Genomic DNA, 57,671 nt, shown 5'->3' with positions numbered 1-57,671 from the left:
CCGTACAGATTCTGGAGTTTTTTGACAGAACCGGTTTTACCCGCCGCAGAGGGGACAAACATATTTTGCGGGATGAGGGACTGTTTTAATTTTCGTCAAAAGGGATTTAAGGCATGAAAATTGATTTGGAAAATTTTGTCAGTGAATTTAATAAGGATAAATTTCCCAGCTATTATGTTAAAAATGCAAAAATATATAGCCGGGAGATCGCCTTTGTGGAGATTGAAACCGGGGCATTTAAAGTTGCACTCGATGTCGATTCAAGGGGAAATGTCTGGCTGGCATTCAGGGATTATGGCTCTCTGGATCTTTTTAAGAAAAGCCTCAAACATGATTTTGATTATAAAACATTAATTTATGATGGCCGGAATAAAAAATATGAATTCAGCCGGATCCCGCTGGATGAAACAGATACTGTCTCCATTGTCCGCGGGATAGCCAGGGATATTATCGGTTTTTATAATGACATCTCTGTTGATTTCTATGCCGTAAAACAGAATGAACTCAGCAAAAAGATTGAATCGCATTTATACCAGAGTCGGGTAGCGAAAGTACTGGATGATACGTACCATTTCTTCAGGGGAAAACGTTTATCCGTTCTGGAAACGATGAGATGGATGAAAGAAAATAAATGCGGGATCAGCCGGTTTGGTGATGGTGAGCTGATGCTGATGCTGGAACTCGGTATTTATTATCAGAGTTCGGATAAAAAACTGATGTATGAATTGCGGAGTATTTGTTCCGGAAAGCGTAATACACTTGTTTGTATGCCTGGTTATGGATCAGAAGTCAAATTCTGGCAGGATTTCTGGGTGAACTACTGGTTTATCTGTAAATTTTTTATTGATCAGCCGGTATACGGTGACTCGTTTGTCAGTCGTCCGGAGGGATTTTATCAGTGTGGTCAAGAACTGGCTGATGCCTGGATGGAACTATGGGAAGGAAAAAATGTTTGTATTGTGACGGGCAAAGATTCACGTCTGAATACCGAACACTACTTACTGTCTAATATAAAGAATAAAGATGTTATCTGGTCAAAAAACAAGAATGCTTATGACGATATCGACCAGTTAACTGAACAGTGCCTGATGAAAGAGAATATTGATCTGTTTTTAATTGCGTTAGGCCCTGCCGGTACCGTATTGTCTGCCAGACTGACAGATAAAGAAAAGATAGCATATGATATCGGACATCTGACGAACAGCTACGATACCGTCTTTTCCGGGGCAGCCGTACCGGAGCAGCTGCCTTTCTGATCATAAAACAGTTTGCTCACAAGATAATGCTGGTCAGTTAAGAAACTGACCAGCCTGTTATACGGCCTTCTGTCATCAGGCTTTAGTGGCTAAAATGACGCTGGAGGCTTTTATCAGTGCGACAATGTCATTACCTTCATGTAATTCCATTTCATCGCGGCTTTCATTGGTAATAACGGCTGTCAGCGGCAGACCTTTTTCGGTTCTCAGGTGAATTGTGCTGTTGACCGCACCATTGACCATTTTGCTGATTTTACCGCGGAACTGATTACGGGCGGAAAAACGCAGACCGCAATCCGGATTTGCCAGTACCACCCACGGTGCTTTAATAATCGCGACAGCGTCTTTCCCTTCGCGGATCCCTAATACGTCACAGCTCTCTTTGGTGATGACGGTTGTCAGAATTTCACCATGCTCAAGTGTTAATTCCACTTCATTATTAACAACACCGGCAACAATGCGGGAGACTTTACCGGTGAGCTGGTTACGTGCGGAAATTTTCATTGTGTGACCTCTTTCCTTTTAGTGATTAACTGAAATGGTTAATCTTCCTGTTGTATCACACGATATACGCAGCGGCGAGAATCCGTGAGTAAATATTCGACCCGTTCCACACTTGCATTTAAAACTGTCTGAAAGAGTTCCAGCTCGGCGCGGCAGAATCCCTGACACATGCGGGCAGCGGAGCAGATAGGGCAGTGGTTTTCAATAATCAGCCAGCTTCCTTCCGGTTCTTTTTCCCACTGCGCCATATAGCCTTCCTCTGTGCGGATGGCAACGAGGCGGATAATGCGTTCTTCCAGGGTTTCCGCACCCTGAAGTTTATCAAAATAGTCGCGGCGGGCTTCGTTTTCACGGGCGGTAATAATTTTGCCGATAGCATCCTCGCCGAGTTCGCGGCGGATAGTGGTCAGGATTTTGACGGTCAGCTCCGCATGGCTGTCAGGAAAGCGTTTATTGCCCAGCGCGGTCAGATGCCAGCGCTGCACCGGACGACCAACCCCCCGGCATTCGGAATGTGCCTCAACCATGCCGTCCCGGGCCAGTTTGGTAAACTGCTGACGGGCGGCTTCCCCGGTGGTGCCCAGATGCTCCCCGGCTTCGGATGCCTGCATCGGGCCATGCTTTTTCAGAAGAATAAGCAATTTTTCGCCGACCGATTGTGCGGAACTGAGGTTGCTTTCCAGGTTAGTTCTTGACATATTCTCGTGCCCGGTATTTATTTATCCAAGTTAATTCTTGTTTAATTTATCGTATTCAGCAAAGTATCACAAGACTAAAGGATGGTTCTATGTTGCCTGATGACAGCCGCTGGCGTGATCTCTTCTCAGGGAAAAACGCTGCGATTTCAATCGCTCTCTCGTTCGGTGTTGTTATTCACGCCGTTAATATCTTAATGGCGACCACCATTTTGCCATCCGTTGTTGCTGATATCGGCGGCCTGAATCTGTATGCCTGGAATACCACACTGTTTGTGGCGGCATCCATTATCGGTTCTGTACTCTCCGCCCGGCTGCTTGCCGTATACGGTGCCCGTATCGCCTATCTTATCTCGGTGGTGGCCTTTTTCGCCGGCAGCCTGGCCTGTGCGCTGGCACCCCGGATGGAAATTATGCTGCTGGGGCGTACCATTCAGGGCTTCGGCGGCGGTGTTATGTTCGCATTGTCTTATGCCATGATCAATTTAGTGTATGTGCCGGCACTGTGGCCGAGAGCCATGGCGCTGATTTCCGGGATGTGGGGTGTTGCCACATTAGTCGGTCCGGCAGTCGGGGGTATTTTTGCCCAGTTAAACGCCTGGCGTTTTGCTTTTGGTGTGATGTTGCCGCTGATGGTTATTTATGGGCTCTTTTTGCTTACGATTATGCCGAAAAAGCAGAAAGATGACGGCACCCGGCCGCGCCTTCCTCTGATCCAGCTGACATTACTGACTGCCGCTGTGCTGGTGGTCTCTGCGGGGAGCCTCAGCCCGGATGTATTCCTGAATGTGGGCGGTGTGGTGGTCTCGCTGCTGTTACTGATTGTGCTCGCGCTGATTGAGCAGCGCAGCCGCATCCGGTTACTGCCGGAAAATACCTTTCGGCGCGGCAGTCATCATGCGGCGCTGTATATCACCATCTCTCTGCTGGCGATCGGCATGACCTGTGAAGTGTTCGTGCCGTACTTCCTGCAGCGCCTGCACGGGCAGTCGCCGCTGGCATCCGGTTATATGAGTGCGCTGATGGCGCTGGGCTGGACTGTCAGCGAGATCATCAGTGCCGGATGGAAAGGGGCGAAAATGCGCGCCAGTATTCTGCTCGGGCCGGTTTTTGTGCTGGCGGGGCTGGTTCTGCTGGCACTGACGCTCTCTGTACCGTCTGCCGGTACATGGGGCATTATGTCGCCGATCCTGCTGGGGTTATCGCTGGTCGGATTCGGGATCGGGTTCGGCTGGCCGCATCTGCTGACCCGGATTTTACAGGTGGCTGCGCCTGCGGATAAAGAAATCGCCGCTGCCTCCATCACCACCGTGCAGCTTTTTGCCACAGCACTGGGTGCGGCGCTGGCGGGAATGATTGTTAACGTCAATGGTTTTAATGACGGCACATTGACGGGTGTGATGTCTTCAGCCTACTGGCTGATGATGTTACTGGCGATTGCCCCGCTGATTGCGATTTTCACCGCCCGCCGCTGCGCGGCTATTTCTTACTGCTGATTATCCCGTTTATGATAATAGTGTATGCCGGAATGAGGACTGTATCCCGTTCCGGCGTTTTTTTACACTGACCGGATGTTTTCTGTCAGGGTAATGTCCGTTATGTCTCAGTATCATCTCGAATTTGAAAAACCAATCATTGAGCTGGAAGAAAAAATCGCCGCATTGGAGTCATTTAAAGAGCGCAGCAGCGATTTGGGGTTTGATCCGGATGATGAAATCGCCTGCCTGCGGAAAAAATGTGAAAAACTGACCCAATCGATTTATGCGGATCTCGGCGCATGGGAGATTGTCCGGCTGGCCCGTCATCCGCTGCGGCCCTATACCCTGGATTATATCAGTCTTATTTTTACGGATTTTCAGGCGCTTGCCGGTGATCGCGCCTTTGCCGATGATAAGGCGATTATCGGCGGGCTGGCGCGTCTTGAGGGCCGTCCGGTGATGGTTATCGGTCACCAGAAAGGGCGGGATACCAAAGAAAAGTTACTGCGCAATTTCGGGATGCCGTCACCGGAGGGCTACCGTAAGGCGCTGCGCCTGATGAAAATGGCCGAACGTTTTCATATGCCGGTGCTGATGTTTATTGATTCCGCCGGCGCCTATCCCGGTGTGGGTGCGGAAGAGCGCGGACAGGCGGAGGCGATTGCCCGTAACCTGCTTGAGCTGTCACGGCTGAAAACCCCGGTTATCTGCTCCATCACCGGCGAAGGCTGTTCCGGCGGGGCGCTGGGGATCGGTGTCGGCGATCGCATCAATATGCTGCAATACAGTACCTATGCGGCAATTTCGCCGGAAGGGTGTGCTTCTATTTTGTGGAAAAGCGCGGACAAAGCGCCGCAGGCTGCTGAAACCATGGGGATGACCGCCCCGCGCCTGAAAGCACTGGGTATTATCGATACCATTATTCCCGAACCGGCGGGCGGCGCTCACCGCAACTATCAGCAGGCAGCGGATAATCTGCGTGAGCAGCTGTTGCAGGATCTGGCGGCGTTATCCGCCTTACCGGAAGACGAATTACTGGCGCTGCGCTATCAGAAATTAATGTCTTTCGGCTATTGCTGAGGACAGATTAACCTGTTTGTGATAACAATAGGGATGAATATCTCTCACAACGGGGACGCTGTCATGGCGGTCGATCTGAATTTGCTGCCGGTTTTTCTGGCAGTGGCGGAACAGGGCAGTTTTACCGGTGCTGCCACCCGGCTGGGAATGCCGTCGTCTAATGTCAGCCGGGCTATCAGACAGCTGGAAACCCAGACAGGATGCCGTCTGATCGAACGGACAACCCGGCGTATGCGCCTGACGGCACAGGGGCAGCAGTTGTATCAGTGCGCCGGAAAAACGGACGCCATGCTGCGGGAAACCTTTTCACAGATCCGCAATGACGATGTGCTGACCGGCTGTTTCCGGCTGACGGTACCCGGTGAAGGCTGCGGGGAAATGCTGGCACCGGTGCTGGCCCGGTTTGCCGCGCTGCATCCGGATTTGCAGATCCGGTGTGACACCCGGCTGACTCCGGCGGATATTATCAGTGATGATATCGATCTGCTGCTGACCTATCAGCGCGGAGAGATGGCAGACAGCAGTTATCACAGCCGCCTGATTCAGTCCTGGTCGTGTGTGGTGGTGGCTGCGCCCTCATTACTGGCGCGGACCGGTATCCCGGTTTCTGCCGCTGAGCTGACCCGGCTGCCCTGTATTTCCAGCCTGAGTGCCCTGAACGGTCAGCCGTGGGTTTTCCGTAAACCGGACGGCGGGTGGCTGACTGTGCGCATTAACAGCCGCTACCAAGTTAACGGTGCGGCACTGGCAGCGGCAGCAGCCGTTGAAGGGCTGGGTTTTGCGATTTTAACAGGGCATTTGTGTCAGCAGGCGTTTCGTGACGGCACATTGCAGGCTGTCCGGCTGAATGAAGAACCGGCTCCCATTGAGCTGAGAGCCGTCTATGCCAGCCGTCGTGAGGTTTCACCGGTTATCGACAAATTCCTGCATTTTCTTGAATGTTCGCTGCGGGATCAGGCTACTAATCAGTAGCTGCGGAATACGGTCTGTTTTCCGTCCGCATCATAGGCGATCACATCATACGGCTCTTTCATATCCTTATATTCCATGCCGAGGCTGCCGACCGGCATCCCCGGAACAGAAATCCCTTTGGCACTTTCCGGCAGTGTATTAATGGCATCCAGGCTGTCCGCCGGGACGTGACCAATCACATATTTGCCGTTCAGCGTGGCGAGATGGCAGCTCATCAGGTTCGGGGTGGCTCCGGAACTGAGCATCATTTTCTCCAGCTGTGCCTGCGGAATAACATTGGTTTCCACATCATAACCGGCTTTTTCCACCCCTTCCGCCCACTGGCCGCAGCAACCGCAGGTCGGGGATTTATACACAGTGACGGTTCCTTTTGCCGCCATGGCACCGGCAGATAATGTGGTTAATAATAAAGATAACGCCCAAACGGATTTTTTCATCGGTATTCCCTGTAATGAGTCGGATAATAATGATGAGATTAATGGTTTACCTTAGGGGAAGGTCAATACAGGGGAACGTATAGTTATGCGGAGAAGTGTAAAGGTTTAAACGGAGGTCATAATGGTAACGCACCTGACATTACAGATAACAGCAACAGAAACCCGGATTTTTTCTGCGGAGGCTGATGTGCGGCTTCCGCTCGGCGACAGTGTGATTGACGGATTTGTTTTCCGGCACTCGCCGGTGACCGCTTATGAAGCGGAAGTAGCGATCGAACATATTGAAAACCGGATTATCCCGGCGCGGGCCACACTACCAGCCGGAGAGCTCATTTTGCATTGCCCGGATCCGCGGCTAAACTATCTGCTGACTGGTGATGAAGCGGATTTCTTATCCACTGAGGAAATAGAACGCGCGTTTAATGAGATCGTGAATGTCATCAGCGGCAGCCCGGTATCATCAACATCACTCCCTTCCGACAAACAATTCACGGCGTTTTTACTGATTATCCGTGAGATCACCCATCACTGGGGACTGGCAGGTCTGGTGCCGGGAACAGCCGGAAAAAATGATGTGATATAACATGCATGCAAAATGACTCTTATCAAAATAAATTATAAAATTTGTATTATTATTTAGTTCCCGGGGTTACTGCTCCGGCGATTGTATGATGACAGAGCTGAACAGATATGAGCATTGCACTGATAAATAAGATTAAATCCGTTTCTTCCCGGTTTTCAGCCGGGTATTTCGGCATGGTTCTGGGGCTGATCGGCACCGGGATGGCATGGCGTTACGCAGCGGCGGAGCAGGGCTATCCGGCAATCATCGGTGAGGTGATTATTGGTGCCGGTTGTGCGGTCTGGCTGGTGCTGATCACACTGTTTATTATCCGCAGTCTCTGTTTCCCGGAAAAAATGACCGACGAGTTCCGTCATCCGGTCGCCAGCGGGTTTTCCAGCTTGTTACCGGCGACCACCGTGCTGGTAGCGATGGGGCTGACGCCTTATTTTCCGCTGTTTTCCACCGGATTATTCGCCCTTGGTGCCGTAGCGCAACTCTCTTATGCCGCGTGGCTGGTCGGCTCCCAGTGGAAAGGGGAGTACCCGAAAGCGGCGACCACCCCGGTGCTCTATCTGCCGACTGTCGCTAATAATTTTATCTGTGCCATGGCATGTGGTGCGCTCGGGTTTACTGACCTTGGTATTCTCTTCTTCGGCGCCGGGGTTTTCTCCTGGCTGAGCCTGGAACCGGCGATTCTGAAACGTATCCGTAGTGACGGGCTGATGGATGAAAAATCGCGCCTCTCTTTCGGCATTCAGCTGGCACCGGCGCTGGTGGCATGCAGCGCCTATCTGGCGGTAAATCAGAATCACATTGATTTCTTTGCCAAAATGCTGCTCGGTTACGGGTTACTGCAACTGGTGTTTATGATCCGGCTCATCCCCTGGTTTACCCGGCAGGCATTTACTTTATCATTCTGGAGTTTTTCATTCGGTGTATCAGCACTGGCAAAATCCTCTCTGAATATCAGCATGTCTTCAGATAATGAATTTATTCACCTGCTGGCATTCACTCTGTTTATCTTTTCCAACGCCTTTATTCTGCTGCTGGTGGTGAATTCACTGCGTCTGCTGGTCAGAAAGCAAATCACCCGCGCCCGTATCCGCGAAGAAAATTAATATTCAGTCGCCGGTTATCAATTTGATTATTTATTAATCATTATTCTCATAATGATATCTGCACTGAAAAACCCCGCTGCCGTGAGATGTTCAGTACAAATAGTGAACAGTTTCACAAAGTGATCAAAAACGCCGTTATTAATCACATTTTATAACCCTTTTCCCCGCTAATACGTCCTCCTGGTGTGGTTATTGCTTTATCTGTTGATACAGATTGCATAACAGCCGTCTGTTCTCCACAAGAGTCCTAAATAAAACAGATAGTTATTAACAGAGTCAGATAGTCAAATTCACGTACAGGAGAGAAGAGATGTCTGATCAACAAAACACAGCATCTGATCTTATTTACCAGCTCGAAGATAAGCCCCCGTTTTTACAGGCAATTATTGGTGCCGTGACCCATCTGCTGGCCATTTTTGTCCCGATGGTCACACCGGCGCTGATTGTCGGTACTGCCTTACAGTTATCGCCTGAGACCAATGCGTATCTTGTTTCCATGGCCATGATTGCCTCCGGTGTCGGCACCTGGCTGCAGGTAAACCGCTACGGCATGGTCGGTTCGGGGTTATTATCGATTCAGTCCGTTAACTTTTCATTTGTGACAGTGATGATTGCCATCGGAACCAGCATGCGGGCTGATGGTGTTGATGAAGAACTGTTACTGTCCACTATCTTCGGTATCTCGTTTGCCGGTGCATTCTTAGTTGTGGGATCGTCTTTTATCCTGCCCTATCTGCGCCGGGTGATTACGCCGACAGTCAGTGGTATCGTGGTTCTGATGATCGGGCTGAGTCTGATAAAAGTCGGGATTATCGATTTCGGCGGCGGCTTCTCCGCCAAGTCCTCCGGTACCTTCGGTGATTATCAGAATATCGGTGTCGGGTTACTGGTTCTGCTGGTTGTTATCGGGTTTAACTGCTGCAAAAGCCCGCTGCTGCGCATGGGCGGGATCGCGATCGGGCTGATCGTCGGTTATATCTGCGCCCTGTTCCTGGGGATGGTGGATTTCAGTCAGATGAGCAAAGCCGCGTTTATCACGATCCCGGTGCCGTTCAAATACGGTTTCTCGTTTAACTTCGCCCACTTCCTGGTGGTTGCTATTATCTATCTGCTCAGTGTGCTGGAGGCAGTCGGTGACCTGACGGCAACCGCGCTGGTGTCCGGGCAGAAAATTCAGGGGCCGGAATTTCAGTCCCGTCTGAAAGGCGGGGTAATGGCGGATGGTCTGGTCTCTGTGGCGGCTTCCGCGATGAGTTCTCTGCCGCTGACCACTTTTGCCCAGAACAACGGGGTTATTCAGATGACCGGGGTGGCTTCCCGCCATGTCGGAAAAATCATTGCGGTTATCCTGGTGATCCTGGGGCTGTTTCCGGGGATCGGCTGGTTTTTTACAACGATTCCGGCACCGGTGCTGGGGGGTGCTATGACACTGATGTTCTCCATGATCGCCATTGCCGGGATCCGCATTATTTTGTCAAACGGTCTGCGCCGCCGCGAAACCCTGATTGTGGCGACCTCACTGGGCCTGGGGTTGGGTGTCTCTTATGACCCGGCGGTTTTCCACGTCCTGCCGACATCCCTTTATGCGCTGGCAGAAAACCCGATCTGTATGGGCGGTGTGACAGCTATTATTTTGAACCTGATTATCCCGATCAGTAAGGAAAAAGAGCCGGATGATATTGAAGAATCTGTGAGGGAAGAGGAAGTTTAATCAGCACGGCCTGACAGCCCGCTTATCTCCGCGGGCTGTCAGTATGCGGACTTACCGGTGACTGAGTGCCGGATTAGTGTATTTCTCCGGTAACCCCTGTCTCCCGGAAAGCGCTAAAAAAGCGGTTTAATGATATGTCATACCTGATTTTAACGAGGTTCTAACCTGCCCGCACTTTGCGCAAAATACCGATACACTCCGATACATGCGAACCGGAAATATTAATATCTATACAAACAGGGTGCAACGGTCGATTTTCTTTTTTGGGTAACCCCCATGCCGGAACCAACGTTACTATATATATTTCCGGCTAATTATCTCTCCATTTATGCCTGGCTTGATATAAAACGAGCACAGTATGGTAAAGATGATTTTAACAACGATTACTTGTTTGAAAAGGAAGGGCTTGTAGAAGTTCAACCCAATACACCGCTTCTGAAAATGGCGTTATATAAAATTAATTCTGATTTGACTGAAATACTAATTACTGAGGAAACACAATTATATAACAATGTGCAATTGTACAGAAATTTTCTGCTGCTGAGTATTCCGAACCGGGATTACGGGCAATATCGCCTGAGAGTGACTGTATTGGGTGACTGGCCTGAGTTAAACAAAGATGGGTTTACGTATTTTATAACAATAAAAACGTCCTTCACCAAATGAGTTGTTAATACTTATTAAAATTTAATATCTGTATTTGTTGCTGTGCAATCCACGCTATTATTTGTTTATCTATGAGCTTTGGTATTGTGCAATTTCCAATATAAAAATAGTCGGGTATACCTAAATCACGTTTGCATCCCCAAGATGTACACCCGGGAATGCAATGTTCTGAGTGTAAAAAAACCGGCGGATACAGAGCATCAGCCGGCTTATGGATTTGTACTGAGTTACTGTGAAGCGTTACCATAAGAAAGTTGTTTAATGGATTTGTGCAGAAAGAACATTGAGCTTTCCCTCCCCATACCTATTAAGGCGGGAAAGCCGGGAAAGTGGGAAACAAAATAACCCACCTTCATTGTAAAGTTAATTAGCCATGCAATGCTTCTGCTAAATTCGTGACCACATCGTAATTCACGCCGATTGCAGCAAAATGCTTCTCGCCGCAGGCAATTTTATCTTGCTCGGGCTCACGTAGTTCTTTGCGGTTACGTGTACTTTTGGTTTCTCGTACCAGATACAGTTTTTCTTCACCCTCTGTCACCAATGCCCAGTCAGGGTTATAGGGGCCAACGGGGGTATCTATCTTAAAGCTGGCGGGTAGTTTGCAGTAAAACTTGATCCGATCGTCATTATCACAAGCTTTGGCAAATTCACGTTCAACTTCTGAATCGTACTCAACGAAATCAAATAGTGTCTTATCTTGGTTTTGCACTTCGTACAGATTATTCAAGTAGCGGGTTATCCCGAGTTTGGCTTCTTGTTCGATGTTGTGCATTTCATAAACACTACCACCGACCTTTTCATACTCGATACCTCGCACTGTCACGTGATGCAAAACATCCTGAATACACTGGGTAACTTGGTTAATAAACACTTGCGGATTCTCAGGAAAGTCCTTTAACCTGCCACCGTTTTTGAGTATCTCTGCTAAAGTGTGGCGGGTCAGCTCAGTACTGTTTTGCAGATAAGCCAATAGATCGGGCAAATCCGGTGACTGGCTTATTTCTCGCACGCCGCCAGAAATTTGCTCCCCTTCGATCCCGGCCTTGTTGGTATCTAACCGATAGACTTCAGTTGTTATCCGTGAGCGGTGAATGGGCGGCATTTCCGCAATGGCTTTAGCTGCCGCTTTAACCAGCTCATCGGTATCAAAGGTCACGCGGAATCGGGTTCGCTGGCTGATGCGCTCCCAGAGCTCTCTGAATGCCGGGTCTAGTGTAACGTTTTTACGAAGTGTCAGCGTGCGTTTGTCCCGCGCATTAACAATTCTATTCCTGAACACGTATTTATTTATCTCATCCGTGACCTGTGGTCGCATGTGTGCCCATTCCGGTGGAAGGTCAAGAATGAAGTGAGGATTTTTAGGATCGAATTTATCCGTCACCCTGCCTTCTGCATCCAGATAGCCATTTTTTTGTAACGAGCTAAAAATCACTTCTGACGCTTCTTGTCCAATATTCACATATTGACGAGCGTCAGGATTAGCCAACTTAGCAAAGGCATTGATCCCCAATTTACCAAAGCCTATGCCGTAGTCTTCCTCATACTCAGTCTGCAGTTGCTTAGCGAAATCATCATATGATTCGTTAGCTATCACGGTTAGTCTGTTCACCGAAGCATCATGAACACGTTCGCCGTTTTGGTTTACAGGCAAACGCAAGCCCCGGCCAATTTCCTGACGTTTTCTATCAGTGCTTTTGGTTTCGTTTAACGTACAAATCTGGAACACATTGGGGTTATCCCAACCTTCCCGCAATGCGGTGTGGGAGAAGATAAAACGCAGAGGCTCGTCAAGAGACAGCAAGCGTTCCTTATCGCGCATGATCAATGAATAGGTATCTTCATCGTCTTTAGTCTTACCCGTGGTGTCCTTCGCAATGCCTTTTTTGTCTTGCGAGAAGTAGCCGTTGTGAACTTCTGCCACAGGGAAATTCAACAGCCCACGATACACGGGTTTCTGTGTTAGTTCGTTGTAAGCTTCTTCAAACCAACGCCCCAGCTTGCCTAAACTGGTGGTGCCGTCGTCATTGTATTCGCGGTAGTTTGATACTTTATCGATAAAAAACAGAGAAAGGACTTTGATCCCTTTGCCTTTAACGGCAAGTTCTTTCCTGAGATGCTGCTCTGCGGTTTCATAAATCTGCGCTCGCATCAGCTCGCCGTTTAAGCCACCGAGTTGCTCACCCAATCGCAATACTTGACCATTTGCGAACTCAACATGTTCGATCCCCGGCTCACAACTAATGTTGGCGACAATCCACCCATGTTGATATTCCTGTCGTTCTTTCGACGAAGTGTATAAATCGGCACCTTGCTTAACGGTAACCTGCTTTTTCTTTGGTCCGGTTTTATCCTGCACATTAATTTGCAGCTTAGCCTTAATGCCGTTTTTGTTATCCACTTCTTTTAAAGCGACGAATGTATTGTTGAAGCTTTGCTCTTCAACCATGCTGGCGACTTCAATACGTTTCACCAACTTAAGATCATAGGCTTCTATCGGCCCCAGGCTATACAGCAAGTTGTAAGGGTTCTTGTGCGTTGCGGAATAACGCAAGGTACAAAGCGGATTCAGGTTGTGCAGGGCTTCAGAACGCTTGGTTTGGTCTTTTCTGGTGTCGCCCTCAACCGACTGAGGTTCGTCGATAATGACTATCGGATTAGCCGCACGAATAAAGTCGATGGGTTTGTTGCCACTCAGCTTGTCTTGCTCACGGTTGATAATATTTTGCTCTTTCTCAAAAGCCTGAATATTGATCACCATGATCTGGATTTTGTTGCTCGAACCAAACTGGCGTACTTGCCCCAGCTTAGAAGAGTCATAGACAAAATGGTCGAACGGAACATGGTCGTAAAGCTTTCGAAAGTGCTCCCGCATAATCTGAATGCTTTTCAGCACCCCTTCGCGAATCGGCACACCCGGCACTACGATGATGAACTTGGTAAACCCATAGGTTTTATTGAGTTCAAATAAGGTGCGCAGGTAAACGTAAGTTTTACCCGTGCCGGTTTCCATCTCTACCGAAAAATGCGGCACATGCTTTTTAAGCTTATAGGTGCCTTTTTTATCTTCCTGCTCTAAGTCAAACGAGGTGCTGAGCAATTCATCAGCGAGAACAATATTATTGGTTTCCTGCACTTTACGCAGGTTTCGGAGCAGGTGCTCCTGTGTGAGCACTAATTGGTTTGAGACAGCAGCAATACCACTAAATCCATCGCCATCGAGTGAGAGTTGACTACCACCCGATTGTTGCCCTACAGAAACAGTAAACGCATCCTGTGCGAGAGGTTGTTCTTCGAACAAATCAACCGCAGCCTGAACCGCATCTTTTTGGTAATCGAGCGTGGCATTAAATTTAAGCTTGAGCCCTGTTGATTGATTAGACATGACCGCTCCTTAAACCACTTTGAAGACCATTTCGGCTTCGCTATCTTGCGAGCGGGCTCTAAACGCCTGAGCCGTATTGGCTTTTAGCTGATCATTGCCCCGGAAGCCTTTATCCAGACAGATAAATTGCATAGGCTCCAATGCGATAACAGCATCAGTTAGTTCTGCGGTAAGTTGATCTTCAAGGCAGATTAGTAAAGCGCGATTTGCAACTGAAAATACGGTTTTGCCATTCAGGTTGATAGACTCAATTGATTCGGTCGGTTCAAAACCTGCTTTAAGTAAAATTTCAAAAAGAATTTCGTGCTGCCCTTTACCGGCAACGATGTTGTTTACGCTCAGTTCCAACTGTGCCTGGATCTGTTCAATGCTGCTGTTTGCATTGGCTTGCCAATCTTTAAAGCATGATGTGGTAAGTTTTAATACTTTAAATCCGGTATCAAAATTTGCCCCTTTCGCCTTATATATGTCGGATGCTTTTTTAATTCGATCCAGACATATATCGGATATTTTTTTGTAACCTAATTTGAATGCCCCGGACTTTTCATCACATTTCTCTGGTAACTGTACTAAGATGAAATTTCTGTTCACACCATCATCGTTCTGCAAATCCATTAAAGCATGGGCGGTACTCCCTGAACCTGCAAAAAAGTCAACAGCAATACCACCGTCTCTCATGACAAATTCAAATAATTCTTTTAATACTAATTCATCTTTAGGGTGGTCAAAAACGTCATCACCCATTAGTGCTCTTAGCCGTTTTGTCGCTGCCCGGCCATCCTGATAGAAAACACTGTAAGGTACCTGGTCTTCCTTGTCTTTAAGATAGGACTTGATACACGGAACTGCAGATTCATTTGGCCCGAAATGTACGCGTCCATTTTTGATCATGTCATTCATTTTTTCAGGATCAGAAAACATCCACCCTCTTGAAGGAATTTTCACGGGTTTACCGGTAATAGGATGCAGAACCTCATATTTGGGCCCGCCGCCACCGGGCCAGGAAATATCAGCAGGGAAGTACACTCCGTTCTTATCAATTACCGAGTAGTGTTTATGCTGTTTTGCTGGCGCAGAGTTTGGCAGTTCTTTGAACCATGCTTTTAACAATCGAGTGGCTTCTTCAAAATCGCTATTTGCTGCTTTAACTGCTTTATCTGCCGCTTTGTAGATATCCTCCAATCCCTTCTTCTTCTGTCGCCAGGTAATTTTATTTTCAGATAGGCAGGCTGTAGATTTTACATAACAAACTACATATTCATGAGATACCGAAACCAGTTTTGAATCGTTCTTTCGTCCACCAGACCAAGTGAATTGTGCAACAAAGTTTTCTTCGCCAAATATCTCATCCAATAATCTTCTGGTGTTTTCAACTTCGTTGTCGTCAATTGAGACAAATATAACTCCGTCATCTTTTAGCAAGTTTTTAGCTAAATAGATTCTTGGGAACATCATATTCAGCCATTTGCTGTGAAATCGACCTTCGGAAGTGGTATTAGTAGTGAACGTTTTTCCTTCATCATCTAACAGACCTGCATAAGCAAGATAGGTATCTAAGGTTTCCTGATAATTATCCGGATAGATAAACTCGTTGCCGGTATTGTACGGCGGGTCGATATAGATCATTTTCACCTTGCCGTAATAGCTCTTTTGCAACAGCTTCAGTACTTCAAGGTTGTCACCTTCAATAAATAGGTTTTTGGTGGTATCCCAGTCTGCAGACTCGTCCGGACAGGGCTTTAAGGTTGCACGGCTTGGCTCCTGAATCATTTTCATACAGTCGCGTTTACCCGGCCATTCCATTCCATAACGCTCGCGTCGTCCCTCATAGATATCTGAGAACGTCCCCAACTCGGCCTTAAGGCGTTCAAAGTCAATGGATGACACGACATTGCCGTCAGCATCTTTCGTTTCGGTAAACACACCGGGGAAGAGTTGTTTTAGTTCATCACGACGCTGAGCGGCAATATCCAGGCTTTCTCCGCCCATCACTTCTGGCTTATGTGTCATCTCGTTTTCACTCTTTTAAATTCTGAAAATTAATCTATCAGGCTCACGTCAGATAGTGTCTGATCCCATTACCTTGCAGTGGTACTCGATCTGTTTGCGCGGAAACTGCCGGGATAACAGTCCGATGGAGCGCTTCTTCAGGAGCCTGAAAAACGAGTGGGTACCGGTGACCGGCTACACCAGCTTCAGTGAAGCTGCTCATACAATCGAAAAAACGCTAAAACCGTGGCCAGTTTTAGTTGACTGCTGCAGTCATGCAAATTGCCCATTTTCCGACCTCAAAAAATGGGGGAGTACAATCCCGCTAAACAAACTATAGCGAGAAAATACTCCCCAACCTACTGCCCATAACTACCAAAACCTAGTAGGTCCGCAATGGATGTCATGAGTGTCATTTCTTCATAATCTAATGATTTATAATGGCTTTGCGTCCATCCTTGACCACTGGTAAAGCGTTACTCAATGTTTTGAATCTGCTCACGCATCTGCTCAATCAGCACTTTCAGTTCAATCGCGGAACTGGTGATATCGGCATTGATGGATTTTGAGGCGAGGGTGTTCGATTCGCGGTTGAACTCCTGCATCATAAAGTCCAGACGGCGACCAACGGCCTCTTTTTTCTTCAGGATATTATGGGTTTCTTTCACATGGGCATCGAGGCGATCTAACTCTTCCGCCACGTCAATACGCTGTGCCAGCAGGATCAGTTCCTGTTCCAGACGGTTCGGATCGACCTGAATCTGTGCATCATCCAGTTTGCTCTGCAGGCGCTCACGCTGCCATAACAGGATATCCGGCATCTGCGCCCGGACTTTGCGGACTTCTTCGGTCACACCGTCGAGGCGCTGTTCGATTAAGGTCTTCAGTGCCGCGCCTTCACGTTCACGGGCATCGATAAAGGCGGTGATGGTATCATCGAGAGCAGCCAGCAGTTCTTCACTGATGGTGTCCAGATCCTGTTCCTGTGCGGACATCACACCCGGCCAGCGCAGAATTTCCAGCGGATTGATTTCCCCTTCGTGACTGTAGTTTTTAACCCAGTTTGCGGCAGCAACCAGTTGTTTTGCCAGGTCTTCATTCATATTCAGCCCGCTTTGCGCGTTGCTGCTCAGGTCAAAGCGGAGGTTACACTCAACTTTTCCCCGGGTCAGACGCTGGCGCAGACGCTCACGGATCACCGGCTCCAGGCTGCGGAGTTGTTCCGGCAGACGGATGTAGGTTTCAAGGTAGCGCTGGTTAACAGAGCGGAGTTCCCATGCGGCAGTGCCCCACGGGCGTTTGACTTCCTGACGGGCAAACGCGGTCATACTACGGATCATGATATCTGTCCTGTGATGGATTTATTGCTCTGATTATAGCGCTGTTATGGTGTTAAGGCATAGGCATTCACCGGTTTAAGCCGTATAATGCGCCCCCAACAGTTAACTGAACCGGAGAATCACTATGAGTCAGTCATCACGTCCCGCTGGCCGGGGAACAGACCAGGTGCGTCCTATTACTATCACCCGTCATTATACCAAACATGCCGAAGGCTCTGTGCTGGTCGAGTTCGGTGACACTAAAGTGTTATGTAATGCCTCCGTTGAAGAAGGTGTGCCGCGTTTCCTGAAAGGTCAGGGACAGGGCTGGATCACAGCCGAATACGGCATGCTGCCGCGCGCAACCAATTCCCGTAATGCCCGCGAAGCCGCCCGTGGCAAACAGACCGGCCGCACAATGGAAATCCAGCGCCTGATCGCGCGTTCGCTGCGTGCTGCGGTTGATCTGACCAAACTGGGCGAGTTCACCATCACCCTCGATTGTGATGTTATCCAGGCTGACGGCGGCACCCGTACTGCTGCTATCAGTGGTGCCTGTGTGGCCCTGGCTGATGCGCTGAATCAGATGGTCGCAAAAGGCCAGCTGAAAGCCAGTCCGCTGAAATCCATGGTTGCCGCCGTTTCTGTCGGTATTGTGGACGGCGAGCCGCGTTGTGATCTGGAATATGTTGAGGATTCTGCGGCAGAAACCGATATGAATGTGGTTATGATTGATGACGGGCGGATGATTGAAGTCCAGGGCACGGCAGAAGGTGCGCCGTTCAGTCATGATGAATTGTTATCACTGCTGGCCCTCGCAAGGGGCGGGCTGGAAACCATTTTCACCGCCCAGAAGGCGGCATTAGAAAATTAATCAGAAGGCGACGTGATAGTCGCCTTTTTTATGCCTGTGATTCAGGCACGTTATCCGTCAATCAGAATCAGGAGATCCCGATGAAAGCTTATCAGCGCGAATTTATTGAACTTGCGATGAAAAAACAGGTACTGAAATTTGGTGAGTTTACGCTGAAGTCCGGCCGGAAAAGCCCGTATTTCTTCAATGCCGGGTTATTCAATACCGGGCGGGATTTGGCACTGCTCGGACGCTTTTATGCGGCAGCATTATGCGACAGCGGCGTGCAGTACGATGTCCTGTTCGGGCCTGCCTACAAGGGCATTCCGATTGCAACGACAACAGCCGTTGCACTGGCTGAGCATCATGATCTTGATATGCCGTACTGCTTTAACCGCAAGGAAGCCAAAGATCACGGGGAAGGCGGAACACTGGTCGGCAGTCCGCTGAACGGACGGATTATGGTGGTGGATGATGTCATCACGGCCGGAACAGCTATCCGTGAGTCAATGGAAATCATCAGACAAAACAATGCCACACTTGCCGGTGTGATGCTGAGTCTTGATCGTCAGGAAAAAGGCAAAGGTGAGTTATCCGCCGTCCAGGAAGTGGAGCGGGACTATGGTTGTCAGGTATTTTCCATTATCACACTGAATGATTTAATCAGTTATCTGGCGGAAGATCCGCAGATGGATACCCATTTGCAGGCTGTACGGGCTTACCGTGAGCAGTACGGGATTGAAATCTGAGCCGGACAACAGGCAAAAAAAAGCCCTCGCCCAATAAAACGGGCGGGGTGAGTAGTTTAACTAAAAATGGTATTACTGAAGTTGTGCAAGGAGCAACGGCCAGCGGGTTTCAAATTCCTGTGTTGGCCGGTACTTAAATTCTGAGCGTACAAAACGGGACAGCATGCCTTCGCAAAAGGCGAGTAACTGAGATGCTAACAGGCTTTCGTCATAAGTAAAACCGCTGCCGTCACGGATCCGCTTTTCTTTTAAGACCTGACGCAACTGAGCTTCGATCCGTTCATACAACTGATTAATTCTGCTCTGTAATTTATCCTGCTCAAACATCAGTGCGTGACCGGTCATGATACGGGTCAGGCCGGGGTTCTTTTCAGAGAATCCCAGAATCAGCATCAGAATCAGTTTGATCCGCGAGATTGTCTCTTTTTCATCCTGAAGAATGAGGTTTATCCGCGAAATCAGTGAGTCCTCAATAAATACGATCAGGCTGTCGAACATTTTTGTTTTGCCGGAAAAATGACGATAGAGCGCTGCTTCTGAAACACCCACACTGGCGGCAAGTTTGGCGGTTGTTATACGCTGGCTGCCGTCGCTGGACTCAAGCATCTGCGCAAGCGCCTGCAGGATCTCCTCGCGCCTGTTCTTCTTTTTTGTACTTTCTGCCATGTCAGATAAAACCCCTGCGTTAACGCAAAAACACATCTGCCGACTGACAGCGGTACACCAGTACGGCTGTCAGAAAAGTGGCGGAGATAACGGCGTTATTAGTATTATTGACGGCCTGAATGGCCAAATCCGCCGGCTCCGCGTTCACTTTCGGTAAATTCTTCAACAATATTGAATTCAGCCTGAACAACAGGAACGATAATCATCTGTGCGATACGCTCGCCCGGCTCAATTGTGAAGGTGGTATCGCCACGGTTCCAGACGGATACCATCAGCTGGCCCTGATAATCAGAGTCAATTAAGCCCACCAGGTTGCCGAGAACCACACCATGTTTGTGACCGAGCCCGGAGCGCGGCAGCACCATTGCCGCCAGGGTCGGGTCGGCAATATGGACAGCAAGGCCGGTCGGCAGTAACAGTGTCTGGCCCGGCTTCAGCTCAGTGGCTTCATCCAGGCAGGCACGTAAGTCCAGACCCGCAGAGCCCGGCGTGGCGTAGGCCGGTAACGGAAATTCCCCGCCGATGCGCGGATCAAGAATCTTAATGTCGATTTTTTTGGTCATAGTGTTTCAGTATTTCGTCCAGTAAATGGTGGCTGAGCTCTGATTTGCTCATGTTCGGTAAGCTGATATCGCCGGTATGCCAGTACAGATGCAGGGCATTGTTATCACTGTTAAACCCTTGGTTTTCAACAGAAACATCATTGGCGCAAATCATATCGAGCTGTTTTTTCACCAACTTACCGCGCGCGTATTCTTCCACATTTTGGGTTTCCGCTGCAAATCCAATCACAAATGGCCGGTTTTTTTCCAGTGCGCCGACACCGGCGATCACATCCGGGTTTTTCACCATCGTGAAGGTGATTTCGTCGCCCTGTTTTTTAATCTTCTCGGGCGCAACCGCTTTGGCGCGGTAATCGGCAACGGCGGCACAGCCGATAAAAATATCCTGCTGCGGGGCTGTTTTTTGTGCAGCATCATTCATATCACAGGCACTGCTGACATCAATACGTTTAACACCCGGTGGTGTCGGTAGTGTGACAGGCCCGGCAATCAGCGTGACATCCGCGCCGCGTGCTGCGGCAGCTGCGGCAATGGCAAAACCCATTTTACCGGAGCTGTGATTGCTGATAAAACGCACCGGGTCGAGTGCTTCGCGTGTCGGCCCGGCGGTAATGGCGAGACGGATGCCGGACATATCCTGTTTTTTACGGAAGTGCTGTTCTGCCCGTGAGACTATCTCTGACGGATCCAGCATGCGTCCCGGACCAATATCACCACAGGCCTGGCTGCCGCTGTCCGGCCCCCAGACGGCAAAACCGAGTTGTTCCAGGTGTGCGAGATTCTCCTGTGTGGTCTGCGCACGGTACATCTGCTGGTTCATGGCCGGTGAAACGGCGATGGTGGCATCAGAGGCCAGGCAGATAGTGGTGACCAGGTCATTTGCCATACCGGCGCTCAGGCGGGCAATCAGATCAGCGGTGGCGGGCGCGAGAATAATGAGATCCGCCCATTTTCCCAGCTCAATATGACCCATTGCCGCTTCCGCAGCAGGGTCAAGCACACTTTCAGCCACCGGGAAGCCGGAAACGGCCTGGAGTGTGAGCGGGGTGATAAATGCGGTCGCAGCGGGTGTCATGGCGACACGGACAATGGCACCCCGGTCACGCAGACGGCGGACAATCTCAGGGGCTTTATAGGCTGCGATACCACCACTGATACCCAGAACTATCTGTTTTCCTGTCAGTTCGGACATTGTGTTTGATCCAGTTATTTTTCGGAGATACGCGATTTTACCACAACACCGCCGTATAGGTAGGGTGCTGTGTATTTATCCAGCTAAATAATGTTTTTTCTTCGGCGCATCTCGCAAAAATAGCCTGTTTTATACGGAAAAACCGCCGGAGCTGACATACTTTTTCCGGTGAAACAGGGAAACCGGCGGGGGAAAAATGGACAATATAACCGGAAATACGGCGCTGATGCCGAGAGAGAAACTGATCGCTTACGGGGCATCCGTTCTGAGTGATTCAGAATTACTGGCTATTTTTTTGCGTACCGGCACCCGTGAGCGGCCGGTGCGGCAGTTTGCGGAGTATCTGCTGGAGGTCTTCGGGTCACTGCACCGGCTGCTGACCGCCGGGTATGAGGAATTCAAATCCCTGAACGGGATCGGGGACAGTAAGTTTTGCCAGATGCAGGCGATTGTCGAATTATCCCGGCGCTATTTCAGCAGTCAGTTTCAGGAAACACAATTTCTCAGCAGTGCCTGTACCGTAAAGGCCTATCTTAACCAGCGGATGGCTTGGCAGGAGCGGGAAGTCTTTGCTGTGCTTTTTCTTAATAACCAGAACCAGCTTATCCGTTATGAAGAGCTGTTTTCAGGGACAGTAAACTGCGTGGAAGTGCATCCCAGAGAGATTTTGCGTCTGGCGCTCAAAGTGAATGCAGTTTCTGTGATTCTGGCGCATAATCACCCCTCCGGTAACGAAAACCCCAGCCGGGCTGACCGCCTGCTGACAAAAAAAATTGTTCAGGCATGTGAGCTGGTAGGGATAAACGTGTTGGATCACCTGATTGTCGGGAAATTCAATATGTTTTCGTTCGCAGAACACGAGATGATCTGAGCAGTTTTTTTCGCAGAAACACGCGATCTTTACTGTTCGGGTCTTGAGCGTTTGCGCCGGAAAGCGTATACTACGCCACCTTTGAGGATCTTGGGTTTGGCGAGAAGAGCCTATCTCAGCATATTTTTGCTGGTTGACAGAGCAATTTCCCGGCGAGTCAAAAGTAAGCTGAGATGGGCTCCTAAGCCTGACGAGGCAGCCTCACCCAATACAAAGCTCGAGCTGATTAGATTTTTGGAGAATAGACATGTCCCGAGTCTGCCAAGTTACTGGCAAGCGTCCGATGAGCGGTAACAACCGTTCTCACGCATTAAATGCGACCAAACGTCGTTTTCTGCCGAACCTGCACTCTCACCGTTTCTGGGTTGAGTCTGAAAAACGTTTCGTGACTCTGCGTGTATCTGCTAAAGGTATGCGTATCATTGATAAAAAGGGTATCGAAGCTGTTTTAGCTGATTTACGTACCCGCGGTGAGAAGTACTAAGGAGCTGAAAAATGGCTAAAGGTATTCGCGAAAAGATCAAACTGGTTTCTTCTGAAGGTACAGGTCACTTCTATACCACTACGAAGAACAAACGTACTATGCCTGAAAAACTGGAAATGAAAAAATTCGATCCGGTTGTTCGCAAGCATGTAATGTACAAAGAAGCAAAAATTAAGTAATTTCTGCTTTCTGATTGAAAAAACCCGGCTCCGGCCGGGTTTTTTATTGCCTGTTTACCGGAGAAAGGTAAACGGCAGAGGGCAATATGGTCATCTGTTTTCACTTTCTGGGTTATCTGGTATAATATATCGTAATTTTATGAATTGTTGGTGCTTTCATATAAAATGATATCATTCATAACGTTAATTAGCGATAAAATGGCAGATAAATCGGGTACTTATCTTAAATACTGATTGTAAGAGTATTAAAATATTCAGATTGTTGTATCATTTACAGGTACTATTATCTCGTCAGAACATACAACTATAACGGCTGATTTATTTATTATTTTTATATAGTTTTTATATGATTACTGAGTTGGCGTGACAGTGATAGCCGGAATCAGAGTCAGTTTACTTCACAGATAAAAACGAATGTTGGAATATGATATGAGTAACCCGGTTATTTCGGTCATGATTGCAGTACATAATGCGGCGTCATCAATCAGGGCCGCATTAGAGAGTCTGGATAATGCCCTGAATGAGAATGGTTCTCCGGAACGGGTTGAAGCGATCATTATTAATGATGGTTCCACAGATAAATCGTTAGATATTATCAATCATTATCAGCCGCGAAATTTTATTAAGGTTGTTGAAACAGTCAACTTTTCTAATATTGGTAAAGTCCGTCATTATGCGTATTCATTATCCCGCGGCGAATATATCACAGCGTTAGACAGTGATGATATGCTGAAAAACGGTGCGCTGACCCGGGTTATGGATATTATGCGGGAGCATCCGTTTGATCTGCTGATAACCCGTCTGGATGAGCATCACGACCGTCATCCGGTATTAGAGATTGAGGATAAACCGGTTGTATCCATCACACAGGACAGATTAAAAGAACTTTATCTGGAACATAAGATGGTGAAAGGGCATTTACTTGGCCGTTTTATCCGCCGTGATATCCTGACAGATGATATGTTTCCCGAAATTTATTGCTATGAGGATGTGGTTATTACGGCATATGTGATTTGTGCCGCTCAGAATATTCTGATCACAGACACTCAGATTTATTGCTATTATAAACATCGCGGCAGCTTATCCACAGAGAAAAGTATGAATAAAACCGTTCTTTTCCTGCAAATTGTTTTATCAATGGAAAATTTCTTTGTAAAAAATAAAAATGAAAAAGTGATGTTTGAAGGTCTGTTTGTTAAAGTATGTTCTGATTATTTATCCAGAAATAACAAACGCAAACTCCCGCGTTTTGTTATGGACCGGTTTAATGATATTAAAACATTTCACTTTCTGTTCAGTACTAAAGTAAGACTAAGCAGAAAAATGATGTTTTTAAAAATAAAATCAGCAGGCGTTTTTTAAATGGTGATGAACAGAACATTACCCATTATCATTGGTATGCTGATGACTTTCTCGATGGTAATTGCTTCTTTCGTGGATACCTTGTCACGGGACGCTTATTTTATACTGAGTTATTTATCCGTTATCGTGACATTCTGGCTGGTCTTTTTCAAAAAAATGATGCTTTTCCGTGATCGTGCAGCATTGCTTGTTGCGGCGTCATTTCTGCTGTTCGGACTCTCACGGGTTGCCTGGTCATTTCTGATGAATGATGACGGGATGAGTGTTTATAAAAACCATTCTCCTACTGCGTCGAGAATTATACTCGGAGCATTTATTTTTTGTGTATGTATCTTATTAAAGCGTGAACTGCGGACATTTTTCAGAAATGTATATGTTTCAGGTATTATCAAGGTATTACCACTTTATATTTTATTGTATGCACTCTATGATATTTTTGTTTTGCATAAAAACAGGGTGGAGTTAGATACAAACCGGGCAACAGTAGCAGCATACTTTATCAGTGCAATATTTTTTGTCAGCCTTCATTATTGTATTCAGGTAAAAAATAAATTAAATGTCACATTGTTTTTTACTAATCTGATTATTTCCAATGCAATTATTATTCTGACACAAACCCGTGCGGCGATAGCTATCTACCTTCTGCTTTCTGTTTGCTATACCGCCATTGTTTTCCGCAAGAGCCTGAATATAAAAACAGTGAGCATTATCGCGGTGCTTTTGCTGATTTTTGCAGGTTCATCATATGAGTTCTTATATAAATCCCGGATAAATGAAGCAATCACTGAAACTCAGGGTTATGATGTGTCAAAACCGGGGGGATCACTGGGTGATCGCTATACCATGTGGTATGCAGGGCTGTCTGCTTTTAAGCATGCCCCGATGGGACAATCGTTTCAGGCCCGTAATGACTTTATTTCAGAAAAAATAGCAGCCGGTACAATCAGTGATTCAATCACTGTCTACCTGACGGTGCATCTGCACAGTGAATTGATTGACGTGTTGTCATTGCAGGGGGTTATCGGTGGTGTACTGCTGGTGCTGATTTATCTCTCGCTGTTCTATGCCGGGATCCGGAATAAGAACCTGTTGCTGATAATGGTGACATTGTGTCTGGCCGGTTATGGCCTGACAGATGTCTTGTTCTTCAGCCGTGAGAGTATTACTGTTTATCTCCTGTGTATTGCAGTGGCGCTGGTCACCGGCGGGAAAGAAGACGCCGCACAACCGCTGCTGCCGGTTAATCGCTGAGGAGTTATCTGTGCCGGAATTACCTGAGGTCGAAACCAGCCGGCGCGGCATTGAGCCGCATCTTGTTGGTAATACCATACGTTATGTTGAAGTCCGCAACCGGCGGCTGCGCTGGCCGGTGTCAGAACAGATTGAGCGCCTGAGTGACCGGCCGGTACTCAGTGTGCAGCGCAGGGCAAAATACCTGCTGATTGAGCTGCCGGAAGGGTGGATCATCATTCACCTGGGGATGTCCGGCAGTTTGCGAATTCTTTTGGAGGAAACGCCGGAAGAGAAACACGATCATGTGGATATGGTGCTCGGTGACGGTAAAATTCTGCGCTATACCGACCCGCGCCGCTTTGGTGCCTGGTTGTGGGCGGATGACCTGGCAACCTGCCCGGTACTGGCGAACCTGGGGCCGGAGCCGCTGAGTGATGATTTTGACGCCGCGTATCTGTTCGCCAAATCCCGCAAACGAAACACACCGATCAAAAGCTGGCTGATGGATAATAAAATTGTGGTAGGCGTGGGAAATATTTATGCCAATGAATCCCTCTTTTTATCCCGCATCCATCCGCTGCGTCCGGCGAAAGATCTGACGATGGATGAGGTAATCCTCCTGGTTACCACCATAAAGCAGGTACTGACGGAATCCATCAAACAGGGCGGCACCACGCTGAAAGATTTTTTACAGTCAGACGGAAAACCCGGCTATTTTGCTCAGGAACTGTTTGTGTACGGAAAACACGGAGAATGTTGCCCGAACTGCGGACAGAAGATTGACGTGGTGAAGGTCGGTCAGCGGAGCACGTTTTTCTGCCCCGCCTGTCAGCACTGATTACGCTTTACCGAGTTTTTGCATCATTGCCTGTGCAACGGACGCAGGCAGAAATGCAGAGACATCGCCGTCATGCAGAGCCACGTCTTTGATCAGGGATGAAGAAACAAAAGAGAGGTTCTGTGACGGCAGCAGGAAAACACTCTCGAGATCCTGCGCAAAATGGCGGTTCATATTCGCCAGCTGCCATTCATATTCAAAGTCAGCAACAGACCGGACACCCCGGATCAGCACATTGGCATTTTGCTTTTTGGCAAAATTCGCCATCAGCTCGGAAAATCCCAGCACTTCCACATTCGGGATATGAGCACACACGTCCTTTGCCAGCGCAACCCGCTCATCGAGAGTAAACATCGGATTTTTACGGCTGCTGTTGGCGATCGCCAGCAGGATGTGATCAAACATTTTTGAGGCGCGCTCAAGAATATCGATATGACCGCAGGTAATAGGATCAAAAGTGCCGGGATAGATTGCGCGTGTTTTCATGATGCTGACTCATCGTTGTTGCTCACGGACCATAGGGTGGCGTATTTATTAAAGGTATATTGTGCGTTCACAAATGCAAGGATAAGCCCCTGTCTGCCATCCAGGAATCCGGCTCTCAGCAGCCAGGTTTTACAGAACGCACCGGCGGTGTGAGTCAGCACAGAGAGGAAAGAGCAGCGTTTACCGGCCAGATGGCGGGCTTTTGCCCAGTCAGCAGCATAGCGTAACTGTTTTTGCTGAAACTCAGGTAAATCGCGGCAGGTCAGGTGCAGGACATCCCCTTTCAGTGTGATGACATTGGCACCCTGAGTCTCCAGAGATTCATGAACTGCGTTACTGTTGTACTGATATTGCTCACGCGGATATAACCGCAGGACATGATCCGGATACCAGCCGCTGTGTTTCATAAAGCGCCCGAGAAACAGATTTCGGCGGGCAAAGCGGTATACGGTATTTTTCTGCGGTGCGGCAAGGACCTGTTCAATCGAATGTTTCAGCTCCGGCGTGATCCGCTCGTCGGTGTCGAGCATCAGGATATAATCCCCGGTGGCATACTGCTGGGCAATCTGCCGCTGACGGCCGAAGCCCGGCCACTCCCGGTTTTCATACACCTGAGCCTCGGCATCGCGGGCGATGGTCAGTGTGTCGTCCTGACTGCCGGAATCGAGCACAATGATTTCATCCGCCAGTCCCTGAACGGAGTTCAGGCAATCACCGATAACATCGGCATTGTTTTTGCTGATCATTACAACAGAGAGACGTTTTTTATCTGTCATCAGTGGCTCCGCGGCGGCAGATACGGGCCGAGCAACTGCATCAGACGGTGCAGTGCGCCCTGATTCTCATGAAGTACCTCGGCGGCATGCCGCCCGCAGTACAGCCGGTAATCCTCATCATTGAGCAGATTACTGACGGCGTCACTCAGACTTTGTTCATTCGTGACGGTCAGCAGGGCATCGGCCTGCTGTAATTTGCCGCAGATATTGTTGAAATTGAAGGTGTGCGGCCCCATCAGCACCGGCAGGGCGTGTGCGGCGGCTTCCAGCGGATTATGTCCGCCGCGTTCAACCAGGCTGCCGCCGACAAACGCGATATCCGCCAGTCCGTACAGCAGCATCAGTTCACCCATGGTATCTCCGACCACCACCTGTGTTTCCGGTGACGGAATGGTGTTACTGCTGCGCATGACATAGGTCAGACCGGCTTTTTCGGTCAGTTCGCGTGCTTTGGCAAACCGTTCCGGATGGCGCGGCACCAGGATCAGCAGCAGATTCGGAAAGTGCTTCAGCAGGGTTTTATGGGCACTGAGAATAATGTCTTCTTCGCCTTCATGGGTACTGGTTGCAATCCACACCGGACGGCGGGCCGCCCACTGACGGCGCAGGGTAACGGCTTTGGCAGCCAGTTCCGGCGTGACAGAAATATCGAATTTCAGGCTGCCGGTCACATGCAGTTGCTGGCGGCGCAGGCCGAGTTCAATAAAGCGTTCACCGTCTTCCTGATTTTGGGCCGCGACCAGCGTGATCCGGTTCAGGATAGTTTTCACGAAACTGCCTGCTTTTTTATAACCGGCAGCCGAGCGCGCGGACAGACGGGCATTGGCGATCACCAGCGGAATTTTCCGGCGGTGCAGTTCGGTTATCATGTTCGGCCACAGTTCGGTTTCCATGACGATCACCAGTTTCGGCTGAACGGTATTGAAAAACCGTTTCATTGACCCCGGTAAGTCGTAAGGCAGATAGACGTGGTAAACATCATCACCTAATGCTGATAAAACCCGCTCTGAGCCGGTCGGTGTCATGGTGGTGACGGTGATGGGTAACGTCGGATAATGGTGGCGTAATGCCCGGACCAGCGGCACTGCGGCGAGTGTTTCGCCCACAGAAACCGAGTGCAGGATGATACCGCCGGTGCCGGTTTTTCCTTTGCAGAAACCATAACGTTCACCCCAGCGTCTGCGGTAGGCCGGGGAGCGGCGGCTGCGCCATAACAGACGTAACCAGATAAGAGGTTGGATCAGGTAAAGCAGAACCTGGTATACACGCAGTAACATTTTATCAGTTTCGCAGATAAGATTACGGCAATAGTAGCATAAAACTAACACGAATAGCGCATTAAAAAGCATAAACCCGGTGCCGCTGACAGCCGGAGCCCCGCTGCCCGGTACAACACACTGCGCTATCTGTTAATACTGCCGGGAACGATTTGTGGTAATCTGTGCCTCAGATATTGATACCTGTTATTCCCTGATTTCTGTCTGACCCCAATGGAACTCTTATGCAAACAGCACCCGCGCCGGTACAGCGCATTTTAGTGATAAAACTCCGTCATCACGGCGATATGCTGCTGATAACACCGGTGATTAATACTCTGAAAGCGAATTACCCGGATGCTGAGGTGGATGTCCTGCTGTATCAGGAAACGGCACCGATGCTCAGCCGTCATCCCGGCATCAGCCATATTTTTGCCATGGACAGAGACTGGCGTAAAGAGGGAACCTGCAAACGTATCGGGCATGAGTGGCGTTTACTGAAATCATTGCGACAGCGCCGTTATGATCTGGTGGTGAATCTCGCGGATCAGTGGTACAGCGCGATTGTCACCCGGTTCACCGGTGCCCGTATCCGCGCCGGGCTGGATCTGCGGAAACGGCAGAGTATTTTCTGGAAAAAATGTTACACCCTGCTGGCAGATACTTCACAGGAACTGACCACGCATACGGTGGAGCAGAATCTTAACGGGTTAGCGCCGCTGAATCTGCCGGTGACTGTCAGTCATGTCACCATGGCGTATTCAGAGGAAGACCGGCAGAAGACAGAGCAGCTTTTGCAGCGTAAACAGGTGACCGGTGAGTATATTGTGGTACAGCCGACGTCCCGCTGGTTCTATAAATGCTGGGATGACGACAAAATGAGTGACGTTATCCGCACATTAGCGGATGAAGGGCATCAGATTGTGCTCAGCAGCGGGCCGGACCCGCGCGAAAAAGCAATGATTGCATCCATTCTGGCACCGTGTCAGCAGGCGGTGGCAGACGGCAGCATTGTCTCTGTTGCCGGAGAACTGACGTTGCCTCAGCTTGCCGCCCTGATTGATCGTGCAAAACTGTTTATCGGTGTGGATTCCGTGCCGATGCATATGGCTGCCGCCCTGAAAACACCCATGATAGCCCTGTTCGGCCCGACAAAACTGGTGTTCTGGGCACCGTGGCAGGCAACCGGTGAAATTATTAAGGCATCAGATTACGGCGAACAACCGCATCCGGATGATATCGATACCGGAACGGATGAACGTTACCTGAGCCCGATCCCGGCAGAAGCTGTGATTGCGGCAGCACGGAGATATTTATGAAAGAGATGCGTCTGGCGATTGTCCGTCAGAAATACCGTCCGGATGGCGGCGCGGAGCGCTTTGTCTCCCGGGCGTTGGAAGCACTGGATAACCGGAATCTGGATCTGAATGTTATCACCCGCTCCTGGCAGGGCGCTGCGGCTCCCGGCTGGCATATTCATGTGGTGAATCCGCCGAAATGGGGCCGGATCAGCCGTGAGCGCGGATTTGCTCACGCCGCCCGTGCCTGCTGGCAGAATGAAAAATTTGATATTGTTCAGAGCCATGAACGCATCGCCGGTTGTGATATTTACCGTGCCGGGGATGGTGTTCACCGCCGCTGGCTGTTACAGCGGGCGCGGGTGTTGCCGGCCTGGCGGGCGAAACTGCTGTTTGCCTCACCGTATCACCGTTATGTGATGAAGGCGGAGCAGGAGATGTACCATGACCCGCATTTTAAGCAGGTGATTTGTAATTCGGTGATGGTAAAGAAAGAGGTGATGGAAGACTTCGGTCTGTCAGAGTCACAGATTACCGTCATCTATAACGGCATTGATTCTGAGAAGTTTCATCCGCTGCCGGAAGCTGAGCGTCTGGCGCTCCGGCAGACGCATCAGATCCCGGCGGCGGCAAAATGCCTGGTGTACGTTGGTTCCGGATTTGAACGCAAAGGTCTGGCGGCGGCGATTATGGCTGTCAGCCGCAATGATGCCTGGCTGCTGGTAATAGGTCAGGATAAAGCAGAAAAAAAATATCGTCAGCTGGCGGTATCTCTGGGGTGTGCTGATCGTATCCGTTTTGCGGGCATGCAGAAACAGACACTGCCGTTTTATCAGATGAGTGACGGATTGCTGCTGCCGACGCTGTATGATCCGTTCCCGAATGTGGTACCGGAAGCGATGGCCTGCGCACTGCCGGTGATTACCAGTACCACCTGCGGCGGGGCGGAGTTTATCACGCAGGGTGAAGAAGGTTTTGTCTGTGATGCGCTGGATATTGCCGGTCTGGCAGACGCGGTTTCACAACTGCCTTGTGATCACCTCAGCAGCCGGATGTCTGCATGCGCGCGGCAGCGGGTTTTACCTTATACACCGGCGGCGTTATCACAGCAGCTTATCGATCTCTACGGGCGGGTCCTGGCATAATGAAACAGCATATTTTATTTATTATTGACGGTTTACCGGGCGGCGGCGCTGAACGGGTGGTGCTGAGCCTGAGCCACGGGCTGGTTCTGGCCGGTTATGATGTCACTCTGCTGTCACTCAGCAATACCCGTGATTATGACATCCCTGAAGGCGTGGATTATCAGGTTTCTGCAGACAGCTACCGGGGATTGTTCCACCGCCAGACAGAAATCCGGCGACGTGCCGGAAAGATGGATACGTTTTTATCCGGTCTGTTTGCCCGTAAAGGCAAACCGGCACTGGTGGTGTCCAATCTGCATAAAACCGACCGTATTGTGGCGGTATCACAGGCACTGACCGGGCTGAATGTCTGGTTTTGCCTGCACGGCATGTTTTCAGCCAGTTACCTCGGCAATAAAACCGGCCTGCGCCGTCGTCTGAAACAGGAAAAAATCCGCCGTGTGTATAACGGACGGAATATTATCGGCGTGTCCGGTGCGGTGTGCCGGGATTTGTGTGAAAACGTCGGGGTCACGCCGCAGCAGTGCGTGACCATTTATAACCCGTTTGATGTTGCGGATATTCAGCGCCAGGCGCAGGAAGATAACCCGTACCGGGGGCAGGATTACATGGTTCACCTCGGGCGTTTTCATGAGGTGAAACGGCAGGACAGATTACTGACCGCGTTTGCACTGGCTAATCTGCCGTGCAAACTGTTGCTGGCGGGTCAGGGCAGCCCGGCAGCCACACAAACGCTGAAAAGCCAGGTGGCTGAACTCGGTCTGGAAGAGCGGGTGAAATTTATCGGTTTTCAGTCAAAACCAATGCCGGTTATCCGTGGGGCGAAAGCGGTGGTACTGAGTTCCGACAGTGAAGGGCTCTCTTCTGTTCTGATTGAATCCCTGATCTGCGGTACACCGGTGGTCAGTACCCATTGTCCGGGCGGGATCGGCGAGATTATGACCGGCGAATTGACCGCCTATTTATCCGATATGACACCGGTGAGCCTGGCGGAAAAAATCCGCCTGGTTTATGAACATCCGCCGGTGATCACACCGGAGATGTATCAGAAGTTTGAGCAGCAGACGATCGTCCGCCAGTACTGCGATTTAATTCAGCCCGTCCCGTCAACACACGTGTGAGGAGCACAACCATGGCGAAACCCGCTTTTATCATCACCCTTGATACGGAAGGGGATAACCTCTGGGAATCCGGTCCGGTGATCACCACGCAGAATACCCGGTTTTTACCGCGCTTTCAGGCATTGTGTGAGAAGTACAGCTTTAAGCCGGTCTGGCTGACCAATTATGAAATGGCAACCGATGATGCCTATATTGAATTTGCGCAGGATGTGATCGCCCGGCAGACCGGGGAGATCGGTATGCATTTACACGCCTGGAACAGCCCGCCGCTGAAGGCACTGACAGCCGATGATGATCGCTTCCAGCCCTATCTGATTGAATATCCTGACGATGTGATGAAAGAAAAAATTAACGTCATGACATCACTGCTGGAAGATAAATTACAGACCAAAATGGTCAGCCACCGTGCGGGCCGCTGGGCATTCAATGAAAAATATGCCCGTTTGCTGGCAGAGTTTGGTTATCAGACAGACTGCTCGGTGACACCGCGGGTGAACTGGGCATATACCCCGGGGGCACCGGCACCCATCGGTAACGGCGGCACCAATTACCTGAATTTTCCGTCTGAAGCCTATTTTATGGATCTGAATGATATCCGTCGTCCCGGGGATTCAGCGCTGTTACAGGTGCCGATGAGTGTGCAGTTCCGTCATTCCCCGCTGATGAACGGCCTGAAACAGTTTTATGATAAGTTACGCGGCAAAAAACGCTCGCCGTCCGTGAACTGGCTGCGACCGAAAGGCGGGAATCTGGCACAGATGCAGCAGGTGGTGGATGCCTGCCTGGCGCAGGGAAATGATCATATCGAGTTTATGCTGCATTCATCTGAATTTATGCCGGGCGGCAGCCCGACATTCAGGGATGAGGCAGCGATTGATGCACTGTATGATGATCTGGAGCAGCTGTTTGCGTATATCGCACAGCGGGCAGAAGGGATGACGCTGGCGGAGTTTTATCAGCGGAAACTCGCACAGCGTCACGCATCATAATCTTAACGCGGCATGTGCTCTGCCATGGCGGCGAGCACATCATCCGCACTGACAGAGGATAAATCCCCGTCCTTTGATGTCAGGGCAAACTGCCCCTTACCGTAACCGCCGATCAGCCCCGGGTCTGTCGGGCCGTACAGGGTGATATTGGGTTTATCCAGCGCGGCTGTCAGGTGACTCAGCCCGGTATCGACTGAAATCACGCCTTCCGCACCGGCAATTTCTGCCGCCACATCCGCCAGTGATAATTTCGGCAATACATGCACATGGGTGAATCCTTCCGCCAGGCGCAGCGCCCGCTCCTGTTCATGCGGTGCGCCCCACGGCAGACGGACATGCAGATCAGTATCAGCCAGTTGTGCAAACAGCGCCCGCCAGTGTGATTCCGGCCAGTGTTTGGCATCACGGGTGGTGGCGTGGAGACAGACCAGATACGGCGCGTTATCCGGTGAGATTATCCGGTTATTCAGAAAATGGGCGGCAATCGCGTAATCCCCCTGTGTCTGCGGTTTCTCATAGCCGAGACTCAGGGCAAAAAGCTGACGGATGCGCTCAACAGCATGCTGTGTTTTACTGACAGCGTGTTTCTCATCATAGAAAAAACTCGCCAGCGGCTCGCGGATACTGTGCCGGTCGTAGCCATGTTTGCGCCCATGTGCCAGCCGCGTGACCAGCAGGGCACTTTTAATCAGTCCTTGCGCATCAATGACAGCATCATACGTCTGTGATTGTACGGCTTCGCGGAACTGACGGCGTTCATCACGGATATCACGGCGGAACCAGTTTTTCCGCCAGCGGCGGATAGCGACCGGAATGACGCGATCAACAGCAGCGTGCCAGCCCGGGATCTGGGCAAAACCCTCTTCAACCACCCAATCAAACGTGATCTCTGGGAATGCCTGCACGGCATCGGTCAGTGCGGGCAGGGTATGCAGCACATCCCCCATCGACGAGGTTTTGACGATTAACACACGGCGCATGGCGGGGAACTCTTCAGCAAATCGTCCAGTTCAGACAGCACCTGCGCCGGCTGAATATCAATCAGGCTCTGATGATAGCCCTCATGGGCATCTCCTTTGCGGACTTTGTGATAACCGGAGATCAGACGGATAACGCGGGCTTTCTCTGACAGCGGCGGCGTGAAATCCGGGCTGCTCGGGCCGTATAAAGCAACCAGCGGGCGATCCAGTGCGGCAGCCACATGCATCAGACCGGAATCGTTGGTGATAATGGCATGACAACCGGCAATCAGGTTTACCGCCTGCTCCAGCGAGGTTTTTCCGGCCAGATTCAGGCAGTTTTCGCGCTGTTCATCACTGAGCATGGCGAGGATTTCCTCACCGGCAGCGTGATCTTTTTCCGAGCCGAACAGGACTATCTGAACATCGCGCTCATCAATCAGTTTCTTCGCTAATTCACCGTAGTGATAATGCGGCCAGCGTTTTGCCGGGCCAAATTCAGCTCCCGGACAAAAACCGATAACCGGGCGGTGATCGCTGATATTAAACGCCGCCATACTTTCTGCGATATCCTCATCCCGCACCACCAGCTTCGGCCACAACAGAGGCTGTGGCAGAGCGGTGGCGGCAGGGACATCCGCTTTATCATACGCGAGGGCAACATAGCGCTGCACCATCAGCGGAAAAGCGGCTTTGTCGAGTTTCCGGTGATCGTTGAGCAGACCATAACGCATCTCACCCAGCCAGCCGGTGCGCACCGGGATCTTCGCAAAAAACGGCACCAGCGCTGATTTTAACGAGTTCGGCAGCACATAAGCACGATCATACTTATTATCACGCAGGGAATGCCCCAGACGGCGGCGCTCGCCGAGAGCCAGAGCGCCGTGACCGAGCGGCATGGCGATAGCCTCATCCACTTCCGGCATTTTTGCCAGCAGCGGACGGCACCACGCCGGTGCCATCACATCAATCGTTGCCTGCGGATAACGTGTTTTCAGGGTACGGTAAAGGCTTTGTGACATCATCATGTCACCGACCCACGACGGCCCGATCACCAGAATTTTCATGTGCGTTTAATTAATTTCCCTGATTTAACCAAGCCATATATTCACGAACACCTTCGGCGACCGTTTTGAATTCGCCCGGATAACCCGCGGCACGCAGATTGGTCAGGTCTGCCTGGGTATAAGCCTGATAGCGGCCTTTCAGTTTTTCCGGGAACGGAATGTAATCGAGCGCGCACTGGCGATCACTGTGGAAGTTGGTCACGGCATCGGCGACAGCCTGAAAAGATTCCGCACGACCGGTGCCGCAGTTGAAAATACCGGATTTGGCATTTTTCCAGAACCACAGGTTGACATCCGCCACATCACCCACATAGATGAAATCGCGCAGGAAGTTTTCACTGCCGGAGAATAATTTCGGGTTTTCGCCGTTTAAAATCTGATTATTCAGATGGAAAGCGACACTCGCCATGCTGCCTTTATGGCCTTCACGCGGGCCGTAGACGTTGAAATAACGGAAACCGCAGATCTGAGACTCTGCTTCCGGCAGTATTTCACGGACATACTGATCAAACAGGAACTTGGAATAACCATATACATTCAATGGTTTTTCATACTGCCGATCTTCAATAAAATTGTCACTGCGCCCGCCGTAGGTGGCGGCAGAAGAGGCATACAGGAACGGGATCCGGCGATCCAGACAATAATGCAGCAGTTCTTTGGAGTACTGATAGTTATTATCCATCATGTACTTGCCGTCCCACTCGGTGGTGGATGAGCAGGCACCTTCATGGAATACCGCCTCAACATCCCCGAAATCATCCCCGGCGACAATACCGGCAATAAAATCTTCTTTATCCATGTAATCGGCGATATTCAGATCGACCAGATTGACAAATTTGGTGCCGTCTTTCAGGTTATCCACGACTAAAATATCTGTGTAACCGTCATCATTCAGTGCTTTTACAATATTGCTGCCGATAAAGCCGGCACCGCCGGTGACAATAATCATCACGCATTCCTCTGTTCGGTTCATTTAAGAAAATGAAAAAATCACTGCTTTTATCATAGCATTGAAGGAGGGCAGACGTGGATGAAAAAATAGCGCTGACGGGAGTACCGCACAGTACAACCGAAAAAGTTAAGGTATTATTCAGTTTCTTTTATCTGTTTCCGGTCAGTATTACAGTATGAAAAAAATCAGTTTGTTATTAACCGCGCTTCTGGCCGTTGTTCTGTTTTATATCGATGATAACCACGGTGTGGCACACAGTATAAAAACGGTGTTGTTTACCGTGATGTTTCTGCTGACCTGCGGCTGGCTGACCCGCCACCCGGCCGGGCGGATTATTGCCGGTATACTGGTGCTGTTTTTCTGTATGATTCAGGGAATGCGGTTTTTTTTATGGCAGGTTTATCAGTCCGGATTCAGTGAAACACTGGCGGAAACCCTGATGGCAACCACCCCGGCAGAAGCCGGGGCAATGACACTGATGTACTGGCCGTATCTGGTGGTATTTTTCGCAGGAACGGTGATGTTTTACCTGTTTTGCCGGTATATCGGGCGCAGTTTTTCCGCACGGACACTGCGTAATACGGTTGTGGTTTTCCTGGCGTATCTGGTGATCAGCAGTTCACTTTATTATTTTAACGGTAAATACCGCTCGGATGATTTTGTCTGGGGGGAATCTCTGACCAAACACTCACCGTTTTATCCTCTCGGCACTTTTTTCCGTGTGCATCATATGCAGTTGCTGATCAATGAAGTCAGAACCCGGCAGCCGGTGTTCCGCTATGACATGGTCAATGATGAAATTGAAAACTATGTGCTGGTGATTGGTGAATCGGCCCGCCGTCATGATCTCAGTCTGTATGGCAGGGCAGAGGACACCACCCCGCTGGCGGTTGCGCAGCAGAAAAATATGCTGGTATTTACCAATGCGGTCTCTCCGGCACCGGTCACTATTTTATCTGTACCGGCATCGATTGCGAATGTTCAGCCGGGGCAAACCGGTAACTTCGCGGATTATGCGGATAATATACTGACACTGGCGCAGTCCGCCGGCCTGAAAACGTACTGGTACAGCAATCAGGGAGTCGGCGGAATGGGATACGGGCTGATTGCGGCCATTTCATTCCGGGCAGAGGTAACACGCCGGAATGAGATTATCATTGATGACCGGACACTGCTGCCGGATCTGGAGGCTGCACTCGCACAACCCGGGCGTAAACTGATTATTCTGCATCTCTACGGCAGTCACCCGCCGGCCTGTGAGCGGACAGAAGACAAAATACTGTTGCCGTTCTCCGGCGGACGGGAAGAAAACTGTTACCTGAATTCCGTCTATTATACGGATGCCCTGTTGGGGGATATTACCGCGCAGCTGGCGGACAGCCGCTCATCGATGCTTTATTTTTCAGATCACGGTATGGTCAGGAAACACCTCAGCGGTGATACTGAATATGTTCACGGCATTGCGGATCCGGTCAGGGACTCCTATGACATCCCGATGTATATCTGGTACAGCGAAAAACTGGCCGGGCAGTATCCGCGCGGGCGGAAAATAGAATCCCTCTATTCCGGCAGTGCGGATTACTGGCTGATCAGCGACTGGCTGGGGTTACGTCAGCATGATGAGCGGCGCTGTGTTTCCCCGCTGTCTGATTGTTATCAGCCGCCGGAGGATGTTCTGGTCATGGACGGCAATAAAGAACTGCACAGTTACCGCAGCCTGAATCAGCGCTGAATGCATCTCCCGTCTTTATTCCCGCCGGTGACATCTGAGGGTTTTCCGGCGATAATCTGTTATACACGGAACATGATTGATGATGTGCCCGGTCTGCGGGCTTTAAAGGAACAGACATGAACACGACCACCGTTTTCCGGTTACCGTTATTATTTGTACTGGCTTATATGCTTATCCTGGGTGGTTCGCTGATATTGGTTTCTTATCCGTCTGTCAGTGCCGGCTCGCCTGATTTAACATTAGCGGCGTATTTGTCGCGGGTATTTTCTTTTCAGCTGATCCAGCTGACCGGTATTTTCACCCTGACATCACTCCTTTTTTATCATAACCGGATAACCGAACTGAACCGGAAAACAGTGCTGGCAGTTATCGGCCTGACAATATTTCTGTATACGGTAAACAGTATGCTCGGTGCCCTTAAGGCGGAGTGGCTCCGTAATCTGGCGGCGCAAATCATTGCAGATGGCTCCGGATTTTCCGATGTTATTCTGATGATAAAAACGGTCGATATTTTTCTGTACCTGATTTCTTTTGTATTACTCGGTATCGCCACCCGTCTGACGGCGGCTTATTATCTTAAAGTCAGTTATCCGGCCGTTATTCCGGACGGAAAATCACCGGATATTTACGCCGTGTTGTTCAGTACCGGGGTAGTGTATTTATTGTGGATGGCGGCATCATTTCTGACAGCGGTGATAGCAAAACATTTCCCGGGCGGAATAGCGGAACCGGTTTCTGATAATGTGTACATCACGGCGGCAGGTCTGCTGGTGTTGTGCGGTATTATTTTTCTTTTTGTCCGGCACCGGTTTCCGCCGGACGGCGGAATACTGAAAATCAGACCTCTGGTAATATCTGTTCTGCTCAGCACCGTATTCAGTCTTCTGGCTATGGCCGCCGTAACGGCGGGGACGCTTTTTATCGTATTAATCAGCGACAGTTTCCGGCACGTCGGGGAAACAGAGTTATGGATGATGGCGGCGGTCTGTGTCGTGCTGACTCTGTGGATCAGCCGCGCGGTTATCGGCATGATGTTCCGCCGCCTTCAGATCAGTACTGACTGATTCTTTTGCCGCAGGCGGTGTGGTATCCGCCTGCGGTAGCGCCATACGGATGGAGGACAGCACTTCTGCCACGTTGCCGTTCAGCTGATCTCTCATGACCGCTTCTGCCAGCAGGTTGATATAGCTGACGTAGAACTCCCCGCCGATTTCTGCTTTACCTTCGCACTGTTCTGTCATTGGTGTCAGCCACGGTTTTTCCTTCTCCGCAGGTTTGACCGGTACGACCGGTTTCTCCGGCTGCGGTTTTACGGCGGAGGGTTTACCGGCATGCGTCAGCATATATCCCGGTGACACCAGCTGAATATCCGGCGGCAGTTGCGGGATGAGTTTATGCAGTGCGCGCACCGTTGACGGATGCGGGTGCCCGATGGCGATCACCGATCCCTGCTGACGTGCCAGCGCAACCGCCCGGTTCAGCTGTTTGCGGGTCTCTTCCTCTGTCTGCACATTATCCAGAAAAACCTGGCGGCGCAGTACCCGGACCGGCGTTCCCTGTGCAGCCTGTGTGGCTTTGGTGCTGCCGATGGTCACACTGTCGAGGAAATAAAAACCGGAGCCGGAGAGGGATGCCATCACATGCTGCATGGCGGTCAGATCAGAGGTCATTGCGCTGCCCATATGGTTATTCATCCCGGTGGCATACGGCACGCTGGCAATCGCGGCTTTGATCAGGGTATCAATTTCTGCGGCACTCATGGACGGGCGCAGGGTATTGCGTTCCAGCGGCTGTTTGCTGATCGGTGCCATCGGCATATGAATAAGAATTTCCCGGCCCTGACGGTGGGCTTTCTCCGCCATCTCTTTGCCGAACGGGGAGTTTGGCAGGATAGCGATCGAGACCTGCGGCGGCAGTTCCAGGATGCGGTTATCATCCTGTTTGCGGTAGCCGAAATCATCGATCACAATGGCGAGCTGCGCTGCAGCGGCAGAAAACGTTATCAGTGACGAAGTGATAAAAAGTAACGAAGTCAGTAAGATATTTTTTGTTTTCTGCCGGTAAGTCACGGTGTGCTATCTCCCCAGCCAGGGCTGCGGGTTAACCGTCCGTCCCTGGCGCCGGATTTCAAAATAGAGGCCCGGTTTTTCCTGACCTCCGCTGCTGCCCACCAGTGCAACCGGCTGACCGGCTTTCACCTGATCACCCACATTCACCAGTGCGCTCTGGTTATACCCGTAAAGGCTCATATCCCCTTTACCGTGCTCAACCACCACCACAAGGCCATAGCCCTGCAGCCAGTCCGCCAGCAGGACACGACCATCCGCCACCGCTTTTACCTGTGTGCCTTCCGGCGCGCCAATCACCATACCTTTCCAGCGCAGTTCACCGGAAATACTGTCACCGAAACGGTGTACCAGCGGACCACGAACCGGCCAGACAGCCTGACCGGCAGGACGGCCCAGTCCCCCGGTACGGGACATCAGCGAACGTTCATCCTGAGTCGGGGTATAGGTAGAGCCTTTTTTCTTCGCCTGCGCCTGTTTTTCACGGATACGGGCGGCTTCACGGGCCTCGCGTTCCGCACGGGCTTTGGCCTCACGCTCCGCTTTGGCTATCTTGTTGCGCAGCTGGCTTTCGTTTTGCCGCATCACCAGCAAATCTTTCTGATCAGCTTTCAGCGAGCGCTCCAGCTCGGTCAGCGTGGATTTACGCGCGATTTGGGCGTTGTCGAGCTTTTTCTTTTCACTCTGCTGTTTGCCGAGCAGTTTTTTCTGCTCTGCACGTTTTTGTTGTTCGGTCTGACGGCGGGCGTGCAGCAGCTGAGTGGTTTCTTCCAGCTCTGCAATGGTTTTTTCCCGCGCGGCACCGATATAGGTGTAATAGGCGAGGATCCGCTCATCACGCTGACCTTCCTCACCCTTGAAAATCAGTTCAATACCCTGATGACGCCCCTGACGGAATGCCGCATCCAGCTGTTTTGACAGCAGCGCCCGCTGAGATTTCTGCTTTGCATCCAGCTGCCTGATGTCAGAACTGAGAGAGGTGATTTCACCATCGAGCTGTTTCAGGGTTTTTTGCGTGGAATAGAGTTCACGACCGGCAGCGGCGATATCCTTTTCCTGATTTTTCAGCTGGGTTAACAGATTCGCACGTTTTCCCTGCTGCTCTTTGACGCTCTTTTCTTTCTCCGCGATATTCAGCTGGAGATTTTTCAGCTCATTCTTGCTGGCGTCAGCGGTGGTTGTATTGGCGGCAGAAACAGCAAAAGAGACCGGCAACAGCAGTGCTGCCAGCAATGTGCGGACACCGGGGGATACCCGGCGGGAATGTGTGCGGAAAACGTGCTTATGCGCCAATTTATCTGACCCTGCCGTTGCGCCAAAGAAACGATCGTATTTAACTATTCTAAACTACAATTATTCCATGCCATTTAGAGCGTTACCAGTCCTGTTGTCCGGGATTTACACTTCGGGACAATCCGGCGGCAGAGATTCACCGCGAATTTGTTGCGTTTGTTTTTTACCTTAGCCGCGAATCAATGGTAAATTAACCCCTCTGTCTGTCGGAAAAATGAATTTTCGCGGCATGCGCCGCAAAATTACGATGAAAACAGCCATAACCCGGGCAAGACCGGCTGTATTTGAACCGGCACACAGGTATACTTCTGCCCTTTGATCTTTGTTATTAACCAACGGGAGTTATTGTCCCCCATGCTGCAAGAAATTATGCCATTTGTCAGTAAGCACCCTATTATCAGCCTTGTATGGGTCGCGTTACTGATCTCAGTCATCGTACTGACTGTCAAAGGACTGTTTTCAAAAGTGAAAACAATTCCGCGTTCTGCTGCTATCGCACTGATGAATAAAGAAGAAGCGATTGTCGTGGATACCCGTACCCGGGACGATTTCCGCCGTGGTCATATCATTGACGCGGTCAATCTGACGCCGTCAGAAATTAAAGACAACAACCTTGGTGAAGTGGAAAAACACAAAAACCGCCCTGTTATCCTGGTTTCCGCCAACGGTATGGAGCTGGTCAAACCGGCTGAAAGCCTGCTCAAAGCCGGTTTTGAACGTGTATTTGTGCTGAAAGACGGCCTCTCAGGCTGGACCGGTGATAACTTACCGCTTTCCCGCAGCAAAAAGTAATCCGGCAAAGGATGATTGGAACATCCCCTTTGTAACACACACTCTTTATATGGATATCAAAAGGTAACACTATGTCAGAACAACAAAACACAGAAATGTCTTTTAACATTCAGCGCGTTTACACCAAAGATATTTCTTTTGAAGCGCCGAATGCACCTGCCGTTTTCCAGCAGGAGTGGCAGCCGGAAGTGAAGATGGATCTGGACACCGGTTCAACCAAACTGGCTGATGACGTTTATGAAATCGTTCTGCGCGTCACCGTGACCGCGACCATGGGCGAAGAAACCGCATTCCTGTGTGAAGTTCAGCAGGCCGGTATTTTCACCATCGGCGGTCTGGAAGGTACTCAGCTGGCGCACTGCCTGGGTGCATACTGCCCGAATATCCTGTTCCCGTATGCCCGTGAGTGCATCGCAGGCCTGGTTGGTCGCGGTACATTCCCTCAGCTGAACCTGGCACCAGTTAACTTCGATGCACTGTTCATGAACTATCTGCAGCAGCAGGAACAACAGCAGGCTGCGCAGGAAGATACACAGGAAGCATAATGACAGACGCTTCTATGACTGTACTCGGTGCCGGTTCATACGGCACCGCTTTAGCGATCACACTGGCCCGTAACGGGCACCGTGTGGTGCTGTGGGGGCATGACCCGGAACACATCCGCCAGCTTGAGGCCGATCGCGCCAATCAGGCATTTCTGCCGGATGTCCCGTTCCCGGATACCCTGATCCCGGAAGCCTCCCTCGAAAAAGCCCTCGCGGCCAGCCGTAATATTCTGCTGGTGGTGCCGAGCCACGTGTTCGGGGATGTGCTCAAACGTGTCAAACCGCTGCTGCGGCCTGATGCCCGGATTATCTGGGCGACCAAAGGTCTGGAAGCAGAAACCGGACGTTTGCTGGGTGAAGTGGTGCGTGACGTCCTCGGGGATAACATTCCGCTGGCCATGATCTCCGGTCCCTCTTTTGCCAAAGAGCTGGCTGCCGGCCTGCCGACAGCGATTGCTGTCGCGGCGACAGAACCTGCCTTTGCCGATGAGGTTCAGCAGCTTTTCCACTGCGGAAAAAGCTTCCGCGTCTATAAAAACCCGGACTTTATCGGGATCCAGCTCGGCGGTGCCGTGAAAAACGTCATTGCGATTGGCGCGGGGATCTCTGACGGTATGGGGTTTGGTGCCAATGCGCGAACCGCGCTTATCACCCGTGGCCTGGCAGAAATGACCCGCCTGGGTGTGGCATTAGGCGCAGATCCGTCTACCTTTATGGGAATGGCTGGTCTGGGTGACCTGGTGCTGACCTGTACTGACAACCAGTCCCGTAACCGCCGTTTCGGCATGATGATGGGGCAGGGCGTGAGCGTGGATGAAGCGCAGGAGCGTATCGGTCAGGTGGTGGAAGGATACCGTAATACCAAAGAAGTGCGTGCGCTGGCAGAGCGTGCAGGCGTTGAAATGCCTATCACCGAGCAAATCTATCAAATACTCTACTGCAATAAAGATGTGCTCGAAGCTGCCCGTGCCCTGTTGGGTCGTGCCACCAAAGAAGAAGGTGAGCATTTTTAAGCCCGTTTTTTATCCGAAGTCTGTGAGGTAATTATGTCCTACGAAGAACTGGAAGAAGTCTGGAGCTATATAAAGCAGGAAGCGCGGGACTTTGCTGATTGTGAGCCGATGCTGGCCAGTTTTTTCCATGCGACATTACTCAAGCATGAAAACCTGGGCAGCGCGCTCAGTTTTATGCTGGCCAACAAACTGGCAACCCCGACCATGCCGGCGATTTCTGTCCGTGAAATCGTGGAAGAGGCGTATCACAATGATCCGCAGATGATTAAATCTGCCGCAATGGATATCAAAGCCGTCCGTCTGCGCGACCCGGCAGTGGATAAATACTCCACGCCGCTGCTCTACCTGAAAGGCTTCCATGCCCTGCAGGCTTACCGTATCGCCAACTGGCTGTGGAACCAGAACCGCCGCGCCCTGGCAACCTACCTTCAGAATCAGGTTTCCGTGACATTTGGTGTGGATATCCACCCGGCAGCAAAAATCGGTCATGGCATTATGTTTGACCACGCAACCGGCATTGTCATCGGCGAAACGGCTGTAGTGGAAAACGATGTCTCCATCCTGCAATCCGTTACCCTCGGCGGTACCGGCAAAACCGGCGGCGACCGCCACCCGAAAGTCCGCGAAGGCGTGATGATCGGTGCGGGTGCAAAAATCCTCGGTAATATCGAAATCGGACGCGGTGCCAAAATCGGCGCAGGCTCCGTGGTTCTGCACCCGGTCCCGGCACACACCACGGTTGCAGGTGTCCCGGCAAAGATCGTAGGTAAACCGGGCTGTGAGAAACCCTCTTTGGATATGGATCAGCACTTTAACGGGTGCGAGGGGATTTAGTTTTCGGCTCCGGCAACCAAAAGTAAAAAAGACAGCCAAGGCTGTCTTTTTTGTGTCCGGAATACAGAGTATCGTTAATCCCGCAATAACGCCCCGGCATAATCCAGTTGCCGCCAGGCTTCAAACACAATCACTGCAACGGTATTGGATAAATTCATACTGCGGCTGTCCGGCAGCATCGGTACACGGATTTTCTGGTCAACCGGCATATTATCCAGTACATAAGGCGGCAGCCCACGAGTCTCCGGCCCGAACAGCAGATAATCCCCGGCCTGATAGCTGACATTACTGTGACGCGGTGTGCCTTTGGTCGTCAGCGCAAATACCCGGTTACCGGTCGGCGACTGAGCATTATCAGCACTCAGCCCCTCGCTGTCGAGAAAGGCGTAATAATCATGATGATGTTTGATATCCGCAAACTCACTGTAATCCAGCCCGGCCCGGCGCAGACGTTTATCATCCCAGGTAAACCCCAGCGGGTGAATAAGATGCAGCCGAAAGCCGGTATTGGCACATAAGCGGATGATATTACCGGTGTTAGGTGGTATTTCAGGTTCGAATAAGACGATGTTGAGCATGGTAATTTATGAATAATAAACATGTCAGATATTATTACGCAAATAGTACTAGCGATTTATATATGACTACAAAAAATTCGGCATAATTAATAAGACATAACTAGTATTAACATAAGAAGTATAACTCAGAAGTAATCATGTAATTAATGATAACTAGACTTTATAGTACTTCTTATACCAACTAACAAATTGTTCAATTCCTTCATCAATATCTACCTGTGGTTTATAACCAGTGGCATTGATAAAATCACTGGTATCAGCCCATGTACTGTAAACATCACCAGGCTGCATTGGCAACATATTTTTAATTGACTCAATACCCAAATGTTTCTCAAGTGAACTAATATAATCTATTAAAGAGACAGGGGATCCATTACCAATGTTATAGATACTAAATGGAGTAGCATTACCAATATTATTTGAGACATTTGTAGGTATTATATCTGCAATCCGATAAATACCTTCAACAATATCATCAATGTAGGTGAAGTCTCTGGATAGCATTCCGTTATTATAAACATCAATAGGTATTTTATTAATGATAGCAGACGTAAATTTAAATAGTGCCATATCTGGCCGCCCCCAAGGACCGTATACAGTGAAAAAGCGCAAGCCAGTCGTTGGAATCCCATAAAGATGGGAGTAGCTATGAGCCATTAATTCGTTGGCTTTTTTTGTTGCAGCATAAAGAGATGCTGGCTGGGAAGTGGAATCATGTGTCGAAAAAGGTAGTTTACTATTTAAGCCATAAACAGAGCTTGATGAAGCATAAATCAGATGTTTAATCTTGTGGTTTCGACAACTTTCCAGAATAGTTAAAAAACCAGTCAAGTTAGAATCTGCGTAAGAATATGGATTAATTAATGAATATCTAACACCAGCTTGGGCCGCAAGATGAATGACCTTGTCAAAATTCTCATTCCTGAATAATGTGAATATTTGATCTTTATCCGTGATATCTAATTGATGAAAAGTAAAATTACTCATTTTTATTAAATTAGCAGTACGAGATTTTTTCAATTCTATACTGTAGTAGTCATTGATATTATCAACACCAACAACATGATGGCCAGATTTTAATAATTTCATCGCGATGTGAAAACCAATAAATCCAGCAGAGCCAGTTACAAGATATTTCATTAAAAATCCTGTGTAATATTCATTTTTATTAAAGAAAGGTAGTTATGATATTGTGGTTAGCATTTCAATAAATTTATCATCGTAAGAAGGATACTCTTTAACTGTGTCGATAGCATTTTTTTTCATTCTCAGGAGAATACTTGTATCTTTAAGTAAACGTGATATTACTTGAGATTTTTTCTCATATGATGAGGTGTGATTAACAATAATACTATTATATTCATCGTGACAGTAGAACGGAATTTCGCCGACAGGTGTTACAATGGGTATTAGCCCCATGGATTGAGCTTGCATAACTGAAGCAGCCAAACCTTCACGATGACTTAATTGGAGATAAAAAGTGTAGTTAACAAGAATACTATCAACCATTTCATAGGATATAGATGGATAAAATGTAATGTTATTTGTCATACCTAATGATGAAACTTTATGGTTAAGATTATTTAATTCACCTTCATCAGGACCAAATATGTCAAATTTAGCATCGGGTATTTTTTTATTAATATAACTGAATAAATCAATAGCTCTATCTATCCCTTTTACCTTATTTATTCGCCCAACATATACAAAGCTTGGATCTAATTTTTCAGTATATAACTTATTGTTTCTTTTAAAATTAAATGGAATAATGAATTTTTGTTTATTTGTTTGATATGCAGCCATAGTTTTTTCTGAATCAAACAATACAAAATCAGAATAATGAAATGATATCTTAGAAACTATTTTATCTATAATATGAGCATAATTATCAGAGTGGAAAAAAACTCCTTTTTTAAATTTTCCACGACTTAAAATATAGGAAGCAATATTTTGAATGTGAGATTTCCATAATGATGATATGACTATAATTTTATCATCAGGAGATTGACGGATTGACAATATTTTTTTGGATATCTTAATGAAATTAAAAAATTTAGTATTCAAGTAATGAACTGTAATGTGTGGTGGGAAACTCTCGATGAGTAAGTCTGATTTTTCTATAATAATCAAATGATAGCTTATATTAAGAGATGTGTTTACTTTTAATAATTCAATCTCTTTCAATATACCTCTTTCTACTCCGCCAATTTTTAGTTTTGGTATAATTCTAATTACAATTTTTTTATTCATATTTATCAAATTTTAAATATTCATTAATTATTATTTTCTCATCAAAGTTAGTAGATATAAAACTGTGAGCTTTGATTTTCATTTCTATTATATCGGTATGTGGTTTTTGTAGAAGATATTTTATCTTTTCGATAAGGTCATCAAGAGAACGAGGAATGCATAGCAGCCCAGTTTCATTATCAATTACAGTTTCTTTACATCCAATATTATTTGTAGTTACGATAATCTTACCCATAGCCCCTGCTTCTAAAAGTGATTTAGGAACACCTTCCCGATAGTAGGAGGGCAATACAATACAATCAATCTTGTTTAATGCAATAGTTATATCATCTAAAGGGCCTAAATAATTAATAATTCCATCAGAAACGGCGTTTTCAAATAACAACTTATTGACGCAGGATTTTTGACTAAAGTCTAAATAACCGGCAACAAAGAAATTCAAATTGTTAAACTGTTTTTTTAGCTCTCTCGCAGCGTTTATATATAGAGATATTCCCTTCTCCTCCAACAAACGACCTGAAAATAAAAAATTATTAACACTGGGAGTTGATTTAGAAATATCAAATGTAAATCTATCAAGATCTACACCAGAGCCAGGAATGCGAGCATAATTATTTTTAATGATTTTGTATTTTTTAAATAATTGTAGATCTTCATTATTTTGAAAAAATATAGTGTGTGTCTTTTTTTGTGATATTTTATACAAGAAAAGTAAAATATAATACTTTATATTTTTTCTAATAAATGCTTTTCCTAAACCCGCAATGTTGTTAATGAGTATAGCATCTGTATTTAATAATCTACATGCTAAAGAACAATATATATTTGATTTTGGTGTGAAATTAAATATTATCACGGGCCTTATTGATTTTATTATTTTATAAAACTTAGCTATGTGTACCCATTCTTTAAAAGGATTCATAGATGCTGAGCTGATATCAACTGAGTGAAATATACATCCCATACTTATTAATAACTCTGTATGAGTATCATAAGACGATATAATATGGACTTCACTATTTTTTAGATATTCATTTATAGTGTTTTTTCTAAAGTTATATAAATACCAACATGTATTTGCGGAAAATATTATTTTTTTCATATGAATAAGATTATTGAGTTGTAGTTTTGCTTATGTGTGATTTATGTTTGAAGCGAAAACGAATCCTTTTTATATATTGAAATATGATTGTGTATATCATTATATTGAAGTATGCCCCGAACCAGCCATGAAATAAAAATATTATAGAAAAACATGACAGTAACATGTAAAGATGATACTCATTATGTTTGGCTAAATAATACAATGGAATAATATAGAAAAATACCAAGTAAACAGCTATTAATATCGAGTATTCTCGAGTGACAAATATCCAGCTAACAATTCCAGTGTTAATGTTCCATGAGGGATTATCTATATTATATATTACCGAAACGGCATACTTACTTAATGTAACAGAGTCATATGATAATAGTTTAAGTACAATTTTTTGAGGTAACCCTTCCCACCAATATGTCAAGAATTGATTATTTATATAGTTTTCATAAAATAAATCAGAATTATTCATAAAAATAGAGACATGTCCCAGGTGTTGAAACCTATTAAAGATATATTGCAGTGAGGTATTAATTTCCTGTATATTTTTATAAAGACTAATATTGCTAAAATACTGTGTTATATTGCCATGATTTCTAATTAACCATTTTAACTCTATAAGGTTCGGAATAAACAGTAATAACAGAAGCAGTAATATTATTGAAATTAACAGTCGTCGAAAAGATAAACGAACAGGATAATATCGAATCAACATAATAAAACCAATCAAAAATAATCCACCAAGCCAACCTCTTGATGACATTGATAAAGCAAATATGATAGTGTTGATAAAGAAGATTAAATTTGATGGTATTAATGATGATATAATAAGAAATAAATTATCTGGTTGTAATATGATAAATATCAAGTTAGCAGTTGTTTGTTCTGATAATCTATAACTGCTTCCGGCAATATTTAAATTATAATACTTATTAAATAGGAAAAATGATAGTTGAATTAATATTAATAAAATCCCCCAATTATTATTTATAGATATTTTATCAGGGCGTTTATTCTTAATGATAAATGTATTTGTAATATAGAAAAACACTAAAAATAGTGAAATACATATATATGACAATATCATTGTTTCTATAGGCAAATTGAAAAATTGCCCCTCGACAATAATTCCATTATTATTTATTCCATTAATAAGAGCTAAAGTATTTGATGCAAAATATAAAAGAATAACGATACGAAATGGATTGAGTATCATGGTTGTTTATTACTATTATAGCCGCGAAATATTGAACGAGTTTTGCATAAAGCAATAGAAAGCGCGGGCAAGGGTTTAAGAATGAAAAAAAGTAATTGAATGGCTGAATAAATTTTGATATTTACAGATTTTTCTATATATTTCTTGTAGTCACTTTTGTTACCCAGTGTTGCACTTTGATAAGCATACTCCATCATTTTTTTTGCGTATGCTTTTTTAATAAGGGATTGGGACTGCCTATTTTGTATGAGTGCATTTTCAAAAATTCGAGAGGAACCAGAGACTATAGCTGTATTTACTCTTGAGTTACTAGCAGAGACGCCAGTAAAATATCGATACGCACCGAGACATTTATCGATATGATATATATTTTGATTTGTTTCATTTAGTTGAGCAACGTGGACTTCTATATCTAAAGTCGAGTCATTAAATTGATCCCAAAATGATGATGTAAATACGTTTCTGAACATTTTTGATGAATGTGCAAAAAAAGGTAAGCACTGATATAAATCAAAAATATTATATTTTCCTGTTTTCATATTTCGGAAACTATCTTTGATTATAATATTATTTTTATTAATCACATTGACATTGTGAGTGCATATAATACAGTCAGGGTTGCTTTCTAATATTTCAACTTGCTCTTGTAGCTTATTTGGATAAGCATAATCATCCCCATCAATATGGAAAATGTATTTACCTGTAGCACATGTATATGCATCAATTAAGTTTTTTACAGTGCCTTTATTTTCTTTTTGTAGAATTGGAAATATTAAGTCTGGATGTTTTTTTTGAAGTTCCTTGATAATTAATTGTGTACCATCTGTTGAACCATCATCAGCGATAATAATTTGATAGTTGAAATCGGTGTTCTGTTTAATGAAGCTATTTAAACAATGTTCAATATAATTTTCTTGATTATATGTAATAATACAAACGGATGCCATATATAAAAATTCAGATGATGCTGATTTAATTTTGTTCATTTTTTTTCACAATTTTAAAAGTATTTTTATATTTAGATATAAGCAAGGAAAATAATAAATTAATCAACGAAATAATAGTTATGGTAAATAATGCATACAATCGACCATACTCTGATGGAAATTGATTAAGCCGTGGTAAATAAAAATAGAGCGTTATTGATATAATAATGGGCAGGGAAATTATGGATAATATATCATTTAAAAACCAGTCACGATGTACCCCGGGGGATACTTTTCTGTGTACATATGGAACCCATAAAAAAAGAAAAATAATATTTACAAATATCCATACATATCCTGAACCTATTCCGCCAAAATGTAATGATGCAAAGATCACAAGGGGAATAAATAAGATAGCCATACCTATATTACCAATTAAATGATATTTAAGATTGCCTTGAGCATATTGAATATAATATGGAAATGCAGATATAACTAACATTATATTTCCTATTATATAAAGCCTTAATATTGGTGAGGCTTTTAATGTTAATTGTATATCACCAGACCAAGCGTATATGACTAAATCAGGGAAAAATATAATTGTTATAGCGAATGAACCTACCAAGATACAAACAAGCCGAGTTGCTAATTTATATATTTCAATTGCTTCTGATACTTTATTTTTGGCATAAAGATTCGCTAAGCGAGGCATTATTGCTGTGCTAATCGGAGTGTTTATTATCATAATTCCATTGGCAACAAGGACAGCTATAGTAAAGTAACCATAATCTTTTAATGAAAGAATTCCAGATAGTACAAATTTATCTGTTTGAGTGACAAGAATCCAAATTGATGAAGTGAAAGCAATAGTTAAAGAAAATTTTAATAAAGGAGATACGGATTTAATATATTTTAGTGTGATACGCCCTGATTTTATATCTTTGGGAGTGAGTGTATTGGAATAGAAAATTAATACAATTAATTCTATAAATACTATTATTAACTGATATTGGAAAAATACTTTTGGAGTAAAGCCATATACCCACATTACTCCAAAAACTATAACAAATCTAAACGTGGCAATAACTGCATTTATACTACTTAGTATTACTAGTTTTTCATGCCCTGTTATGATTCCTCGATATAACCCACTTAACCATCGAAGAGCTACACTTATAGACATGACTTGAACTGAAAATACAACTTCTGGTATTGTTAGTTCTGTAGGTTTTAACCAATATAGTGCGATATCATTGGATAGTGAGAATAAAATTCCTCCACCTATAAGCGCTACAGATATAAATAAGTATGACAATAAATTAAGGAATTTTTTATAGTCAATTTCCGAGGTTGCACCACTTTTATATCGTGCAGTTTCTCGACTAATTGTAGGAGTAAGTCCTAAATCTAAAATATTAAACCAAGATTGTAAAAGTGAAAAAAAACCAACTAATCCATATGATTCAGCACCCATGTAATGGACGTATAGTGGTAAAAGTAGTATACCAATTCCAGCTATATATATTTGGCTTAAATAATTTGAAATAATATTTGCTTTCAGCATAGTTTTAATAACATGAAAAATGAATGTTCAGTTTCATTAACAATATTAAAGTTAAATTTTTCATAGAAGCTAATGGCTTTGGTGTTATTCTTGTAAACTTCTAATTTAATCGAGGGAATATTCAACTCTATAAGAGTATTAATATTATATGAAAGTAGTTGACTGGCTATGTTCTTTCCACGGAAGTTATTATGAACTGCTAAGAGAGTTAAGAATGATTCATTCTTATTAACATAAATTGCGCTTAGTGAAATGAGCATGCCATTAAATTTATTACATGTTAAATTGGCGTTACGGTATAGTTTGTCGGCAAAGTCTGGTAAGTGCAGTCGGGTACTTAATGGAGGAGTGAAGTAATTATCAATAGTTATCATAAAATCTAAGATTTCTGGCTTACTCGGAACTTCAATTAAGGTATTCATGAATTTCCTTGCATATCAGATGTATATCATTCTCTGTCGTATCTTGGTGTATAGGAAGATTAAGTATACTATTTGAGATTGCTGCAGAATTTGTAAATTCTATTTTATTAATTTCATCAATTAGCCGATAGTATAATGAGATAGTTATAATATTTTTATTGGCCAAATGAAAATAAAGCTTTTCACGTAAATCATTATGTATTAATACCGGGAATGTCTGAGGGATATCTTGTGAGGTAAGTTGATATAGAGATGTGAGATATGATTTATCTGAAAAAAAAGTTTGGAATATGAGATAGTTTTTCTTTCTTTTTTGGTAAATCAAATCCAAATCTGCATTGGCATATATTCTTAGGTCATCAGCATTTATATCGTCTTTCTGATTTATTCCTTTAATGTCGTTATAGTATTTAGTATTGTTTACCTTTAGAATGCCACCAGACGAAGAGGCTAAATATTTATGTATGGAAAAAAATGAAAAATCCCCATAATTTCCAATTTTATTATCAGGGGATAAGTTAAAGTAATGTGCGCAATCTTCAACTAATATAATGTTATTTCTGGTACATATATCGCGTATATGTTTCATATCTGTGCGACAAAAGCCAAAATAATGTATTACTAGCAGAATACTAATATTGTTATTTTTAATTCTATTTTCTAAATCTGAGATATTGATGCTTAGATTACTATTTAATGAATAAAAAATAGTTTGTATATTATTTTCTAGTATAGCATCATATACGCCAGAGCCTTCTTTATCATTTCGACCTATATAGGATGGTAGTAGCATAGTGGTTTCTAATGTTTTAAATTTACCTATAATTACGTTCCAAGCAGTTCTCGCATTTTTAGTAAAAATTAAATTTTTGGTACAGTTATTTTGCTGTTCTGGTTTTTTGGTAATCATAATATTAATCTTTAGTTATACTGTAGGCTTTAATAAAACTCATTACTGTTTCTTTTGAATTAAACATTAAGATGTCTATTATAGATAATCCAGGTTCAAAGCTATTTACTCCTTGTTTGTATTCTTTTAGCTCTGGATTTATAAATAATAAATTTATACCAGCATCAATATATTTTTGTTTATCAAAGAATGATTTTCCACCTGGAGCATTTATATATGTATCAGCTCCAATTTTTTTACATATTTCCAGAGCCCATTCATCTGGACTGTTTACATTATTTATGATATCGCTCTGTTCCGAGTATACAGTTATGTCTGTTGTTATACCCAAGTATGCACTTATTTTTCGAATAATATTTTCGTTTAACTTGGATATTTTTGTATATTCTCCTTCCAGACATTGATTCACTAAGCTCAAGGTTTGCGTATAATATGGTGATATTTTTTTATAAATTTCTAATTGAGCGAATATTTTACTTTTCCAATCAATATCATTATTGATTTCCATATCGACTATAGAGGTATTTAATGGTGACTTAACAAGAGGAACTTTTATATAAGAACTTCCACCTGATAATTTTAATATCCGATTTCTTTCTATCCATCCTTTTCTCATAAATTGTGGAGTATCAAATATTATGAACTTGTCACAACTTTGTATTAAGCTAAAATATCCTATGTACGGAAAGAAATATGGTTGCATTATTGCTACATTCATAATTTTATTCTTTAATTAATCTAATAATATTGTTGATGTCTGAAATGTCTAAAGTAGGATATATAGGTAAACATAATACTCTTGATGCAATTGACTCTGCATTTGGAAGGTTTTTAGATGATTCAAAACCACGATACATTGGCATTGAACTTATTAATGGATAAAAATAACGCCTGCTTAAAATATTATTATTTTTTAATTTCAAGTATAGTTCGTCACGACTGAGTGGATATCCGTCATTAACTAATATTGGAAAATATGAATAATTTTTACTGGCATCAGCCGAGAAATTAATAACATCTATTCCAGGGATTTTTTTTAATTCATTTCTATAATAGTTATCTATTTTTTCTCTCTGTTGTATTGCATTATCTACATACTTTAATTGCAATAACCCAAAGGCGGCATTGACTTCACTCATTTTACCATTAATGCCTGGAGCAGTGACAGTTACTTCATCAGAAAAGCCAAAGTTTTTTAAATAATCAATTCGTTGTTTCATTTTTTCGGTTTTGCAAATAATTGCACCACCTTCAAATGTATTAAAAACCTTAGTTGCATGGAAGCTTAGAATAGACAGATCGCCATAATCCAATAAACTATGACCTTTATATGAAACACCAAATGCATGTGCTGCATCGTAAATAACTTTTAGTCCATAAATATCAGCAATTTTTTCTATTTCTTCAACTGCACAAGGGTTTCCATAGCAATGTACCGGCATTATCGCTGTTGTATTTGGTGTTATAGCTTCTTCTATTTTCTTAGGATCGATATTACATGTCTCTGGATCGATATCTACAAAAACAGGAGTTAAGTTATTCCAGATAATCGAATGTGCTGTTGCTACAAATGAGTAGGGAGTTGTAATAACTTCACCAGATATTCTTAGTGTCTGTAAAGCAGTGACTAATGCAATTGTCGCATTAGTAAAAAGTGATATATGTTCTACATTTAAATAATTACAGAGTTCTTTTTCTAATCTTTGATGAAATGGTCCGTTATTTGTGAGCCACTTATTGTTCCAAATTTCTTCAAGATAGGGTACAAATTCTTCTAATGGTGGTAAATATGGTTGTGTGACGGGTATATTTTTCATATGTTAATCCAATAATAAATTTAAATATTTACCATAGTTGGTTTTTGCTAATTTAACCGACAGTTGTTTAATTTTATCTGACGTCAGCCACCCCTGCCGGTAAGCGATTTCTTCCAGGCAAGCAACTTTAAAACCCTGCCGTTTTTCAATGGTTTCAACAAAACTGGCGGCATCCAGCAGGCTGTCGTGTGTGCCGGTGTCTAACCAGGCAAATCCGCGTCCGAGCAACTCGACTTTTAATTTATTGTTCTTCAGGTAAATTTGGTTAACTGTTGTGATTTCCAGTTCACCACGCTCAGATGGCTTTATATTTTTAGCGATTTCAATAACATCGTTATCGTAAAAGTATAAACCGGTTACAGCATATTTAGATTTTGGTTTAACCGGCTTTTCTTCAATTGATACAGCATTATAGTGCTCGTCGAACTCGACTACGCCAAATCGTTCCGGATCTTGCACTTCATAACCGAACACAACTGCCCCTTCTTCTAAAGAAGCGGCTTTCAGCAGTTTAGGTGAGAAACCCTGTCCCCAGAAAATGTTATCTCCGAGTACCAGACATACAGAGTCATTACCGATAAATTTCTCACCAATGATAAAGGCTTGTGCAAGACCTTCTGGTTCAGGTTGTACGGCATATTCCAGGGAAATACCAAAATCACTGCCGTCACCTAATAAACGCTGAAAACCAGATTGATCTTCCGGTGTTGTAATAATTAATACTTCCCGGATTCCTGCCAGCATGAGTACAGAAAGCGGATAATAAATCATCGGCTTATCATAAATAGGCAATAATTGTTTTGAAATTCCTAATGTAATAGGAAATAAACGTGTACCTGAACCACCTGCTAAAATAATACCTTTCACAGAAAACCTTGCTGATTAATATAATGATTATATTCTTTTGACCATAGCTACCGCACTGGGTTACCCGCTCCCAGAGTGCGCTATTGCGAGTTTATCCTACTGATTCTATTGATAAATTTCGTCAGTAAGAGTTGTGGTGTATTACAGAGGGCTGATTTTTCAATAAATTGGTAAATGATTTATACCAAATCAATCAGCGCTATTTATATTTGCTGCCAAAGGCTAGTCCGATTACCCGGACAGGTCAAGCATGATAACACTCGCGAGTCTTTCATTAAACGAACTTTATGCGGTTTAATCGGCTAATATTTTTTTTAAATTCTGTCTTTTTTGGGATAGCAGCAGAAAAAGTGTTACTTTAAGCCAGAGCTTTGGATTATTACTTTTTATAATCGGCACATGCGCAATCACAGCAGAAATGTTTTATTACATCATGTTGATAGCAATGGTGATTCCTGCTTAAGAAAGAATAGTTACCGGGACTGATTTCCCGGTAACGACAGAGAGTTTCAGCGCGGGTGCAGCGGCAGCCAGATTTCCAGCCTCAATCCGCCGAGCGGGCTGTCGTTGGCGGTGACTTTACCGTTGTGCTGGCTGATAGCGGTGCTGACAATCGCCAGCCCGAGCCCGGTACCGCCGGATTCGCGGTCACGGGCTTCGTCAGTGCGGTAGAATGGACGGAAGATATGTTCGCGATCTTCCGGGCTGACGCCCGGACCATCATCATCCACCACAATGCTGATACCTTTGGTGTCGGCACTGAAGGCGACCTGAATGTGCTGGTTTGAGTAACGCAGCGCGTTACGGACAATATTCTCAAATGCACTGCCGAGAGCGGACGGGTTGCAGTAAATTGTCCACGGGCCCGGCGGGGAGGTGATTTCCAGCGTTTTATGGCGCTGTTCCGCCTCAAACTTCGCATTGTCGAGAATGTCATCCCACAGCTCATTGGCTTTGATGTTCTGGCGCAGCAGCTCATTTTTGTGCTGACTGCGGGAAAGCACCAGCAGATCATTGATCATGCCGTCGAGGCGGTGAGTCTCTGTCTCGATGCGTTCCAGCTCTTTACTCTCACCGTGGCGGCGGCGCAGCAGTGCTGTGGCCAGCTGAAGCCGGGTGAGCGGGGTGCGCAGTTCGTGGGAGATATCGGATATCAGCCGCTGCTGTGCGTTCACCATGCGTTCAAGGGCGCTGATCATCTGGTTAAAGCTGTTACCCGCCGCCAGGAATTCCTGTGGACCGGCTTCCAGTTCCGGATGCTGGCGCAAATTCCCCTTGGCAACATCATCCGCCGCGTTTTTCAGTTTTCGTGCCGGTTTTGCCAGACTCCACGCCAGCCAGAGCAGCAGCGGGGTGCTGATCAGCATGGTGGCGGCCAGTAACAGGAACGGACGGTCGATCAGAAAGTTGATAAAGTCAGACTGCGCGGTGTTCGCCGGGCGGATCAGATAAAGCTGATAGCGGTCTTCGCCGTCCCGGACTTCAAACGGCCCGAGCAGCTCAATGCGGCCGTAACGTTTCTTTTTCGGGTTG

At 46.5% G+C, this 57,671-nt stretch carries 57 protein-coding genes and 1 pseudogene (2 of these 58 cut by a window edge); 28 read left to right on the top strand and 30 right to left on the bottom strand.

The genetic code is table 11. The features are described 5' to 3' along the window. Together selB and ACF8OF_RS02035 are read left to right on the top strand one after the other, a co-directional pair. Positions 1-89, top strand: the end of a protein-coding gene (selB, locus tag ACF8OF_RS02040) for a selenocysteine-specific translation elongation factor (RefSeq protein ID WP_262859843.1). Its footprint begins 1,774 nt before the window's first position; only the last 89 of its 1,863 coding nucleotides appear in the window; its start codon lies off the left edge, out of view; its stop codon occupies positions 87-89. A 24-nt stretch (positions 90-113) separates the two neighbouring features. After that, positions 114-1,256 (top strand): GT-D fold domain-containing glycosyltransferase, encoded by a 1,143-nt coding sequence (locus ACF8OF_RS02035; RefSeq protein ID WP_392495561.1) that lies wholly within the window; start codon positions 114-116, stop codon positions 1,254-1,256. Between the two features lie 75 nt (positions 1,257-1,331). On the opposite strand, the gene ACF8OF_RS02030 is transcribed toward ACF8OF_RS02035, so the two are convergent. After that, positions 1,332-1,760, bottom strand: coding sequence for a molybdopterin-binding protein (locus ACF8OF_RS02030; protein WP_392495560.1), 429 nt, complete (start codon positions 1,758-1,760; stop codon positions 1,332-1,334). 38 nt (positions 1,761-1,798) lie between these two features. Then, positions 1,799-2,458, bottom strand: coding sequence for a metalloregulator ArsR/SmtB family transcription factor (locus ACF8OF_RS02025; protein WP_262859840.1), 660 nt, complete (start codon positions 2,456-2,458; stop codon positions 1,799-1,801). 89 nt (positions 2,459-2,547) lie between these two features. On the opposite strand from ACF8OF_RS02025, the gene ACF8OF_RS02020 reads away from it, so the two are divergent. The 3 genes from ACF8OF_RS02020 (at position 2,548) to ACF8OF_RS02010 (ending at position 5,985) form a co-directional block, all read left to right on the top strand. Next, the gene (locus ACF8OF_RS02020) at positions 2,548-3,951 is read left to right on the top strand and encodes an MFS transporter (RefSeq protein ID WP_072871585.1); all 1,404 of its coding nucleotides are present in this window, start codon (positions 2,548-2,550) and stop codon (positions 3,949-3,951) included. Positions 3,952-4,053: 102 nt separating this feature from the next. Next, complete coding sequence (gene accA / locus ACF8OF_RS02015; protein ID WP_262882287.1) at positions 4,054-5,013, top strand: acetyl-CoA carboxylase carboxyl transferase subunit alpha; 960 nt, start codon at positions 4,054-4,056, stop codon at positions 5,011-5,013. A 63-nt stretch (positions 5,014-5,076) separates the two neighbouring features. After that, a complete protein-coding gene (locus ACF8OF_RS02010) occupies positions 5,077-5,985 on the top strand; it encodes a LysR family transcriptional regulator (protein WP_262859838.1) in 909 nt (302 codons plus the stop codon). Here ACF8OF_RS02010 and ACF8OF_RS02005 read toward each other — a convergent pair. Next, on the bottom strand, positions 5,979-6,422 hold the full coding sequence (locus ACF8OF_RS02005; protein ID WP_262859837.1) for a DUF411 domain-containing protein: 444 nt from the start codon (positions 6,420-6,422) through the stop codon (positions 5,979-5,981). The genes ACF8OF_RS02010 and ACF8OF_RS02005 overlap by 7 nt on opposite strands. Before the next feature lie 121 nt (positions 6,423-6,543). On the opposite strand from ACF8OF_RS02005, the gene ACF8OF_RS02000 reads away from it, so the two are divergent. The 4 genes from ACF8OF_RS02000 (at position 6,544) to ACF8OF_RS01985 (ending at position 10,482) form a co-directional block, all read left to right on the top strand. Next, positions 6,544-7,005: a hypothetical protein gene (locus tag ACF8OF_RS02000; protein WP_262859836.1), complete on the top strand. Its 462-nt coding sequence runs from the start codon at positions 6,544-6,546 to the stop codon at positions 7,003-7,005. A 107-nt stretch (positions 7,006-7,112) separates the two neighbouring features. Beyond that, positions 7,113-8,105 (top strand): dicarboxylate transporter/tellurite-resistance protein TehA, encoded by a 993-nt coding sequence (tehA, locus tag ACF8OF_RS01995; protein ID WP_262868131.1) that lies wholly within the window; start codon positions 7,113-7,115, stop codon positions 8,103-8,105. 310 nt (positions 8,106-8,415) lie between these two features. Further along, positions 8,416-9,816 carry a nucleobase:cation symporter-2 family protein gene (locus ACF8OF_RS01990; protein ID WP_123569609.1) on the top strand — a complete coding sequence of 467 codons (1,401 nt, stop codon included), beginning with the start codon at positions 8,416-8,418 and terminating at the stop codon, positions 9,814-9,816. Positions 9,817-10,092: 276 nt separating this feature from the next. Beyond that, entirely contained in the window at positions 10,093-10,482 is a 390-nt protein-coding gene (locus ACF8OF_RS01985; RefSeq protein WP_392495557.1) for a hypothetical protein, read from the top strand. Positions 10,483-10,849: 367 nt separating this feature from the next. Here the strand turns inward: ACF8OF_RS01985 and ACF8OF_RS01980 are convergent, their stop codons facing one another. Then, a complete protein-coding gene (locus ACF8OF_RS01980) occupies positions 10,850-13,867 on the bottom strand; it encodes a DEAD/DEAH box helicase family protein (RefSeq protein ID WP_392495556.1) in 3,018 nt (1,005 codons plus the stop codon). 9 nt (positions 13,868-13,876) lie between these two features. After that, positions 13,877-15,877: a site-specific DNA-methyltransferase gene (locus tag ACF8OF_RS01975; protein ID WP_392495554.1), complete on the bottom strand. Its 2,001-nt coding sequence runs from the start codon at positions 15,875-15,877 to the stop codon at positions 13,877-13,879. 85 nt (positions 15,878-15,962) lie between these two features. Here ACF8OF_RS01975 and ACF8OF_RS01970 point away from each other — a divergent pair. Then, positions 15,963-16,085 (top strand): annotated as a pseudogene (locus ACF8OF_RS01970) (IS3 family transposase); the annotation flags it as partial. 247 nt (positions 16,086-16,332) lie between these two features. On the opposite strand, the gene ACF8OF_RS01965 reads toward ACF8OF_RS01970, so the two are convergent. Continuing rightward, entirely contained in the window at positions 16,333-17,196 is an 864-nt protein-coding gene (locus tag ACF8OF_RS01965; protein ID WP_015422373.1) for a YicC/YloC family endoribonuclease, read from the bottom strand. Positions 17,197-17,320: 124 nt separating this feature from the next. Here ACF8OF_RS01965 and rph point away from each other — a divergent pair, with 124 nt between their 5' ends. Further along, positions 17,321-18,049 carry a ribonuclease PH gene (rph, locus tag ACF8OF_RS01960; protein ID WP_072871569.1) on the top strand — a complete coding sequence of 243 codons (729 nt, stop codon included), beginning with the start codon at positions 17,321-17,323 and terminating at the stop codon, positions 18,047-18,049. Between the two features lie 80 nt (positions 18,050-18,129). Beyond that, positions 18,130-18,777, top strand: a complete 648-nt coding sequence (gene pyrE / locus ACF8OF_RS01955; RefSeq protein ID WP_262859832.1) for an orotate phosphoribosyltransferase — start codon at positions 18,130-18,132, stop codon at positions 18,775-18,777. A 72-nt stretch (positions 18,778-18,849) separates the two neighbouring features. On the opposite strand, the gene slmA is transcribed toward pyrE, so the two are convergent. From slmA to coaBC, 3 genes are all read right to left on the bottom strand, one after another. Then, positions 18,850-19,443, bottom strand: a complete 594-nt coding sequence (gene slmA, locus ACF8OF_RS01950) for a nucleoid occlusion factor SlmA (protein ID WP_025152337.1) — start codon at positions 19,441-19,443, stop codon at positions 18,850-18,852. 104 nt (positions 19,444-19,547) lie between these two features. After that, positions 19,548-20,006, bottom strand: coding sequence for a dUTP diphosphatase (gene dut, locus ACF8OF_RS01945; protein ID WP_025152338.1), 459 nt, complete (start codon positions 20,004-20,006; stop codon positions 19,548-19,550). Next, positions 19,984-21,198, bottom strand: a complete 1,215-nt coding sequence (coaBC, locus tag ACF8OF_RS01940) for a bifunctional phosphopantothenoylcysteine decarboxylase/phosphopantothenate--cysteine ligase CoaBC (RefSeq protein ID WP_262859831.1) — start codon at positions 21,196-21,198, stop codon at positions 19,984-19,986. The genes dut and coaBC overlap by 23 nt, the downstream gene beginning before the upstream one ends. A gap of 196 nt (positions 21,199-21,394) precedes the next feature. On the opposite strand from coaBC, the gene radC reads away from it, so the two are divergent. The 6 genes from radC to mutM all read left to right on the top strand — a co-directional run bounded on the left by radC (position 21,395) and on the right by mutM (position 26,165). Then, positions 21,395-22,069 (top strand): DNA repair protein RadC, encoded by a 675-nt coding sequence (gene radC / locus ACF8OF_RS01935; protein ID WP_392495552.1) that lies wholly within the window; start codon positions 21,395-21,397, stop codon positions 22,067-22,069. 247 nt (positions 22,070-22,316) lie between these two features. Continuing rightward, positions 22,317-22,553, top strand: a complete 237-nt coding sequence (gene rpmB, locus ACF8OF_RS01930) for a 50S ribosomal protein L28 (protein ID WP_015422374.1) — start codon at positions 22,317-22,319, stop codon at positions 22,551-22,553. Between the two features lie 11 nt (positions 22,554-22,564). Next, positions 22,565-22,732, top strand: a complete 168-nt coding sequence (gene rpmG / locus ACF8OF_RS01925) for a 50S ribosomal protein L33 (protein ID WP_004236665.1) — start codon at positions 22,565-22,567, stop codon at positions 22,730-22,732. A 429-nt stretch (positions 22,733-23,161) separates the two neighbouring features. Then, the gene (locus ACF8OF_RS01920) at positions 23,162-24,094 is read left to right on the top strand and encodes a glycosyltransferase family 2 protein (RefSeq protein ID WP_392495549.1); all 933 of its coding nucleotides are present in this window, start codon (positions 23,162-23,164) and stop codon (positions 24,092-24,094) included. 564 nt (positions 24,095-24,658) lie between these two features. Beyond that, complete coding sequence (locus ACF8OF_RS01915; protein WP_392511424.1) at positions 24,659-25,345, top strand: O-antigen ligase family protein; 687 nt, start codon at positions 24,659-24,661, stop codon at positions 25,343-25,345. Between the two features lie 10 nt (positions 25,346-25,355). Continuing rightward, positions 25,356-26,165, top strand: a complete 810-nt coding sequence (gene mutM / locus ACF8OF_RS01910; RefSeq protein WP_392495546.1) for a bifunctional DNA-formamidopyrimidine glycosylase/DNA-(apurinic or apyrimidinic site) lyase — start codon at positions 25,356-25,358, stop codon at positions 26,163-26,165. Here mutM and coaD read toward each other — a convergent pair whose 3' ends face one another. From coaD to waaA, 3 genes are read right to left on the bottom strand one after another with little or no spacing between them, the layout of a single operon-like run. Next, positions 26,166-26,651, bottom strand: a complete 486-nt coding sequence (gene coaD, locus ACF8OF_RS01905; RefSeq protein ID WP_025152344.1) for a pantetheine-phosphate adenylyltransferase — start codon at positions 26,649-26,651, stop codon at positions 26,166-26,168. Then, positions 26,648-27,427 carry a glycosyltransferase family 2 protein gene (locus tag ACF8OF_RS01900; protein WP_392495545.1) on the bottom strand — a complete coding sequence of 260 codons (780 nt, stop codon included), beginning with the start codon at positions 27,425-27,427 and terminating at the stop codon, positions 26,648-26,650. Before ACF8OF_RS01900 ends, coaD begins: the two co-directional genes overlap by 4 nt. Then, positions 27,427-28,704: a lipid IV(A) 3-deoxy-D-manno-octulosonic acid transferase gene (waaA, locus tag ACF8OF_RS01895; RefSeq protein ID WP_279797275.1), complete on the bottom strand. Its 1,278-nt coding sequence runs from the start codon at positions 28,702-28,704 to the stop codon at positions 27,427-27,429. The genes ACF8OF_RS01900 and waaA overlap by 1 nt, the downstream gene beginning before the upstream one ends. 224 nt (positions 28,705-28,928) lie before the next feature. Between waaA and rfaQ the strand changes: the two genes are divergently transcribed. Genes rfaQ through ACF8OF_RS01875 form a run of 4 tightly spaced genes read left to right on the top strand, consistent with a single transcriptional unit; the run spans position 28,929 to position 33,236 of the window. After that, positions 28,929-30,002, top strand: coding sequence for a putative lipopolysaccharide heptosyltransferase III (gene rfaQ / locus ACF8OF_RS01890; protein WP_262859824.1), 1,074 nt, complete (start codon positions 28,929-28,931; stop codon positions 30,000-30,002). Further along, on the top strand, positions 29,999-31,126 hold the full coding sequence (locus ACF8OF_RS01885) for a glycosyltransferase family 4 protein (RefSeq protein ID WP_262882295.1): 1,128 nt from the start codon (positions 29,999-30,001) through the stop codon (positions 31,124-31,126). The genes rfaQ and ACF8OF_RS01885 overlap by 4 nt, the downstream gene beginning before the upstream one ends. Then, positions 31,126-32,247, top strand: coding sequence for a glycosyltransferase (locus ACF8OF_RS01880; RefSeq protein WP_392495543.1), 1,122 nt, complete (start codon positions 31,126-31,128; stop codon positions 32,245-32,247). The genes ACF8OF_RS01885 and ACF8OF_RS01880 overlap by 1 nt, the downstream gene beginning before the upstream one ends. 11 nt (positions 32,248-32,258) lie before the next feature. Beyond that, positions 32,259-33,236 (top strand): polysaccharide deacetylase family protein, encoded by a 978-nt coding sequence (locus ACF8OF_RS01875; RefSeq protein ID WP_392495542.1) that lies wholly within the window; start codon positions 32,259-32,261, stop codon positions 33,234-33,236. Between the two features lie 2 nt (positions 33,237-33,238). On the opposite strand, the gene rfaC is transcribed toward ACF8OF_RS01875, so the two are convergent. The 3 genes from rfaC to rfaD are packed head-to-tail and all read right to left on the bottom strand — an operon-like array spanning position 33,239 to position 36,211. Further along, positions 33,239-34,216 (bottom strand): lipopolysaccharide heptosyltransferase RfaC, encoded by a 978-nt coding sequence (gene rfaC, locus ACF8OF_RS01870; protein WP_392495541.1) that lies wholly within the window; start codon positions 34,214-34,216, stop codon positions 33,239-33,241. Further along, a complete protein-coding gene (gene rfaF / locus ACF8OF_RS01865; RefSeq protein ID WP_349467281.1) occupies positions 34,201-35,262 on the bottom strand; it encodes an ADP-heptose--LPS heptosyltransferase RfaF in 1,062 nt (353 codons plus the stop codon). Before rfaF ends, rfaC begins: the two co-directional genes overlap by 16 nt. A 10-nt stretch (positions 35,263-35,272) precedes the next feature. Continuing rightward, positions 35,273-36,211: an ADP-glyceromanno-heptose 6-epimerase gene (gene rfaD / locus ACF8OF_RS01860; RefSeq protein WP_262882300.1), complete on the bottom strand. Its 939-nt coding sequence runs from the start codon at positions 36,209-36,211 to the stop codon at positions 35,273-35,275. 178 nt (positions 36,212-36,389) lie between these two features. Between rfaD and ACF8OF_RS01855 the strand changes: the two genes are divergently transcribed. Next, entirely contained in the window at positions 36,390-37,946 is a 1,557-nt protein-coding gene (locus ACF8OF_RS01855) for a phosphoethanolamine transferase (protein ID WP_392495540.1), read from the top strand. A gap of 116 nt (positions 37,947-38,062) precedes the next feature. Continuing rightward, entirely contained in the window at positions 38,063-39,010 is a 948-nt protein-coding gene (locus tag ACF8OF_RS01850) for a hypothetical protein (protein ID WP_392495538.1), read from the top strand. Here the strand turns inward: ACF8OF_RS01850 and ACF8OF_RS01845 are convergent. Together ACF8OF_RS01845 and envC are read right to left on the bottom strand one after the other, a co-directional pair. Beyond that, a complete protein-coding gene (locus ACF8OF_RS01845) occupies positions 38,912-40,015 on the bottom strand; it encodes a divergent polysaccharide deacetylase family protein (protein ID WP_392495537.1) in 1,104 nt (367 codons plus the stop codon). The two genes, ACF8OF_RS01850 and ACF8OF_RS01845, sit on opposite strands and share 99 nt — an antisense overlap. A 6-nt stretch (positions 40,016-40,021) precedes the next feature. Beyond that, positions 40,022-41,305, bottom strand: a complete 1,284-nt coding sequence (gene envC / locus ACF8OF_RS01840) for a murein hydrolase activator EnvC (protein ID WP_392495536.1) — start codon at positions 41,303-41,305, stop codon at positions 40,022-40,024. Between the two features lie 354 nt (positions 41,306-41,659). On the opposite strand from envC, the gene ACF8OF_RS01835 reads away from it, so the two are divergent. The 4 genes from ACF8OF_RS01835 (at position 41,660) to cysE (ending at position 44,489) form a co-directional block, all read left to right on the top strand. Continuing rightward, positions 41,660-42,097 carry a rhodanese-like domain-containing protein gene (locus tag ACF8OF_RS01835; protein ID WP_262859814.1) on the top strand — a complete coding sequence of 146 codons (438 nt, stop codon included), beginning with the start codon at positions 41,660-41,662 and terminating at the stop codon, positions 42,095-42,097. Positions 42,098-42,168: 71 nt separating this feature from the next. Then, on the top strand, positions 42,169-42,642 hold the full coding sequence (gene secB, locus ACF8OF_RS01830; protein WP_046892880.1) for a protein-export chaperone SecB: 474 nt from the start codon (positions 42,169-42,171) through the stop codon (positions 42,640-42,642). Beyond that, entirely contained in the window at positions 42,642-43,655 is a 1,014-nt protein-coding gene (gpsA, locus tag ACF8OF_RS01825; RefSeq protein WP_262859813.1) for an NAD(P)H-dependent glycerol-3-phosphate dehydrogenase, read from the top strand. Before secB ends, gpsA begins: the two co-directional genes overlap by 1 nt. A 33-nt stretch (positions 43,656-43,688) precedes the next feature. Next, positions 43,689-44,489, top strand: a complete 801-nt coding sequence (cysE, locus tag ACF8OF_RS01820; RefSeq protein WP_262882305.1) for a serine O-acetyltransferase — start codon at positions 43,689-43,691, stop codon at positions 44,487-44,489. Positions 44,490-44,563: 74 nt separating this feature from the next. On the opposite strand, the gene trmL is transcribed toward cysE, so the two are convergent. The 13 genes from trmL to cpxA all read right to left on the bottom strand — a co-directional run. Further along, positions 44,564-45,067, bottom strand: a complete 504-nt coding sequence (gene trmL / locus ACF8OF_RS01815) for a tRNA (uridine(34)/cytosine(34)/5-carboxymethylaminomethyluridine(34)-2'-O)-methyltransferase TrmL (RefSeq protein ID WP_262862602.1) — start codon at positions 45,065-45,067, stop codon at positions 44,564-44,566. Between the two features lie 153 nt (positions 45,068-45,220). Beyond that, positions 45,221-46,207, bottom strand: a complete 987-nt coding sequence (locus tag ACF8OF_RS01810; RefSeq protein WP_392495535.1) for an NAD-dependent epimerase — start codon at positions 46,205-46,207, stop codon at positions 45,221-45,223. 42 nt (positions 46,208-46,249) lie between these two features. Continuing rightward, a complete protein-coding gene (locus ACF8OF_RS01805) occupies positions 46,250-47,317 on the bottom strand; it encodes a glycosyltransferase family 4 protein (protein ID WP_392495534.1) in 1,068 nt (355 codons plus the stop codon). Next, the gene (locus ACF8OF_RS01800; RefSeq protein ID WP_392495533.1) at positions 47,310-48,419 is read right to left on the bottom strand and encodes a glycosyltransferase family 4 protein; all 1,110 of its coding nucleotides are present in this window, start codon (positions 48,417-48,419) and stop codon (positions 47,310-47,312) included. The genes ACF8OF_RS01805 and ACF8OF_RS01800 overlap by 8 nt, the downstream gene beginning before the upstream one ends. Before the next feature lie 10 nt (positions 48,420-48,429). Continuing rightward, positions 48,430-49,629, bottom strand: a complete 1,200-nt coding sequence (gene wzy, locus ACF8OF_RS01795; protein WP_392495531.1) for an oligosaccharide repeat unit polymerase — start codon at positions 49,627-49,629, stop codon at positions 48,430-48,432. Further along, positions 49,626-50,615: a glycosyltransferase family 2 protein gene (locus ACF8OF_RS01790; protein WP_392495530.1), complete on the bottom strand. Its 990-nt coding sequence runs from the start codon at positions 50,613-50,615 to the stop codon at positions 49,626-49,628. The genes wzy and ACF8OF_RS01790 overlap by 4 nt, the downstream gene beginning before the upstream one ends. Beyond that, positions 50,602-52,122: a lipopolysaccharide biosynthesis protein gene (locus ACF8OF_RS01785; protein WP_392495529.1), complete on the bottom strand. Its 1,521-nt coding sequence runs from the start codon at positions 52,120-52,122 to the stop codon at positions 50,602-50,604. Before ACF8OF_RS01785 ends, ACF8OF_RS01790 begins: the two co-directional genes overlap by 14 nt. Next, the gene (locus ACF8OF_RS01780) at positions 52,116-52,544 is read right to left on the bottom strand and encodes a GNAT family N-acetyltransferase (protein WP_392495528.1); all 429 of its coding nucleotides are present in this window, start codon (positions 52,542-52,544) and stop codon (positions 52,116-52,118) included. Before ACF8OF_RS01780 ends, ACF8OF_RS01785 begins: the two co-directional genes overlap by 7 nt. Continuing rightward, a complete protein-coding gene (locus ACF8OF_RS01775) occupies positions 52,528-53,454 on the bottom strand; it encodes a DegT/DnrJ/EryC1/StrS family aminotransferase (RefSeq protein ID WP_392495527.1) in 927 nt (308 codons plus the stop codon). The genes ACF8OF_RS01780 and ACF8OF_RS01775 overlap by 17 nt, the downstream gene beginning before the upstream one ends. Before the next feature lie 4 nt (positions 53,455-53,458). Then, positions 53,459-54,172: a WbqC family protein gene (locus tag ACF8OF_RS01770; RefSeq protein WP_392495525.1), complete on the bottom strand. Its 714-nt coding sequence runs from the start codon at positions 54,170-54,172 to the stop codon at positions 53,459-53,461. Between the two features lie 4 nt (positions 54,173-54,176). Beyond that, positions 54,177-55,271, bottom strand: coding sequence for a dTDP-4-amino-4,6-dideoxy-D-glucose aminotransferase VioA (gene vioA / locus ACF8OF_RS01765; protein WP_392495524.1), 1,095 nt, complete (start codon positions 55,269-55,271; stop codon positions 54,177-54,179). Between the two features lie 3 nt (positions 55,272-55,274). After that, positions 55,275-56,138, bottom strand: a complete 864-nt coding sequence (gene rfbA / locus ACF8OF_RS01760) for a glucose-1-phosphate thymidylyltransferase RfbA (protein WP_392495523.1) — start codon at positions 56,136-56,138, stop codon at positions 55,275-55,277. A 509-nt stretch (positions 56,139-56,647) separates the two neighbouring features. Beyond that, positions 56,648-57,671, bottom strand: the 3' portion of a protein-coding gene (gene cpxA, locus ACF8OF_RS01755) for an envelope stress sensor histidine kinase CpxA (protein WP_024473658.1). It continues 347 nt past the right edge of the window; the window shows 1,024 of its 1,371 coding nt (coding positions 348-1,371); its start codon lies off the right edge, out of view — the gene reads right to left on this strand; its stop codon occupies positions 56,648-56,650.

Origin of the sequence: Morganella sp. TYF_1 (assembly GCF_043105645.1) — a bacterium.
Taxonomy (GTDB): Bacteria; Pseudomonadota; Gammaproteobacteria; order Enterobacterales; family Enterobacteriaceae; genus Morganella; species Morganella morganii_B.
This window is presented reverse-complemented; position numbering and strand designations above follow the sequence as displayed.

Coding starts and splice junctions, on each gene's coding strand:
- coaBC (WP_262859831.1), bottom strand. CDS start 21,198: ATGTCCGAACTGACAGGAAAACAGATAGTTCTGGGTATCAGTGGTGGT.
- rph (WP_072871569.1), top strand. CDS start 17,321: ATGAGTCAGTCATCACGTCCCGCTGGCCGGGGAACAGACCAGGTGCGT.
- ACF8OF_RS02000 (WP_262859836.1), top strand. CDS start 6,544: ATGGTAACGCACCTGACATTACAGATAACAGCAACAGAAACCCGGATT.
- radC (WP_392495552.1), top strand. CDS start 21,395: ATGGACAATATAACCGGAAATACGGCGCTGATGCCGAGAGAGAAACTG.
- ACF8OF_RS01770 (WP_392495525.1), bottom strand. CDS start 54,172: ATGAATGTAGCAATAATGCAACCATATTTCTTTCCGTACATAGGATAT.
- ACF8OF_RS01785 (WP_392495529.1), bottom strand. CDS start 52,122: ATGCTGAAAGCAAATATTATTTCAAATTATTTAAGCCAAATATATATA.
- ACF8OF_RS01975 (WP_392495554.1), bottom strand. CDS start 15,877: ATGACACATAAGCCAGAAGTGATGGGCGGAGAAAGCCTGGATATTGCC.
- rpmG (WP_004236665.1), top strand. CDS start 22,565: ATGGCTAAAGGTATTCGCGAAAAGATCAAACTGGTTTCTTCTGAAGGT.
- coaD (WP_025152344.1), bottom strand. CDS start 26,651: ATGAAAACACGCGCAATCTATCCCGGCACTTTTGATCCTATTACCTGC.
- ACF8OF_RS01900 (WP_392495545.1), bottom strand. CDS start 27,427: ATGACAGATAAAAAACGTCTCTCTGTTGTAATGATCAGCAAAAACAAT.
- ACF8OF_RS01850 (WP_392495538.1), top strand. CDS start 38,063: ATGAACACGACCACCGTTTTCCGGTTACCGTTATTATTTGTACTGGCT.
- ACF8OF_RS01790 (WP_392495530.1), bottom strand. CDS start 50,615: ATGAACAAAATTAAATCAGCATCATCTGAATTTTTATATATGGCATCC.
- ACF8OF_RS01990 (WP_123569609.1), top strand. CDS start 8,416: ATGTCTGATCAACAAAACACAGCATCTGATCTTATTTACCAGCTCGAA.
- trmL (WP_262862602.1), bottom strand. CDS start 45,067: ATGCTCAACATCGTCTTATTCGAACCTGAAATACCACCTAACACCGGT.
- tehA (WP_262868131.1), top strand. CDS start 7,113: ATGAGCATTGCACTGATAAATAAGATTAAATCCGTTTCTTCCCGGTTT.
- ACF8OF_RS02020 (WP_072871585.1), top strand. CDS start 2,548: ATGTTGCCTGATGACAGCCGCTGGCGTGATCTCTTCTCAGGGAAAAAC.
- secB (WP_046892880.1), top strand. CDS start 42,169: ATGTCAGAACAACAAAACACAGAAATGTCTTTTAACATTCAGCGCGTT.
- ACF8OF_RS01980 (WP_392495556.1), bottom strand. CDS start 13,867: ATGTCTAATCAATCAACAGGGCTCAAGCTTAAATTTAATGCCACGCTC.
- ACF8OF_RS01875 (WP_392495542.1), top strand. CDS start 32,259: ATGGCGAAACCCGCTTTTATCATCACCCTTGATACGGAAGGGGATAAC.
- rfaQ (WP_262859824.1), top strand. CDS start 28,929: ATGCAAACAGCACCCGCGCCGGTACAGCGCATTTTAGTGATAAAACTC.
- rfaC (WP_392495541.1), bottom strand. CDS start 34,216: ATGCGCCGTGTGTTAATCGTCAAAACCTCGTCGATGGGGGATGTGCTG.
- wzy (WP_392495531.1), bottom strand. CDS start 49,629: ATGATACTCAATCCATTTCGTATCGTTATTCTTTTATATTTTGCATCA.
- ACF8OF_RS01835 (WP_262859814.1), top strand. CDS start 41,660: ATGCTGCAAGAAATTATGCCATTTGTCAGTAAGCACCCTATTATCAGC.
- ACF8OF_RS01810 (WP_392495535.1), bottom strand. CDS start 46,207: ATGAAATATCTTGTAACTGGCTCTGCTGGATTTATTGGTTTTCACATC.
- accA (WP_262882287.1), top strand. CDS start 4,054: ATGTCTCAGTATCATCTCGAATTTGAAAAACCAATCATTGAGCTGGAA.
- rpmB (WP_015422374.1), top strand. CDS start 22,317: ATGTCCCGAGTCTGCCAAGTTACTGGCAAGCGTCCGATGAGCGGTAAC.
- gpsA (WP_262859813.1), top strand. CDS start 42,642: ATGACAGACGCTTCTATGACTGTACTCGGTGCCGGTTCATACGGCACC.
- waaA (WP_279797275.1), bottom strand. CDS start 28,704: ATGTTACTGCGTGTATACCAGGTTCTGCTTTACCTGATCCAACCTCTT.
- ACF8OF_RS01885 (WP_262882295.1), top strand. CDS start 29,999: ATGAAAGAGATGCGTCTGGCGATTGTCCGTCAGAAATACCGTCCGGAT.
- ACF8OF_RS01775 (WP_392495527.1), bottom strand. CDS start 53,454: ATGATTACCAAAAAACCAGAACAGCAAAATAACTGTACCAAAAATTTA.
- ACF8OF_RS02010 (WP_262859838.1), top strand. CDS start 5,077: ATGGCGGTCGATCTGAATTTGCTGCCGGTTTTTCTGGCAGTGGCGGAA.
- ACF8OF_RS01805 (WP_392495534.1), bottom strand. CDS start 47,317: ATGAATAAAAAAATTGTAATTAGAATTATACCAAAACTAAAAATTGGC.
- vioA (WP_392495524.1), bottom strand. CDS start 55,271: ATGAAAAATATACCCGTCACACAACCATATTTACCACCATTAGAAGAA.
- rfaF (WP_349467281.1), bottom strand. CDS start 35,262: ATGAAAATTCTGGTGATCGGGCCGTCGTGGGTCGGTGACATGATGATG.
- ACF8OF_RS01780 (WP_392495528.1), bottom strand. CDS start 52,544: ATGAATACCTTAATTGAAGTTCCGAGTAAGCCAGAAATCTTAGATTTT.
- cysE (WP_262882305.1), top strand. CDS start 43,689: ATGTCCTACGAAGAACTGGAAGAAGTCTGGAGCTATATAAAGCAGGAA.
- ACF8OF_RS02025 (WP_262859840.1), bottom strand. CDS start 2,458: ATGTCAAGAACTAACCTGGAAAGCAACCTCAGTTCCGCACAATCGGTC.
- ACF8OF_RS01880 (WP_392495543.1), top strand. CDS start 31,126: ATGAAACAGCATATTTTATTTATTATTGACGGTTTACCGGGCGGCGGC.
- dut (WP_025152338.1), bottom strand. CDS start 20,006: ATGACCAAAAAAATCGACATTAAGATTCTTGATCCGCGCATCGGCGGG.
- ACF8OF_RS02005 (WP_262859837.1), bottom strand. CDS start 6,422: ATGAAAAAATCCGTTTGGGCGTTATCTTTATTATTAACCACATTATCT.
- ACF8OF_RS01965 (WP_015422373.1), bottom strand. CDS start 17,196: ATGATCCGTAGTATGACCGCGTTTGCCCGTCAGGAAGTCAAACGCCCG.
- slmA (WP_025152337.1), bottom strand. CDS start 19,443: ATGGCAGAAAGTACAAAAAAGAAGAACAGGCGCGAGGAGATCCTGCAG.
- ACF8OF_RS01800 (WP_392495533.1), bottom strand. CDS start 48,419: ATGAAAAAAATAATATTTTCCGCAAATACATGTTGGTATTTATATAAC.
- ACF8OF_RS01920 (WP_392495549.1), top strand. CDS start 23,162: ATGAGTAACCCGGTTATTTCGGTCATGATTGCAGTACATAATGCGGCG.
- ACF8OF_RS01855 (WP_392495540.1), top strand. CDS start 36,390: ATGAAAAAAATCAGTTTGTTATTAACCGCGCTTCTGGCCGTTGTTCTG.
- ACF8OF_RS02035 (WP_392495561.1), top strand. CDS start 114: ATGAAAATTGATTTGGAAAATTTTGTCAGTGAATTTAATAAGGATAAA.
- pyrE (WP_262859832.1), top strand. CDS start 18,130: ATGAAAGCTTATCAGCGCGAATTTATTGAACTTGCGATGAAAAAACAG.
- rfaD (WP_262882300.1), bottom strand. CDS start 36,211: ATGATTATTGTCACCGGCGGTGCCGGCTTTATCGGCAGCAATATTGTA.
- ACF8OF_RS01985 (WP_392495557.1), top strand. CDS start 10,093: ATGCCGGAACCAACGTTACTATATATATTTCCGGCTAATTATCTCTCC.
- ACF8OF_RS02030 (WP_392495560.1), bottom strand. CDS start 1,760: ATGAAAATTTCCGCACGTAACCAGCTCACCGGTAAAGTCTCCCGCATT.